The sequence below is a fragment of the Microvirga aerophila genome, from assembly GCF_003332305.1.
Classification (GTDB): Bacteria; Pseudomonadota; Alphaproteobacteria; order Rhizobiales; family Beijerinckiaceae; genus Microvirga; species Microvirga aerophila.
In genome coordinates this window covers 54,401-101,852 of sequence record NZ_QOIO01000023.1, presented here as the reverse complement: position 1 = coordinate 101,852, position 47,452 = coordinate 54,401, and the positions used below count along the sequence as shown (strand labels likewise).

53 protein-coding genes, 1 tRNA gene and 1 pseudogene (1 of these 55 only partly in view) are annotated in these 47,452 nt (G+C 62.8%); 31 read left to right on the top strand and 24 right to left on the bottom strand.

Features of this window, described 5'->3' with window-relative positions; translation table 11 throughout:
* On the bottom strand, nucleotides 1–241 hold a 241-nt coding region (locus tag DRB19_RS14400; RefSeq protein ID WP_245439450.1), incomplete at its 3' end, for an IS630 transposase-related protein.
* A gap of 421 nt (nucleotides 242–662) precedes the next feature.
* Between DRB19_RS14400 and DRB19_RS31135 the strand changes: the two genes are divergently transcribed.
* Nucleotides 663–1,340, top strand: a complete 678-nt coding sequence (locus tag DRB19_RS31135) for an HAD-IA family hydrolase (RefSeq protein WP_114186719.1) — start codon at nucleotides 663–665, stop codon at nucleotides 1,338–1,340.
* 18 nt (nucleotides 1,341–1,358) lie between these two features.
* Nucleotides 1,359–2,141 carry an ATP12 family chaperone protein gene (locus DRB19_RS14390; protein WP_114186718.1) on the top strand — a complete coding sequence of 261 codons (783 nt, stop codon included), beginning with the start codon at nucleotides 1,359–1,361 and terminating at the stop codon, nucleotides 2,139–2,141.
* A gap of 46 nt (nucleotides 2,142–2,187) precedes the next feature.
* On the opposite strand, the gene DRB19_RS14385 is transcribed toward DRB19_RS14390, so the two are convergent.
* Nucleotides 2,188–2,565 (bottom strand): hypothetical protein, encoded by a 378-nt coding sequence (locus DRB19_RS14385; RefSeq protein ID WP_114186717.1) that lies wholly within the window; start codon nucleotides 2,563–2,565, stop codon nucleotides 2,188–2,190.
* Nucleotides 2,566–2,719: 154 nt separating this feature from the next.
* Here DRB19_RS14385 and DRB19_RS14380 point away from each other — a divergent pair, with 154 nt between their 5' ends.
* From DRB19_RS14380 to DRB19_RS14365, 4 genes are all read left to right on the top strand, one after another.
* The gene (locus DRB19_RS14380) at nucleotides 2,720–4,252 is read left to right on the top strand and encodes an acyl-CoA carboxylase subunit beta (RefSeq protein WP_114186716.1); all 1,533 of its coding nucleotides are present in this window, start codon (nucleotides 2,720–2,722) and stop codon (nucleotides 4,250–4,252) included.
* A gap of 225 nt (nucleotides 4,253–4,477) precedes the next feature.
* Complete coding sequence (locus DRB19_RS14375; RefSeq protein ID WP_162815693.1) at nucleotides 4,478–5,641, top strand: OpgC family protein; 1,164 nt, start codon at nucleotides 4,478–4,480, stop codon at nucleotides 5,639–5,641.
* A gap of 20 nt (nucleotides 5,642–5,661) precedes the next feature.
* Entirely contained in the window at nucleotides 5,662–6,396 is a 735-nt protein-coding gene (locus DRB19_RS14370; protein ID WP_162815692.1) for an SGNH/GDSL hydrolase family protein, read from the top strand.
* Between the two features lie 70 nt (nucleotides 6,397–6,466).
* Nucleotides 6,467–7,543 carry a PLP-dependent cysteine synthase family protein gene (locus tag DRB19_RS14365; protein WP_114186713.1) on the top strand — a complete coding sequence of 359 codons (1,077 nt, stop codon included), beginning with the start codon at nucleotides 6,467–6,469 and terminating at the stop codon, nucleotides 7,541–7,543.
* Here the strand turns inward: DRB19_RS14365 and DRB19_RS14360 are convergent.
* Both DRB19_RS14360 and DRB19_RS14355 read right to left on the bottom strand, forming a co-directional pair.
* Complete coding sequence (locus DRB19_RS14360) at nucleotides 7,540–8,604, bottom strand: NAD(P)-dependent alcohol dehydrogenase (RefSeq protein WP_114186712.1); 1,065 nt, start codon at nucleotides 8,602–8,604, stop codon at nucleotides 7,540–7,542. The genes DRB19_RS14365 and DRB19_RS14360 overlap by 4 nt on opposite strands.
* Before the next feature lie 128 nt (nucleotides 8,605–8,732).
* Nucleotides 8,733–9,344 (bottom strand): alpha/beta hydrolase, encoded by a 612-nt coding sequence (locus DRB19_RS14355; protein WP_114186711.1) that lies wholly within the window; start codon nucleotides 9,342–9,344, stop codon nucleotides 8,733–8,735.
* A gap of 328 nt (nucleotides 9,345–9,672) precedes the next feature.
* Between DRB19_RS14355 and DRB19_RS14350 the strand changes: the two genes are divergently transcribed.
* The 5 genes and pseudogenes from DRB19_RS14350 to DRB19_RS14330 all read left to right on the top strand — a co-directional run bounded on the left by DRB19_RS14350 (nucleotide 9,673) and on the right by DRB19_RS14330 (nucleotide 13,518).
* Complete coding sequence (locus DRB19_RS14350) at nucleotides 9,673–10,086, top strand: hypothetical protein (protein WP_114186710.1); 414 nt, start codon at nucleotides 9,673–9,675, stop codon at nucleotides 10,084–10,086.
* A gap of 114 nt (nucleotides 10,087–10,200) precedes the next feature.
* On the top strand, nucleotides 10,201–12,201 hold the full coding sequence (locus tag DRB19_RS14345) for an acetyl-CoA carboxylase biotin carboxylase subunit (RefSeq protein ID WP_114186709.1): 2,001 nt from the start codon (nucleotides 10,201–10,203) through the stop codon (nucleotides 12,199–12,201).
* A 29-nt stretch (nucleotides 12,202–12,230) separates the two neighbouring features.
* Nucleotides 12,231–12,641, top strand: a pseudogene (locus DRB19_RS14340) (gamma-glutamylcyclotransferase family protein); the annotation flags it as partial.
* Between the two features lie 169 nt (nucleotides 12,642–12,810).
* Nucleotides 12,811–13,218 carry a DUF6766 family protein gene (locus DRB19_RS14335; protein ID WP_114186707.1) on the top strand — a complete coding sequence of 136 codons (408 nt, stop codon included), beginning with the start codon at nucleotides 12,811–12,813 and terminating at the stop codon, nucleotides 13,216–13,218.
* A 6-nt stretch (nucleotides 13,219–13,224) separates the two neighbouring features.
* Nucleotides 13,225–13,518 carry an acylphosphatase gene (locus DRB19_RS14330; protein WP_174799940.1) on the top strand — a complete coding sequence of 98 codons (294 nt, stop codon included), beginning with the start codon at nucleotides 13,225–13,227 and terminating at the stop codon, nucleotides 13,516–13,518.
* Here DRB19_RS14330 and DRB19_RS14325 read toward each other — a convergent pair.
* Nucleotides 13,515–13,925 carry a rhodanese-like domain-containing protein gene (locus DRB19_RS14325; RefSeq protein ID WP_114186705.1) on the bottom strand — a complete coding sequence of 137 codons (411 nt, stop codon included), beginning with the start codon at nucleotides 13,923–13,925 and terminating at the stop codon, nucleotides 13,515–13,517. The two genes, DRB19_RS14330 and DRB19_RS14325, sit on opposite strands and share 4 nt — an antisense overlap.
* A gap of 67 nt (nucleotides 13,926–13,992) precedes the next feature.
* On the opposite strand from DRB19_RS14325, the gene DRB19_RS14320 reads away from it, so the two are divergent.
* Nucleotides 13,993–14,700: a DUF599 domain-containing protein gene (locus tag DRB19_RS14320; protein WP_114186704.1), complete on the top strand. Its 708-nt coding sequence runs from the start codon at nucleotides 13,993–13,995 to the stop codon at nucleotides 14,698–14,700.
* Nucleotides 14,678–14,950, top strand: coding sequence for a DUF3253 domain-containing protein (locus DRB19_RS14315; RefSeq protein ID WP_114186703.1), 273 nt, complete (start codon nucleotides 14,678–14,680; stop codon nucleotides 14,948–14,950). Before DRB19_RS14320 ends, DRB19_RS14315 begins: the two co-directional genes overlap by 23 nt.
* Here DRB19_RS14315 and DRB19_RS14310 read toward each other — a convergent pair.
* Complete coding sequence (locus DRB19_RS14310; RefSeq protein WP_114186702.1) at nucleotides 14,920–15,744, bottom strand: YdcF family protein; 825 nt, start codon at nucleotides 15,742–15,744, stop codon at nucleotides 14,920–14,922. The two genes, DRB19_RS14315 and DRB19_RS14310, sit on opposite strands and share 31 nt — an antisense overlap.
* A 24-nt stretch (nucleotides 15,745–15,768) precedes the next feature.
* Nucleotides 15,769–16,470, bottom strand: a complete 702-nt coding sequence (locus DRB19_RS14305; RefSeq protein WP_174799939.1) for a ribonuclease activity regulator RraA — start codon at nucleotides 16,468–16,470, stop codon at nucleotides 15,769–15,771.
* A 150-nt stretch (nucleotides 16,471–16,620) separates the two neighbouring features.
* On the opposite strand from DRB19_RS14305, the gene DRB19_RS14300 reads away from it, so the two are divergent.
* Nucleotides 16,621–17,232 carry a hypothetical protein gene (locus tag DRB19_RS14300; protein ID WP_114186700.1) on the top strand — a complete coding sequence of 204 codons (612 nt, stop codon included), beginning with the start codon at nucleotides 16,621–16,623 and terminating at the stop codon, nucleotides 17,230–17,232.
* A gap of 6 nt (nucleotides 17,233–17,238) precedes the next feature.
* Here DRB19_RS14300 and DRB19_RS14295 read toward each other — a convergent pair whose 3' ends face one another.
* From DRB19_RS14295 to DRB19_RS14280, 4 genes are all read right to left on the bottom strand, one after another.
* Nucleotides 17,239–18,411, bottom strand: a complete 1,173-nt coding sequence (locus DRB19_RS14295; RefSeq protein WP_114186699.1) for an isovaleryl-CoA dehydrogenase — start codon at nucleotides 18,409–18,411, stop codon at nucleotides 17,239–17,241.
* Between the two features lie 136 nt (nucleotides 18,412–18,547).
* Nucleotides 18,548–19,402 carry a glycoside hydrolase family 25 protein gene (locus tag DRB19_RS14290; RefSeq protein ID WP_114186732.1) on the bottom strand — a complete coding sequence of 285 codons (855 nt, stop codon included), beginning with the start codon at nucleotides 19,400–19,402 and terminating at the stop codon, nucleotides 18,548–18,550.
* Between the two features lie 139 nt (nucleotides 19,403–19,541).
* A complete protein-coding gene (mgtE, locus tag DRB19_RS14285; protein ID WP_114186698.1) occupies nucleotides 19,542–20,966 on the bottom strand; it encodes a magnesium transporter in 1,425 nt (474 codons plus the stop codon).
* Nucleotides 20,967–21,194: 228 nt separating this feature from the next.
* A tRNA-Leu gene (locus DRB19_RS14280) sits at nucleotides 21,195–21,279 on the bottom strand.
* Between the two features lie 221 nt (nucleotides 21,280–21,500).
* Here DRB19_RS14280 and lipB point away from each other — a divergent pair.
* The 6 genes from lipB to DRB19_RS14250 all read left to right on the top strand — a co-directional run bounded on the left by lipB (nucleotide 21,501) and on the right by DRB19_RS14250 (nucleotide 28,157).
* On the top strand, nucleotides 21,501–22,226 hold the full coding sequence (gene lipB / locus DRB19_RS14275) for a lipoyl(octanoyl) transferase LipB (RefSeq protein WP_114186731.1): 726 nt from the start codon (nucleotides 21,501–21,503) through the stop codon (nucleotides 22,224–22,226).
* Nucleotides 22,227–22,335: 109 nt separating this feature from the next.
* Nucleotides 22,336–22,662 (top strand): hypothetical protein, encoded by a 327-nt coding sequence (locus DRB19_RS14270; RefSeq protein WP_114186697.1) that lies wholly within the window; start codon nucleotides 22,336–22,338, stop codon nucleotides 22,660–22,662.
* 108 nt (nucleotides 22,663–22,770) lie between these two features.
* Nucleotides 22,771–24,378 carry a carboxyl transferase domain-containing protein gene (locus DRB19_RS14265; RefSeq protein WP_114186696.1) on the top strand — a complete coding sequence of 536 codons (1,608 nt, stop codon included), beginning with the start codon at nucleotides 22,771–22,773 and terminating at the stop codon, nucleotides 24,376–24,378.
* 75 nt (nucleotides 24,379–24,453) lie between these two features.
* Nucleotides 24,454–25,272, top strand: a complete 819-nt coding sequence (locus DRB19_RS14260) for a protein-L-isoaspartate O-methyltransferase family protein (RefSeq protein ID WP_114186695.1) — start codon at nucleotides 24,454–24,456, stop codon at nucleotides 25,270–25,272.
* Nucleotides 25,273–25,576: 304 nt separating this feature from the next.
* Nucleotides 25,577–27,307, top strand: a complete 1,731-nt coding sequence (gene ilvD, locus DRB19_RS14255; RefSeq protein WP_114186694.1) for a dihydroxy-acid dehydratase — start codon at nucleotides 25,577–25,579, stop codon at nucleotides 27,305–27,307.
* Nucleotides 27,294–28,157, top strand: a complete 864-nt coding sequence (locus DRB19_RS14250) for a tetratricopeptide repeat protein (protein WP_114186693.1) — start codon at nucleotides 27,294–27,296, stop codon at nucleotides 28,155–28,157. The genes ilvD and DRB19_RS14250 overlap by 14 nt, the downstream gene beginning before the upstream one ends.
* A gap of 90 nt (nucleotides 28,158–28,247) precedes the next feature.
* Here the strand turns inward: DRB19_RS14250 and xth are convergent, their stop codons facing one another.
* Nucleotides 28,248–29,033, bottom strand: a complete 786-nt coding sequence (xth, locus tag DRB19_RS14245) for an exodeoxyribonuclease III (protein WP_114186730.1) — start codon at nucleotides 29,031–29,033, stop codon at nucleotides 28,248–28,250.
* 117 nt (nucleotides 29,034–29,150) lie between these two features.
* Entirely contained in the window at nucleotides 29,151–30,125 is a 975-nt protein-coding gene (locus DRB19_RS14240) for an aldo/keto reductase (RefSeq protein WP_114186692.1), read from the bottom strand.
* 185 nt (nucleotides 30,126–30,310) lie between these two features.
* Here DRB19_RS14240 and DRB19_RS14235 point away from each other — a divergent pair, with 185 nt between their 5' ends.
* On the top strand, nucleotides 30,311–31,000 hold the full coding sequence (locus DRB19_RS14235; protein ID WP_114186691.1) for a ceramidase domain-containing protein: 690 nt from the start codon (nucleotides 30,311–30,313) through the stop codon (nucleotides 30,998–31,000).
* A gap of 55 nt (nucleotides 31,001–31,055) precedes the next feature.
* A complete protein-coding gene (locus tag DRB19_RS14230; RefSeq protein ID WP_114186690.1) occupies nucleotides 31,056–31,634 on the top strand; it encodes a hypothetical protein in 579 nt (192 codons plus the stop codon).
* Between the two features lie 33 nt (nucleotides 31,635–31,667).
* On the opposite strand, the gene DRB19_RS14225 is transcribed toward DRB19_RS14230, so the two are convergent.
* The 9 genes from DRB19_RS14225 to DRB19_RS14185 all read right to left on the bottom strand — a co-directional run bounded on the left by DRB19_RS14225 (nucleotide 31,668) and on the right by DRB19_RS14185 (nucleotide 39,099).
* On the bottom strand, nucleotides 31,668–31,922 hold the full coding sequence (locus DRB19_RS14225) for a hypothetical protein (protein ID WP_114186689.1): 255 nt from the start codon (nucleotides 31,920–31,922) through the stop codon (nucleotides 31,668–31,670).
* 153 nt (nucleotides 31,923–32,075) lie between these two features.
* Complete coding sequence (locus DRB19_RS14220; RefSeq protein ID WP_114186688.1) at nucleotides 32,076–33,038, bottom strand: aldo/keto reductase; 963 nt, start codon at nucleotides 33,036–33,038, stop codon at nucleotides 32,076–32,078.
* Between the two features lie 212 nt (nucleotides 33,039–33,250).
* Nucleotides 33,251–33,547 (bottom strand): HU family DNA-binding protein, encoded by a 297-nt coding sequence (locus DRB19_RS14215; RefSeq protein ID WP_114186729.1) that lies wholly within the window; start codon nucleotides 33,545–33,547, stop codon nucleotides 33,251–33,253.
* 89 nt (nucleotides 33,548–33,636) lie between these two features.
* Nucleotides 33,637–33,885, bottom strand: coding sequence for a ParB N-terminal domain-containing protein (locus DRB19_RS14210; RefSeq protein WP_114186687.1), 249 nt, complete (start codon nucleotides 33,883–33,885; stop codon nucleotides 33,637–33,639).
* A 55-nt stretch (nucleotides 33,886–33,940) separates the two neighbouring features.
* Nucleotides 33,941–34,621 (bottom strand): hypothetical protein, encoded by a 681-nt coding sequence (locus DRB19_RS14205; RefSeq protein WP_114186686.1) that lies wholly within the window; start codon nucleotides 34,619–34,621, stop codon nucleotides 33,941–33,943.
* A gap of 124 nt (nucleotides 34,622–34,745) precedes the next feature.
* On the bottom strand, nucleotides 34,746–35,645 hold the full coding sequence (locus tag DRB19_RS14200; RefSeq protein ID WP_114186685.1) for a carbohydrate ABC transporter permease: 900 nt from the start codon (nucleotides 35,643–35,645) through the stop codon (nucleotides 34,746–34,748).
* On the bottom strand, nucleotides 35,642–36,502 hold the full coding sequence (locus DRB19_RS14195) for a carbohydrate ABC transporter permease (protein WP_373867359.1): 861 nt from the start codon (nucleotides 36,500–36,502) through the stop codon (nucleotides 35,642–35,644). The genes DRB19_RS14200 and DRB19_RS14195 overlap by 4 nt, the downstream gene beginning before the upstream one ends.
* Before the next feature lie 148 nt (nucleotides 36,503–36,650).
* Nucleotides 36,651–37,970, bottom strand: a complete 1,320-nt coding sequence (locus tag DRB19_RS14190; protein ID WP_114186683.1) for an ABC transporter substrate-binding protein — start codon at nucleotides 37,968–37,970, stop codon at nucleotides 36,651–36,653.
* A gap of 76 nt (nucleotides 37,971–38,046) precedes the next feature.
* Nucleotides 38,047–39,099, bottom strand: coding sequence for an ABC transporter ATP-binding protein (locus tag DRB19_RS14185; RefSeq protein WP_114186682.1), 1,053 nt, complete (start codon nucleotides 39,097–39,099; stop codon nucleotides 38,047–38,049).
* A gap of 263 nt (nucleotides 39,100–39,362) precedes the next feature.
* On the opposite strand from DRB19_RS14185, the gene denD reads away from it, so the two are divergent.
* The 3 genes from denD to DRB19_RS14170 are packed head-to-tail and all read left to right on the top strand — an operon-like array spanning nucleotide 39,363 to nucleotide 41,910.
* A complete protein-coding gene (gene denD / locus DRB19_RS14180; protein WP_114186681.1) occupies nucleotides 39,363–40,346 on the top strand; it encodes a D-erythronate dehydrogenase in 984 nt (327 codons plus the stop codon).
* A gap of 28 nt (nucleotides 40,347–40,374) precedes the next feature.
* The gene (locus DRB19_RS14175) at nucleotides 40,375–41,121 is read left to right on the top strand and encodes an SDR family NAD(P)-dependent oxidoreductase (RefSeq protein ID WP_114186680.1); all 747 of its coding nucleotides are present in this window, start codon (nucleotides 40,375–40,377) and stop codon (nucleotides 41,119–41,121) included.
* Between the two features lie 30 nt (nucleotides 41,122–41,151).
* Nucleotides 41,152–41,910: an SDR family oxidoreductase gene (locus DRB19_RS14170; protein WP_114186728.1), complete on the top strand. Its 759-nt coding sequence runs from the start codon at nucleotides 41,152–41,154 to the stop codon at nucleotides 41,908–41,910.
* A gap of 10 nt (nucleotides 41,911–41,920) precedes the next feature.
* Here the strand turns inward: DRB19_RS14170 and DRB19_RS14165 are convergent, their stop codons facing one another.
* Nucleotides 41,921–42,337 (bottom strand): hypothetical protein, encoded by a 417-nt coding sequence (locus DRB19_RS14165; RefSeq protein ID WP_114186679.1) that lies wholly within the window; start codon nucleotides 42,335–42,337, stop codon nucleotides 41,921–41,923.
* A gap of 175 nt (nucleotides 42,338–42,512) precedes the next feature.
* Between DRB19_RS14165 and DRB19_RS14160 the strand changes: the two genes are divergently transcribed.
* Genes DRB19_RS14160 through DRB19_RS14150 form a run of 3 tightly spaced genes read left to right on the top strand, consistent with a single transcriptional unit; the run spans nucleotide 42,513 to nucleotide 44,991 of the window.
* Nucleotides 42,513–43,394 carry a YihY/virulence factor BrkB family protein gene (locus DRB19_RS14160; RefSeq protein ID WP_114186678.1) on the top strand — a complete coding sequence of 294 codons (882 nt, stop codon included), beginning with the start codon at nucleotides 42,513–42,515 and terminating at the stop codon, nucleotides 43,392–43,394.
* 29 nt (nucleotides 43,395–43,423) lie between these two features.
* Complete coding sequence (locus DRB19_RS14155) at nucleotides 43,424–44,476, top strand: type III polyketide synthase (RefSeq protein ID WP_114186677.1); 1,053 nt, start codon at nucleotides 43,424–43,426, stop codon at nucleotides 44,474–44,476.
* Nucleotides 44,476–44,991, top strand: a complete 516-nt coding sequence (locus tag DRB19_RS14150; protein WP_210207478.1) for an isoprenylcysteine carboxyl methyltransferase family protein — start codon at nucleotides 44,476–44,478, stop codon at nucleotides 44,989–44,991. Before DRB19_RS14155 ends, DRB19_RS14150 begins: the two co-directional genes overlap by 1 nt.
* A gap of 67 nt (nucleotides 44,992–45,058) precedes the next feature.
* On the opposite strand, the gene DRB19_RS14145 is transcribed toward DRB19_RS14150, so the two are convergent.
* Complete coding sequence (locus DRB19_RS14145) at nucleotides 45,059–45,466, bottom strand: DUF1236 domain-containing protein (RefSeq protein ID WP_114186727.1); 408 nt, start codon at nucleotides 45,464–45,466, stop codon at nucleotides 45,059–45,061.
* A 206-nt stretch (nucleotides 45,467–45,672) separates the two neighbouring features.
* On the opposite strand from DRB19_RS14145, the gene DRB19_RS14140 reads away from it, so the two are divergent.
* The 3 genes from DRB19_RS14140 to DRB19_RS14130 form a co-directional block, all read left to right on the top strand.
* Entirely contained in the window at nucleotides 45,673–45,867 is a 195-nt protein-coding gene (locus DRB19_RS14140; protein WP_114186675.1) for a DUF1059 domain-containing protein, read from the top strand.
* Between the two features lie 200 nt (nucleotides 45,868–46,067).
* Nucleotides 46,068–47,156 carry a TRAP transporter substrate-binding protein gene (locus DRB19_RS14135; RefSeq protein ID WP_114186674.1) on the top strand — a complete coding sequence of 363 codons (1,089 nt, stop codon included), beginning with the start codon at nucleotides 46,068–46,070 and terminating at the stop codon, nucleotides 47,154–47,156.
* 75 nt (nucleotides 47,157–47,231) lie between these two features.
* A protein-coding gene (locus DRB19_RS14130) for an aldo/keto reductase (RefSeq protein ID WP_174799937.1) crosses the window boundary here: on the top strand, nucleotides 47,232–47,452 show its 5' end (the start). 625 nt of this gene lie beyond the right edge of the window; the window shows 221 of its 846 coding nt (coding positions 1–221); its start codon is at nucleotides 47,232–47,234; the stop codon falls past the right edge of the window.

Below are 47,452 nucleotides of genomic sequence, written 5' to 3'. Positions count from 1 at the left end.
TGGCGGGGTGTGCCTCGACGGCTTGGATCAGGAAGGTCTCATAAGGCACCAGTTTGCCACCTCCCGGCGGACGGCCTTGGCGGGCGGGCGCCGGCGAGCCGAACCGCCGCTGGCGCTGCATCAGCTTGATGGCACAGCTGTCACTGACGCCAAAGTGGCGGGCCGCCGTCCGGCAGGAATGGCCCGCCTCGACGAAGGCTGCAACCCGCATACGAAGATCGAGAGAATAGCAGTGACCCATGATCCACCTCCCGTCCGACGAAGTGAATCACAGATCACATCAACCCAGAACCCTAAGAGTCGAATTTCCAGTCCGATGCTTTAGTGATGTGCGACCGAAGTCCGAAACGGCACGCTACCGATTCCTGACCAGGAATGCAGTGCACGTCTCTGAGCGGGACGTTCTATGGCCCGGGAGACGAGATCATCAGCCGCCCCGAGATAGCACCTGCACGCTTACCAGGGCACTTCAGGCCCTCACCGGCTCGGGGCCGCCAAGCACGAGCAGCGGCTCATGCTCCTCTCGGATAACAGCTTTGACCGACTATTGTGTCAGACGCCATACCAACCTAAAGGCTGCTGTCTATGTCCCGTTAAGTCGAGATGCACTTGGCTGGTCTCACATAAATCGTCCGGTTGGTCCCCGCAGTGGTAATTTCTCCTTGAAGCTCATTCTCTTCGACGTCGACGGCACCTTGGTCGACAGCCAGAACATCATCGTGGCCGCGCAGCACGCGGCGTTTTCGGCTTATGGGCTGGAGCCGCCGAGCCGAGAGATGTCACTTTCGATCGTCGGGCTTTCCCTTGTCGAGGCGTTCACGGTCCTGGTCGGACCGAAAGGGCCGGCCGAGGGCCTCGCAGAGGCCTATAAGGCTGCTTTTTCGACCCTTCGCCTCGATCCGGCCCTTGCGGAGCCGCTCTTTCCTGGAGCGGACGAGTGCCTCGATTGGCTGAGAGGGCGCGACGACGTGCTGCTCGGGATCGCGACCGGCAAGTCCCGCCGCGGCGTGTCCCATCTTCTCGATCGGCACGGCTGGGATCGGGTCTTCGCCACGATCCAGACGGCGGACGATGCTCCGTCCAAGCCTCATCCGGCGATGATTCGGCAGGCCATGGAAGAGCTCGACGTCGCGCCCCATGACACTGTTATGATCGGGGACTCGAGCTACGACATGGCCATGGTCCGGGCGGCTGGCGCAGTGCCGGTGGGTGTCACCTGGGGTTTCCAGCCCGAGGCGGCGCTTGTGGAGGCCGGCGCAGGCTCGATCGTTCATTCCTATGGGGAGCTTAGAACGTTCTTGAGCGAGTTTCTCGGCAATCCCTCGCATACGGCCGCATGAGACCCTATCTGGCATGCCATGACTGATCCCAAAGACTGGTTCCCATCGGCCGAAGAGCCGAATCCGATGCGCGCCGCGCAAGGAAACATGAAGCCGACTCTGCCGAAACGCTTCTACAAGGAAGCCGGCTTCGAAGAGCGGAGCGGCCGATATTTCCTGACGCTCGACGGACGCACAGCCAAGACGCCGAGCAGGCACGACTTGGTCGTGCCGTCCTCTGGTCTCGCCAAAGCCCTGGCTCAGGAGTGGGGCGCTCAGGGAGAAGAGATCGATCCTTCCACCATGCCGCTCACTAGGATCGTGAATTCCGCCATCGACGGCGTTGCGCCTCGGCAGGCCGAGGTGGTGGACGATCTGGTGCGCTACTCAGGGTCGGATTTGACCTGCTACCGGGCCGGGGAGCCGGAGCGCCTGGCCAAGGCGCAGGATGCCGCCTGGGGTCCTGTGCTCGATTGGGCGAAGGCGACGCATGGGGCTCGCTTCAACCTCGCCGAGGGCGTGATTCATGTAGCGCAGCCGGAGGAGGCCGTCACCGCCGTTCGTCGCGCCGTTGAGCGAATCGATTCACCCTTCGCCCTTGCGGCCCTGCACGTGATGACCACCCTGACGGGGTCGGTGCTGATCGCACTCGCGCATTCATCCGGGGCGATCGACGTGGATCAGGCCTGGGCGGCCGCCCATGTGGACGAGGTCTTCCAGGAAAGCCTCTGGGGCGAGGATTATGAGGCCATGGAACGCCGCAAAAGGCGGGAGGGCGAATTCAGGGCCGCTTCACAGGTTTTCCAGCTGGCGTCCCGGTAAAAAGCCGCCGGTTTCTCTCCGGCGGCTTCAGGATGGTTCGACCCGGTCAGGCGCGGTGGAAGTTGATGCCACACTTCTTCTGGATCGAGGCTTCCTCGATGGCCTGCATGTGGCCTTTCAGGCGGGCGAGTTCCGCCGTCTGGGCATTGTCGCCGCCGACGAAGAAAGCCGCCGGCCAGAAGATCACGATGGCGGCCGTGGTCGCGACCGTGTCCTTCGTGCGCTGAGAGTCCTGCACGCCCGCGGCCGCTGCGGCGGCGCTTGAGACGCGCTGAGCCTCCTGGCCGAGTTCGCGGCAGTTGTAGCTGCTGTAGGTGGCGGAAGACACGTAAGCGGCCGAAACCTCGCCGGAGCGGCTGGCGCACCCGGCAGCCGTCAGGGAGCCGAGAGCGGCAACGGCGGAAATGTTGAAGACGGTGTTCATGGCTGTTCCGATATATTGTTATATAAATGCTTCTCTAGCGCCGGAACATGCGCCTGTGAAGTGAGCCGGCACACATCCATAGCGGGATGTTTGAGCCCTCAAGGCTGTGCTAAGGCGATGGAATGTCCTTTCCCGGTGTCCAGAGTTCCTCCCCATGAAAGATATGCTCGAACAGCTTGAAGACAGGCGGGCCCAGGCGCGGCTCGGCGGCGGCGAAAAGCGCATTGAGGCGCAGCATGCCCGGGGTAAGCTCACGGCCCGCGAGCGCATCGAACTCCTGCTCGACAAGGGCTCGTTCGAGGAGTTCGACATGTTCGTGGAGCACCGCTCCACCGATTTCGGCATGGAGAAGGTGAAGATCCCCGGGGACGGCGTCATCACCGGCTGGGGCACCGTCAACGGCCGCACGGTCTTCGTCTTCGCCAAGGATTTCACAGTCTTTGGCGGCTCTCTGTCCGAGGCGCATGCCCAGAAGATCACCAAGATCCAGGACATGGCGCTCAAGATGCGGGCTCCCATCATCGGCCTGTTCGATGCGGGCGGCGCACGCATCCAGGAGGGCGTGGCGGCGCTCGGCGGCTATGGCGAGGTGTTCAAGAGGAACGTGATCGCCTCCGGGGTCATCCCGCAAATCTCCGTCATCATGGGCCCCTGCGCCGGCGGCGACGTCTATTCGCCCGCCATGACCGACTTCATCTTCATGGTGCGCGATCGCTCCTACATGTTTGTCACCGGACCGGACGTGGTGAAGACCGTCACGAACGAGACGGTCACTGCCGAGGAACTCGGCGGCGCGAAGATCCACACGTCCAAGTCCTCCGTGGCGGACGGCGCCTTCGACAACGACGTGGAGGCGCTGCTCCAGATCCGCCGCCTCATCGACTTCCTGCCGTCCAACAACCTCGATGGCGTGCCGGAAATCCCGAGTTTCGACGACCCCAACCGGGTCGATGAGAGCTTGGATACCCTGATTCCCGACAATCCCAACAAGCCCTACGACATGAAGGAGCTGATCCTGAAGGTCGTGGACGAGGGAGATTTCTTCGAGATCCAGGAAGCCTATGCCCGGAACATGATCACCGGGTTCGGGCGCATCGAGGGCCGCACGGTCGGGTTCGTGGCCAACCAGCCGATGGTGCTGGCGGGCGTGCTGGATTCTGACGCCTCCCGCAAGGCCGCGCGCTTCGTACGCTTCTGCGACGCCTTCAACATCCCCATCGTTACCTTCGAGGACGTGCCCGGCTTCCTGCCCGGCACGGCGCAGGAATATGGCGGCCTCATCAAGCACGGCGCCAAGCTCCTTTTCGCCTATTCCCAGGCGACCGTGCCCCTGGTGACGATCATCACCCGCAAGGCCTTTGGCGGAGCCTACGACGTGATGGCATCCAAGCACATCGGCGGCGACGTGAACTACGCCTGGCCCACCGCCCAGATCGCCGTGATGGGCGCCAAAGGCGCGGTGGAAATCATCTTCCGGAGCGATATCGGCGATGCGGATAAGATCGCCGCGCGCACCAAGGAATATGAGGACCGCTTCATGTCACCGTTCGTGGCCGCCGAGCGCGGCTACATCGACGAAGTGATCATGCCCCACTCCACAAGGCGACGGATTGCCCGGGCCTTGGCGATGCTGCGCCACAAGGAGACGGAGCAGCCCTGGAAGAAGCACGACAACATTCCGTTGTAATTGGGCGGATGAGGCTCGCACCGCCGAAGCCGGTGCGAGCCTTTGACGCTCATGCGTCACGCCTCACTGACGCCCATTTGCCGCTGTTTCCTAGGCTTGTATCGCACCAGTTGATCTGGAATACCGGTCACTACGCCGATTCGATCACGGATAATTGGTGGCTCGGTCGGATCCCGCCGCCATTTTGTGACGTTCTGTCGTCATCTCAAAATGCGAGGACAGGGAATGGACGCCCCAGGAGGCCGCAACACCGTCATAGATTTCTGGCGCGGGCTCGTCCTGGTCGTGATCTTCGTCAATCACGTTCCGGGCAATATCCTCGAACACCTCACGCCGCGCAATTATGGCTTTTCCGACGCTGCCGAAGCTTTCGTCTTCATATCGGGCTTGTCCGTCGCCCTTGTCTATTACCCCAGGCTGCCGCAGGGCGATATTTTCGGGGTATTCAGGCAATGCCTGCGGCGCTCGCTCGAACTCTACCGCATGCACCTGATTATGACCGGCGTCGCTATTGCGCTGTTCTCCATCGGCTATGTTCTCAGCGATGAGGTTGCGCTGATCGAGGCCCACGGCCGCAACATGGTGTTCGGCGATACGGCGCGGGGCATCACAGGCGTCCTCCTGCTCGGGCACCAGCTCGGATACTTCAACATCCTGCCGCTCTACATCGCCCTTATGCTCTGGGCACCGGTCGCGATGTTGCTGATGCGGATTCACATGGCAGTTGCGATTGCGGTGTCCATCGGCATCTACATTCTCGCGCGAGCAGATATCCTGGCCTTCCCGAGCTGGCCGGAGCCCGGCCATTGGTTCTTCAATCCGTTCGCTTGGCAGCTTCTGTTCACCACCGGGATTGCAGTCGGCGCGCTCCTGACCCGCCAGGACGTGCCGTACCTGCGAGCGTCGTTCGCAAGCTCCATCATCATCCTCGGGGTATCCTTCGTGATCATGACGGAAGGGTTCGGCCTAGCTCATGGCCTCCTCTGGGGCGCGTTCAACGACCTCGACATCATCAAGAGCGATCTCGGCCTCGGGCGGCTGGTTCATTTCCTGGCGCTGGCCTATGTGCTGACGCAGCTTCGGCTGGGCCAGATGGTTCAAGGCACCATCTTCGGGAGGGAGATGATGCGCCTCGGGCGATACGGCCTGCCAGTCTTCGCCGTCGGCTCCATCCTGAGCGCCTTGGGCGAGGTGATCATGACCCTTGCGGCGGTCAAGTCGTCTGCTAGCCCACATATCGTCGGTATGATATTCACTCTCTTCGGCATCCTCGGACTTCTCATACTGGCGCGATATCTCGAATGGAAAAAGAAGGGCTCGATCGCTCCCCGGCCGGAGCGTGCCGTCGAACTTGGCCTCGCTTCGGCGTCCGGACGGTTTCCGCGCTAGTATCGCTTCTTATTTCAGGTATGAGCAGCGCCGCCCTTGCGGCGGATGCTGCCTGCCGCGCCTCCGAGCCGGCCGTCTCGGCCCCGGCGAGGCTGGAGCGCCTCGCCTCGCGGCTCAAGCGACGGGAGCCTGTCCGGATCCTGGCGATCGGGTCCTCGTCCACACAAGGGATCGGGGCCTCGTCTCCCGCCTTCTCCTATCCCGTCCAGCTTCAGGCGGACCTCACCCGGATGTGGAGGGAGGCGGTGATCATCGAGAACGCCGGGAAGGGGGGAGAGACGATTGCCGAGACCGTCGAACGACTCAAGACCTCCCTCGGGACCGACAGGCTGGATCTGGTCATATGGCAGGTCGGCACGAACGATGCCGTCAAGGGCATCGACGAAGGGCGGTTCGCGGCCCTTTTGAGGGAAGGGATCGACGCGGCGCAGGCCCTTGGGGTCGATGTGCTTCTCCTCGATCAGCAGTATTATCCAGCCATCAAGGATCCCGACCGGTATGAACGCTTCGTGGGCCTTGTCGGCGCAACAGGCGCCAGCGAGCAGGTGCCGGTCTTCTCGCGCTATAAGGTCATGAAGGCCTGGGGGCAGCTTTCGGCGGATGTGCTGAACGCCATGTTGTCGAGCGACCGCTTCCATATGGGCGACCGTGGTTACGACTGCATGGCTGAGCTTATTGCCGATAGCCTGCATTCCATGGTGGCTGCGGTCGACCCTACTCCGAGCCTCGCCGTCTCAGCGGCCCGCCGCCCTTAGGATCCAAACATCGCCATCGCCTCATTCAGCGAGTGAGCGCGAAGTTGGCGCTTTTGTCAGGCCATTCATCATGAAACCCTCTTCCGACCGCGCTTGGGTGGCCCACGCCATCCAGATCATCGAGGCCGACTTCAACCGGTCGTCGGACACGCATCTCCTGCGCGTGCCGCTGCCGCGCGCGCCCGGCGTGGAACTCTACCTGAAGGATGAATCGACTCATCCTTCTGGGAGCCTCAAGCACCGGCTGGCACGGTCGCTGTTTCTGTATGGGTTGTGCAACGGCTGGATCGGACCTCAGACGGCCATCATCGAGGCGTCGAGCGGGTCCACTGCAGTGTCGGAGGCTTATTTTGCCCGGATGCTGGGCTTGCGCTTCATCGCCGTCATGCCGCGGTGGACCTCGGCGGAGAAGATCGACCAGATCGCCTTCTATGGGGGCGAGAGCCATTTCGTGGACAGCGCCGCCGAAATGTACATGGAAAGCGCCCGGCTCGCGGAGAGCCTCGGCGGCCACTACATGGACCAGTTCACCTACGCGGAGCGAGCGACGGACTGGCGCGGCAACAACAACATTGCCGAGTCGATCTTCAGCCAGATGGCCCATGAGGAGCATCCTGTTCCGGCCTGGGTCGTGGTCAGCGCGGGCACCGGCGGCACGTCGGCGACGCTTGGGCGCTACATCCGCTACCGCCGCCTGCCGACGAGGCTCTGCCTGGCTGATCCGGAGGCGTCGGTCTTCCACCGGCATCTGGCCGACCGGAGCATCTGCACCGTGTCCGAGCCTCCATCGGTGATCGAGGGCATCGGCCGCCCGCGCTGCGAGCCGTCCTTCGTGCCCGAACTGATCGATCGCGCCCACGCGGTGCCGGATGCGGCAAGCCTTGGGGCGGCTCGCGTTCTGTCACGCCGCATCGGCCGCTCCTGCGGCGGCTCCACCGGCACGAATCTGTGGGCGGTTGCGCAGATCGTCAGCGAGATGGTGCGCAACGGCGAGCAGGGGTCGGTTGTGACCCTGCTGTGCGATTCCGGTGAGCGCTATCGTAGCACGCATCTGGACGATGCATGGCTCGAACAGCGCGGGATCGAGACCCGCGCTGCCGAATCCGCAATGGAGCGCTTTTTCGAGACCGGCGCGCTCGATCTTTAGAGCGACTTCACCTCGTCTTTGAGCGACGCCATGTCGATCACGAAGCGATATTTGACGTCGCTTTTGACCATGCGATCCCAGGCTTCGTTGATCTGGTGGATCGGAATCAGCTCGATGTCCGACACGATGCCGTGCTCGGCGCAGAAATCCAGCATCTCCTGGGTTTCCGCGATGCCGCCGATGAGCGAGCCTGCGAGGCGGCGGCGCTTGAAGATCAGGTTGAACACGGTGGGCGAGGGGTGAGGCTCGGCGGGCGCACCTACGAGGGTCATGGTGCCGTCCCGCCGCAAGAGGGACAGGAACGGGTCCAGGTTGTGGGGAGCCGCCACCGTGTTGAGGATGAAGTGGAAGGTGCCCGCGTGGGCCGCCATGGCGTCCTCATCCCGCGAGACCACCACCTCGTCCGCGCCAAGGCGCAAGGCGTCCTGAGTCTTGCCGGGTGACGTGGTGAACAGCACCACATGCGCCCCCATGGCGTGGGCGAGCTTTACGCCCATATGGCCGAGGCCGCCGAGACCGACCACGCCAACCTTGTGGCCCTTGCCGACACCCCATTCCCGAAGGGGCGAATAGGTGGTGATGCCCGCGCACAGGAGAGGCGCGGCGGCGGCGGGGTCGAGTTTTTCGGGCATACGCAGGACGAAGTGATCGTCCACCACGATGGAGGTCGAGTAGCCTCCATAGGTGACGCCGCCCGAACGCTTGTCGGGGCTGTTGTAGGTTCCTGTGAAACCGTGGTCGCAATATTGCTCCAGTCCGTCGTCGCAATTGATGCAATGACGGCAGGAATCGACCATGCAGCCGACGCCCGCCAAGTCTCCTTCCTTGAACCGGGTCACCTCAGCGCCGACGCGGGTCACGCGTCCAACGATCTCGTGGCCGGTCACCACCGGATAGACCGCCCCGCCCCACTCATCCCGGGCGGTATGCACATCCGAGTGGCAAACGCCGCAATAGAGAATGTCGATCTGCACATCCCTCGGACCGGGTTCGCGTCGTTCGAACTGGAAGAGATTAAGAGGGCTGGCGGCGGATTTGGCGGCATAGCCGAAGCTTTTCATGACAATTCCATGGGGCGGGTGGGGAGGGATGATCGGAGTTAGACGATCTCATGTCCGGTCGGTTCCGCACGAAAGACTGATAGCTCAATGGCTCTCGTGCTCCCGCGCGGCCCGACCGGATATAAAGCTTATCGGTTCAGGAACCAGTTCTGCGTCAAGGACAAATCCTGCTGCGAGAGACCGTGTCCCACCGGCAGCACCGTGTGTTTGACGCTGGCCCCGGATTCGGAAAGGAATTCGGCCAAGCGTTCGGAGTTCTCGGCCGGGATGATCGGGTCCATCGAGCCGGACAGCATAAGCACTCCCTTCCCGGCGAGATCTGCTTTCGGCGGTTCGCTCAGGGGCACCATCGCCCGTAGGAGCACCGCGCCTGCGAGCGCTTCGGGGCGCAGCATCAACAAGGCCGCTGCGATGTTCGCGCCGTTGGAGAAGCCAACCCCAACAGGCGCCTGCAAGCCGTAGGCCTCCCGAGCTTCGGCAATGAAATCCGCCAGTTCGTTGGCGCGGGCCTTCACGTCCGCCTCGTCGAAAACGCCCTCGGCCAGGCGGCGGAAGAAGCGCGGCATTCCGTTTTCCAGAACTTTTCCGCGCGGTGACAGTAAAGCTGCCCCGGGGCTGATCATCTTGCCGAGTGAGATCAGGTCGTTCTCGTCGCCGCCCGTCCCGTGAAGAAGCAGGAGCGGGGGCAGGTCGGGCGTTAACGCCGGCTCGAAGCGGTGGATGAAGGAGAGCTCTTTCATGCCCCAAAACCCCTGTTTTTTAACGAAATGAACACCTTACCGCTTCCTGAACGGGCATCTGCGACGCGCGCCAGCCTGCGATGAGTGGCACATGGGGCTGATTGGGAGAAACCGAAGAGCCGCAAGGCTTTGCATGCAGCAACGCAAAGCTCGGCCGGAGATCCCGAATACCCGGCAAGATTCCAGCAACCAAAGAGTCTCAACAACGCTTAACCTCAACGATGATTCAGAATTGCATATTAACGGTTTGACCCCTGTCCCCGTGCAAAAGTCATCCTCGGATAAAAGATCAACCGGTGCCAGACAAAAGCCGGCGGGAGTCAAGCAGATGATCAAGAATAACCTTCGTGATTTCATCGGAACCGTCATCGACAGCAAGTATATCTCAGCCGACGACGTGAAGAAGCTTCAGCGCGAGATCCTGGAAGACGGCATCATGAGCCGGATCGAGGCGGAGGCGCTTCTTGCCCTCGATCGGAGCCTGGATGCCGATGCCAGCTGGGGGCCGGCCCTCACCGCCCTCGTGGTGGATTTCATGGTGTGGGGCATGCGGCCGACTGGCGTGGTTCCCGGCGATGACGCCCTATGGCTCACCACGGCGCTCGATGTCGGTGGCCCGACCGAGACCGCCATGAACATCGTCTACGCCATCCTGGATGAAACCCAGCACGTGCATGCAGCCCTCCTCGACTTCATCATGCGGGGCCGCCAGCATGCCAGGCTCCAGAGCCTCGCCGCCTGATCGACGCGCCCTCTTAAGCGAATTGCTGAGCCGGCCCCGCTTCCCGAACGCACTGATGTGCAGTAACGGGAGTGGGGCCTCAAATCTTTTACGGCCTGTAGCGTTCGAGGGCTTATGTTCGACAAGATCCTGATTGCCAACCGGGGCGAGATTGCCTGCCGGGTTATCAAGACCGCCAGGCGCATGGGCATCAAGACGGTCGCCGTCTATTCCGACGCGGACCGGGATGCGCTCCATGTGGAGATGGCCGACGAAGCGGTGCATATCGGACCCGCTGCGGCGGCCCAATCCTACCTGGTGATCGAGAAGATCATCGAGGCCTGCAAGCAGACCGGCGCTCAGGCGGTCCATCCGGGCTACGGCTTCCTGTCCGAGCGCGAGGCATTCCCCAAGGCATTGGCTGAGGCTGGGATCGTGTTCATCGGCCCCAATCCCGCAGCCATCGCGGCCATGGGCGACAAGATCGAGTCGAAGAAGGCGGCTGCCGCGGCGAAAGTCTCCACCGTCCCGGGCTATCTCGGCGTGATCGAGGGGCCGGAGCAGGCCATGAACATCGCCGATGAGATCGGCTACCCGGTGATGATCAAGGCCTCGGCCGGCGGCGGCGGCAAGGGCATGCGCATCGCCTATTCGTCGGACGAAGTGGCCGAGGGGTTTGCCCGGGCGAAATCCGAGGCGGCGTCCTCCTTCGGCGACGATCGGGTTTTCATCGAGAAATTCATCACCGATCCCCGCCACATCGAAATCCAGGTGCTCGGCGACAAGCATGGCAACGTCATCTATCTGGGCGAGCGCGAATGCTCGATCCAGCGCCGCAACCAGAAAGTTATCGAGGAAGCCCCATCCCCGCTGCTGGATGAGGCCACCCGTAAGCTGATGGGCGAGCAGGCCGTGGCGCTGGCGAAAGCCGTAGGCTACGACTCGGCCGGCACGGTGGAGTTCGTGGCCGGCCAGGACAAGTCCTTCTACTTCCTCGAAATGAACACCCGCCTGCAGGTGGAGCACCCCGTCACCGAAATGATCACCGGCATCGACCTGGTGGAGGAGATGATCAGGGTCGCGGCGGGCGAGAAGCTTCGGCTCTCGCAGGCGGACGTGAAGCTCGATGGTTGGGCGGTGGAAAGCCGCATCTACGCGGAAGATCCCATCCGCAACTTCCTGCCCTCCACAGGCAGGCTCGTGACCTATCGACCGCCCCATGAGGGTGAGGAGAACGGCGTCACGGTGCGGAACGACACGGGCGTGTACGAAGGCGGCGAAATCTCGATCTATTACGATCCGATGATCGCCAAGCTGGTCACCCACGCGCCGACGAGAGAACAGGCTATCGACGCGCAGGCGAGGGCGCTTGACGCATTCGCCATCGATGGCATCCGCCACAACATCCCGTTCCTGTCGAGCCTGATGCAGCATCCGCGCTGGCAGTCGGGGAAGCTCTCCACCGGCTTCATTACCGAGGAATACCCGCAGGGCTTCAAGGTGCCTGCGCCCGCGAACGAGATCGCCCGTCGCCTGGTGGCCGTAGGCGCGGCCATCGACCATCTGCAGAACGAGCGCAAGCGGCAGATTTCCGGCCAGATGCGCCACGCCTCCGCCGTGTCCTTCGAGCGCAACCGCGTGGTCATGCTGGGCTCGGAACAGCGCGAGGTTTTGGTCGAGGACATCGAGGGCGGCATTGCCATCGTCATGGATGGCGAGGCGTGGCCCGTAGTGTCGTCCTGGAAGCCCGGCCAGCCGGTCTGGACGGGGCTCGCGGGTGGCCAGAAGATCGCCGTGCAAGTCCGGACGATCCTGAACGGCATGGTCCTGTCTCATGCGGGCGCCTCGGCCGAGGTGCGGGTCTATACCCGGCGCGAGGCTGATCTCGCGGCGCTCATGCCCGAGAAGGCGGAGGCCGATACGGGCAAGAAGCTTCTCTGCCCCATGCCGGGTCTCGTAAAGGCCATCAACGTGAAGGCCGGGCAGGAGATCAAGGCGGGCGAGCCGCTCTGCATTGTCGAGGCGATGAAGATGGAAAACGTGCTGCGCGCCGAGCGCGATGCTACTATTGCCAAAATTCACGCCAAAGAGGGCGACAGTCTCGCGGTCGACGCGGTCATCATGGAGTTCGCCTGAGGGTAGGCTTCGAAGTGCAGGTGTGAGCCATGCCGCTCTATTTCGCCTACGGATCCAACATGGATCAGGTCGCCATGGCCCAGCGCTGCCCCGGCTCGAAATCGGTTGGGCTTGGGCGGCTGATGCGCCATCGCTTCGTCATCTTCGAAGGCGGCTACGCATCCGTGGTCCGGGACCCGCAGCGGGCCGTCTGGGGCATGTTGTGGGACTTGGCTCTCGCCGACGTGCCGGCCCTCGACCGTTATGAGAGCCTGTCGACAGGGCTTTATACGAAGGTCATCCAGCCGATCCTGACCGAACGCGGACCCCGGCAGGCGGTGGTCTATATCGGCCGGAGCGCTAAGACCGGAGCGCCCAAGCCCGGCTATATGGAAGCGGTGGTCGAGGCGGCCGAACATGCCGGTCTGCCGCCGGACTACATCCGAAGCCTCAAGGGCTGGGTGCCGAACTCCCAAACCGCTCCCGAGCCCGTCCAACGCCCTGCCGTGCGGCCAATTTTCAGCGCCCCGGCTGGAACCCTTCGCAAATCCCGCAGCGTTTAAATCGCCCCTAGAACCTTTGCTGTTCATGCGCGTTGAGTCGCCGTTGGTAATGGCGTTGGAGGCGACTATGACAGCGAAGGGATCGATCTGGAAAAGATACGGCTATGCCTGGGTCACTTTAGGCTTCTTTGCGATCACCCTCGTTGGACATTGGCTGTTCGGCTGGTTTTCTTATGTCAGCGAACAGCAAGCTCATGCTCAGCCGATCCAATTCTCGGACTATCTCGTTCTGATGATGCGGGACACCTTTGAGAACTGGCAGTCCGAGTTCCTTCAGCTTCTCTGGCAGGTTGGCGGCCTGGCTTTCCTGCTTTATGTCGGCTCGCCTCAGTCCAAGGAGGGGGATGACCGCATGGAGGCCAAGATCGACGCGATTCTCAAACGTATTGATCCGGAGAATGCCGAGCGCCTCATCCAGGCCATTGATGATAATTATTCCGGCCGGCATACGGATGCCCGCCATGCGCACCGTTGAGAGATCATGACCGCGAGCAAAACCCTGCACGTACTGATCCATGGGCGGGTTCAAGGCGTGGGCTTTCGCGCCTGGACCCATCATCAGGCGGAGCTCCATGGCCTCAAAGGCTGGGTCCGGAATCGTCGGGACGGCGCCGTCGAAGCCGTATTCTCAGGACCCGGGGACCTTGTCGAGGTTGTGCTGAAGGCCTGCCGGCAGGGGCCCCGAGGCGCGGTCGTCGAGCGGGTCGAGCAGCTGGATTCCGACGAGAGCAGCGTTAATCCCTCGGGCCGCTTCAAGATTCGCGAAACCGTCTAGGAATTTGGCGGCTCCGACGTCTCGACCGGGCCGCCCGCTTCCTTCCAGGCCGTAAACCCGCCCTCGATATGGGCGACGGGCTTCAGGCCCATGTCCTGGGCTGTCGCAGTCGACAAAGCTGAGCGCCATCCGGCTGCGCAGAAGAACACGAATGTCTTGTCCTGCGCAAAAACCGGCTTGTGGTAAGGGCTTTCCGGGTCGATCCAGAACTCCAGCATGCCTCTGGGACAGTGGACCGCACCGGGCAAGCGGCCCTCACGGTTCAGTTCGCGCGGGTCGCGCAGATCGACGAACACCACGTCGTCGCGGTCTTGCAAGGCCATGGCTTCCGTTGCGGAAAGTGTTTTGATCCTGGCATTGGCCTCGGCAAGCATGGCCTTGAATCCGCGGGTGATGGTTTGACTCATGGCTGACGCTCCACTTTGAGGCTCTCAACAAACTGGGCATTATGGCGGCGGAGTCAACGGAGGCGATATGCTGGGTTTCACGTTCCTCGACTATGCGGCGGTCGCGTTCTTCCTGGCTGCATGGCTTGGCTATCACGCCGCCGTTGAGCTCACGCCCGCCGGGCAGAAAAGCCTCAACAAGGTCATGAACCAATACCGCTATCGCTGGATGGAGCAGATGGTGGTGCGCGAGAACCGGATCGTGGACACGACCATCATGGCGTCTTTGATGAACGGAACCGCGTTCTTCGCCTCGACCTCACTCATCGCCATCGGCGGCGTGCTGGCGCTCCTGCGCTCGGCCGGCGATATCCTGCCGGTTTTCGCCGACCTGCCCTTCGGGCCGCAGACGACGCCGTTGATGTGGGAATTGAAGGTGATCGGCCTTGCGGTAATCTTCGTCTATGCCTTTTTCAAGTTCGCGTGGTCGTACCGGCTGTTCAACTACATGGCGATCATCCTGGGTGCGGTGCCGGTTCTCGAGCCGCACAACCATGACGATGCGCTTCGTGTGGCCCGCCAGGCGGCGGAAATGAACGCGGTTGCGGGCAAGCATTTCAACCGCGGTCAGCGTGCCTTCTTTTTCTCCCTCGCGTACCTCGGGTGGTTTCTCAGCGCCTATCTTTTCATGGCCGCGACAGCCGGGGTGCTCTATGTGATGTGGCGACGCCAATTCATGTCGGACGCCCTCGCGGCGGCCTCGAGCGGGAACGATGCCCAAACACGCAAACCCTGAAGAGCTTGAAGCCACGATGCTGGCCCTGGTGACCGAACGCGGAGCGGGCCGAAACCTCGATCCCACCGATGTGGCGCGCGCTGTCGGCGGCGACCGGCCGGAAGGGTGGGGACCCCTGATGCAGCCTGTCCGTCAGTCAGCGGTGCGCCTGATGAAAGCGGGTCGCATCGTCATCCTCCGGAAGGGCCGACCAGTGGACCCTGACGACTTCAAGGGGATCTACCGCCTCACGCTTCCGCCGGAAGCCTGAGGCCCCGGAAACAACGCTGTCGTGCGCCCCGCCACGTAATAAGCGATCAGCCCCGCCCATTCCTTCGTGCCTACATCGAGCCGCCGCAGCCCGTCCGACACGAAGGCGAAGGGGCGCATATCCGTGAAGCTGCCTCCGGTGCGGAAATCCACCGGATAGGGCACGACTGGAAAGCCAGCCTTCTCGAAGACGCCCACGGCGCGCGGCATATGCCAGGCCGAGGTCACCAGAAGCCAGCGCTCGCCTTCCCGGGGCTTGGCGACTTCACGGGCATAGGTGGCGTTCTCGAAGGTCGAGCGCGATTGGTCCTCAACGAGGAGACGGGCCGGATCGATGCCGACGGTCCTGAGGTAGGATGCGATGATCGGCGCTTCGGCGGTGCCGTTGGTGAACACGGTCCCGCCTCCGCCGACGATCAGAAGCTTCGCGCCTGGATAGCGATAGGCGAGTTGAATTGTGTCGAGGACCCGCTCCGCCGATTCATTGGCCACGATCCGGCCGCGGGCGGCTGAATCCGCGGCTTCCACCGAACCTCCGAGCAGGATGATGCCGTCGATCGGAGCGCCATCATCCTGGAAGGGTGGAAAACGCTCCTCCAAGGGCACCATGATGTAGCTGGCGATGGGGGAAAGCCCCAACGCCAGGGTGGCTATGGCGGCCGTCAGCGCAAGACCGGTGCCGACTCTTCTCAGGCGGCCAAACAGGGACAGAAGAAGCCCCAGCAGAACGAGACTGATCAGCAGGTTCGAGGGCGTAGCGAAAAACCAGACGATCTTCGAAAGGGTGTAGAACATTGGTTCTCCGCCAGGCAGATGGGCTCAGACGTTTCCGGACTCGGCGTCGTAGCGCGCCTTGGTCTCGGCGTTCGGTGGGTAAAGGCCCGGCAGGGGAACGCCCTTGTCGACTTCGCGCATGATCCAGAGTTCGAGCCGTTCCTGCTCGACCGCCGCCTTGGCGACATCCTCGACCATGGCAGCCGGGATTACCACGACGCCGTCCTGATCGGCCACGATCACGTCGTCCGGGAATACTGCCACGCCGCCGCAGCCGATTGGCTCCTGCCAACCCACGAAGGTCAGGCCGGCAACCGACGGAGGAGCCGCGACGCCCGAACACCAGACCGGCAGCGCAGCGCCTTCGACGCCAACCGCGTCACGCACCACGCCGTCCGTGACAAGGGCGGTCACGCCGCGCTTCTTCATGCGGGCCGTGAGAATGTCGCCGAAGATTCCCGCATCTGTAACGCCCATGGAATCGACCACCGCGATGCAGCCTTCAGGCATATCCTCGATGGCCGCCCGTGTGGAGCGCGGAGACGACCAGGATTCGGGAGTTGCCAAGTCCTCCCGTGCGGGCACGAAACGCAGGGTGAAGGCGCGGCCCACGAGCCGTTCGCTCGCGTTAAAATATGGCATCGGCCCCTGCATCCAGCAGCGTCGAATGCCTTTCTTCAGGAGCACCGTGGTGATCGTCGCAGTGGAAGCGGCGCGCAGCGCGTCGGCGATGGCTTTATCGAGCATGATGTTATAAAATCCGAAAAAGTGAGAGTCGCAACCGCTTTATAGCCCTTTTCCCGGGCAGCGCAGCCCTGGAAGCGCGCGGCGGTATGCTGAGACAGGCTAATATATGCACATAGGGGAGGCCGGTAGGCTCGTGTCGGTCTGGCAACCATGAGAGTGACGCTTCTGAAGCTCACCATCGCGCTCTGTGTCGCGCTGCATGGGGTGGGCAGCAGCGCTTTCGCCAAGCCTGAGCCAGCCCGGCGGCTTATGCCTGATGCGGCCCGCGACGTGGCGCAACGGGCGGTCGCGGACATTCTCGATGCCTTAGCCAGTTCCGACTTCAAGCGGCTGGCCTCTCATGTGGGCCGCGAGGGCTTGGTCTTGAGCCCTTACGTGATGATCGATGCTGATGACGTCCAACTCTCCCGTACCGAGGTAGAGCGCTGCCGTGAGGATGTGCGCGTGCGTGTCTGGGGCTACAGGGACGGTAGCGGGGATGCTATCGAAACCGCATGTCGCGGCTATTTCGCGGAGTTCGTCTGGGACGCCGATTACCGCCGTGCGGACGAGGTACTCTACAACACGCCGCGTCAGCGCGGCTTGGAGCCCAACAACAATCATGAGTTTGCCCACGATGTGATCGTGGCCGAGTTTCACATCCGCGAAACGCCGGAGGGCGCGAAACCCTACCGGCCCTGGAAGAGCCTTCGTCTCCTATTCCGGCATGACGACCAGGGGCTGTCCCTGATCGCCATCACGCGGGATGTGCGGACGATTTGAGCCTGCTTAAGCCGTCTTCTCGAACAGCTCGCGCCCGATCAGCATGCGGCGGATCTCGCTCGTGCCGGCGCCGATCTCGTAGAGCTTCGCATCGCGCAGGAGACGGCCCGTCGGGTAGTCGTTGATGTAGCCGTTGCCGCCTAAAAGCTGGATGGCGTCGAGGGCGCATTGCGTTGCCCGCTCGGCCGCGTAGAGGATCGCGCCGGCCGCGTCCTCGCGGGTGGTCTCGCTCCGGTCGCAGGCCTTGGCGACTGCATACACATAGGCCTTGGCGGCGTTCATGGTCACGTACATGTCAGCCACCTTGCCCTGCACGAGCTGGAAGGTGCCGATGGGCTGGCCGAACTGCTTGCGGTCATGGACGTAAGGAAGCACCACGTCCATGCAGGCCTGCATGATGCCCAGGGGGCCGGCCGCGAGGACGGCGCGCTCGTAATCCAGGCCCGACATGAGCACGCTCACGCCCTTGCCGACCTGGCCGAGAACGTTCTCCTCCGGCACCTCGCAATCCTCGAAGACCAGCTCGCAGGTGTCGGACCCCCGCATGCCGATCTTGTCGAGCTTCTGGTGGGTGGAAAAGCCCTTGAATCCCTTCTCGATCAGGAAGGCCGTGATGCCGCGCGAACCGGCCTGCGGATCGGTCTTGGCATAGACCACGAGGGTGTCCGCGGTCGGGCCGTTGGTGATCCACATCTTGGTGCCGTTGAGCACGTAACGATCGCCGCGCTTCTCGGCCTGGGTGCGCATGGACACCACGTCGGAGCCCGAGCCGGGCTCGGACATGGCGAGCGCCCCTAGATGCTCGCCGGAGATGAGCTTCGGCAGATAGCGGCGCTTCTGCTCCTCGTTGCCGTTGCGGCGGATCTGGTTGACGCACAGGTTGGAATGCGCCCCGTAGGAGAGACCAACCGAAGCCGAGGCGCGGGAGATCTCCTCCATGGCGATCACGTGCTCGAGATAGCCGAGGCCTGCGCCGCCGTATTCTTCCTCGACCGTGATGCCGTGAAGGCCGAGTTCGCCCATCTGGGGCCAGAGATCCCGCGGGAACTCGTTCTTGCGGTCGATCTCCTCGGCGCGAGGCGCGATCTTGTCCTGCGCGAAGTCGCGCACCGTCTCGCGGATGGCCTCGGCCGTCTCGCCGAGATCGAAGTTGAAGGCTTTGGACGTATTGGGAATCACGACGTTTCTCTCCTGGTCCCACGCAGGGCTTGAAACCGGCCCTGAGAAGACTGTTGTGTTCGCGCTCGGGCGGCGCCCAGCGCCGCCCTCGGGAATGATTGAGGAGAGATATAGCAGCCTTTGACGGGAAGTCAGGCTATTCGCCGACGCTTGCCGTTTGGACGGGATCCACGTCGCGGCAGACGCCGAGGGGTTCGAGCCGGGCGTGATCGCGCGGATCGCACTTGCTCTGCACGAACATGCGCCACTGGTTTTCCGTGCCGTAGAAGGCGTTGCGGTCGATGTCGCCCGACACGCCGGGGACACGCCCGGTCGTGGTGAACTGCCAGAAGGTCCAGCGGCGGTTGTTGTAGCGGTGATGCGGCTCTGCGGCGGTGCTGCGGATCCAGTAGGGATAATCGTTGAACTCGCCTTCCAGGATTTCCTGGTGGAAGGTGATGTCAGTGTAGATGATCGGCCGTTTGCCCGTATGGGCTTCCATTTCCTTCAGCATCTGGTCGATCATGGCGAGCGCCTGGGCGCGCGGCACCTTCCGGGGGCAGTTGACCGATTCGCCGTTCCATTCCACGTCGAGGACCGGCGGCAGGGCGTCGGGATCCTGCGGAACGTTCTTCTTGAACCAAGCCGCCTGCTCGTGGGCCGGGCGGCACCAATAGACGAAGTGATAGGCCCCACGCGGAACCCCGGCGCTACGGGCCGCGTACCAGTTCTCCAGGAACCGGTTGTCCACGTGATCGCCGCCTTCGGTGGCCTTGATGAACGCGAACTGCGTGCCGGCCTGGCGAAGAGCCGCCCAATCGACCTTGCCCTGCCACTTGGAGATGTCCACGCCGTGGATCGGCAGCCGGTGGGCCGTCGCCACGCCGGCATGGGGCCTGGCGTCGCTCTTCGACGGATAACGGCCGGACGAGGAGGGGGCGATGGCGCAGGACGCGAGGCCAAAGGCCAGGGCGGTGACAGCACCAAACCGGGCGACGCGCAGAAACGTCATCAGGCCGGAGGCTTTTGAACGGCTGGGGGCGCGGCGGCGTGTCTTCATCGGCTCATCTGTTTACGCATGACCTGCTTGGATCAAGGGATGGCTCAAGGGCCGTTAACAGGTCATTACGATAACGGAGCCGAAATGAATTTTACAGGTGAAACCAAGCGGTTGCTATACCTAGGAAGGCGAAAAATCCCACGATATCCGTGATGCTGGTGACGAAAGGACCTGACGACACGGCTGGGTCGACGCCGAGCTTGTTGAGGCTGAGCGGCACGAAGATGCCGCCAAGGGCCGCGAAGATCAGGACCGTCACGAGGGCCATCCCGATGACGATGCCGAGTTCGATCGATTGAAACCAGAGGCCGGCGATGGTGCCCATGATGAGTGCAAAGGCCATGCCGTTGAGCAGCCCGACCATGGCCTCGCGGCGGATGATGCGCCAGGCGTTGGAGCGGCCGAGCTCGCGGGTCGCAAGCGCCCGGACGGCAACCGTCATGGTCTGGGTTCCGGCGTTCCCGCCCATGGACGCCACGATCGGCATCAGGACCGCGAGGGCCACCATCCGCTCGAGCGAGCCCTCGAACAATTGAATGACGTTCGCTGCAATAAGAGCGGTGCACATGTTGATGAACAGCCACGGGAAGCGGCTGCGCTGAATGTAGAAGACGGTGTCCGACAGCTCTTCGTCCGATTTCACGCCGCCGAGCTGCTTGATGTCGGCGTCCGCTTCCTCTTCCAGCACGTCGACGATGTCGTCGACCATCATGACGCCGACGAGCCGGTTGGCCTCGTCCACCACCGCCGCCGAGACGAGGTTGTAGCGCTCGAAGAGGCGCGCCACCTCCTCCTGGTCCTGCGTGGCCGCCACCCGATCCGGATCATCGTTCATGATGTCCTGGATGGTAATGGGGCGCTTGCTGCGCAGAAGCCGGTCGAGGGGCACGGCGCCCAGGAGATGGCCTGCGGGATCGATCACGAAGATCTCGTAGAACGTCTCCGGCAGGTCCGCTGTGTCGCGCATGTAGTCGATGGTCTGGCCGACGGTCCAAAACGGCGGAACGGCGATGAGTTCGCTCTGCATGCGCCGGCCGGCGCTGCCTTCGGGGTAATCGAGCGAGCGCTGGAGCGCCACGCGCTCGACAGCCGGAAGGTGGTCAAGGACCTCGGCCTTGTCTTCCTCGTCGAGGCTTTCGAGAATGGTGACCGCGTCGTCGGAATCGAGCTCGCGCACGCCCTCCGCGAGGGTCGCCGTCTCGAGGCCCTCCAGGATTTCTTCGCGGACCGCCTCGTCGACCTCGGTGAGCGCCGTGAAGTCGAATGCAGAGCCGAGCAGTTCAATCAGGCGGGGGCGATGCTCCGGGTCGAGAGCCTCGAGCAGATCGCCGAGGTCCGATTCGTGAAAGTCATCCACGAGAAGGCGCAGCCGCTCGGTGTCGAGCGCATCGATGGCATCGCTGACCGCTGAAACGAATTCCGGGTTGACGTAGCCTTCCTCGTCCCGGAAGGGCAGGGAGTCAGCCACCACGCCGTCGGGCGTGTGGAGCGCCGCTTTGTCTTCAGCGTCCAGCATTGGCCTGTCCTCACAAGATTCATGGGCCTTTTAGGCGCGGGGCGAAGCCTCGACAATGCGCCCAAAAGGCCAGATCGAAGAATTGGTTAGCGGCAGGTCCTCAGAGCCTGAATCGGGCCCCTGAGAAAAGGGTTCAACTTAACTAGGCGCTGAGGCCTGACCGGAAAAGAAAAAAGGCCCCGAAAAGGGACCTTTTTTAAGTGCGCCCGGTGGGCCATCTCGAAGGTTTGGTGCGGCCAAGAGGACTCGAACCTCCACGGGTCTCCCCGCTACCACCTCAAGGTAGTGCGTCTACCAATTCCGCCATGGCCGCGGAACCTTCAAGGCCAGGGTTGTTTCCCCTGGCGAGGCGGTGGCTCTAACAGATCGGTTCGGCCGCCGCAAGCCCATTCGTCGCCGACATCGCCGGTTGGCGAAAAACCAGATCGCCCTCCATATATCGTAACGCATCCTCGCGGATGTGGAGAGTTGACCCTAAGGGCGCCGCGGCTCAAAACGCCCGCCGGTTTCGTTCGACAGCATGGGTGGCAATTGGTGACGAGTTTGCGTGACAACTTGGCCGATGGGTTCATTGCCGGTGTCGGGTCCGAGCCCGTCGATTGGATCATCGCCGAGGGGCTGACCGGTTATGAGCAGGCTGTCGCCTTCATGGAGGACCGCGCCGCCGCTATCGCTGACGGGAGAGCCCCCGAACTCGTCTGGCTCGTGGAGCATCCTCCGCTCTACACCGCCGGCACGTCGGCCGATGCGGGGGATCTCGTCGATCCGGACCGCTTTCCCGTCCACCAGACGGGCAGGGGCGGGCAATACACCTATCACGGTCCGGGTCAGCGGGTGGCCTATGTGATGCTGGATCTCAAGCGCCGGACGCCGGATCTTCGCCGCTACGTGGCAGCCCTGGAAGCCTGGCTGATCGCGACCCTAGGGGAGTTCAACATCCGCGGCGAGCGGCGGGAGGACCGGGTCGGCGTCTGGGTCAGGCGGCCCGACAAGGGCGAGGCCGTGGAGGACAAGATCGCCGCCATCGGAATCCGGGTTCGGCGCTGGGTCAGTTTTCACGGCATCAGCCTGAACGTGGAGCCTGATCTGTCCCACTTTTCCGGCATTGTTCCCTGCGGCGTCACCGAGCACGGGGTCACGAGCCTGGTGGATCTAGGGATTCCGGTGACCATGCCGGAGGTCGATGCGGTCATGCGCAAGAGCTTTGAGGGGATCTTCGGGCCCACCGCGCGGGCGGAGCCGTTGCTTTCCGGCAACTAGGGGCGGGATTTGCGCATCGGGAGCCGCAGGACTTCTCCTCAAGGGCGCTTCATGCTCTAAGCTTGTCCGAATAAGCTTGTCTAAACGGCTGATCATCGGCGGACCACACATGCAACGCGCACTCCTTGTTTCTTTCGTCGCCCTGGCTGCTTCGGCATGCTCCTATACGCCCGAGCCCAGGGAACTGGTCCGCATCGTCGATTCCCCGGCGGATGTCCGGGCCTGCACCCGACTTGGCGAGGTGAGCCCCGTGGTGCCGACTGTTCCTGGCTTCGGGTCCGCGACGGACGCCATGCTGGACCAGACCATGGCGCTGGGCGGCTCCCACCTGTTCCTGCAGAGGACGTCCCAGGATTGGTCACTCGTGCGCGGCATAGCCTACCGGTGCGGATCCGGCACGGTGCGCCGCGATGTAGTCATTCGCGCGAAGGGCTGATTCGCTCTCGCCTGAGGGGCAGCTCCCCTACCATCTCCATTCGAGCCTCGTTGACCCGACTTTGCCTTTGCGTCAGGCATTTCGGTAGAAGCAGGGAGTGCTGAGCACGTGCCGGTCATCGCCACATCCGCCGATCTCGCATCGGATACAGCGCGGTCCAATCGCGAAGCCTGGGCCGATCTCGCCCGGGACCTTCAGGCCAAGCGCGCCGAGGTGGCGCGGGGTGGTCCTGAAAAGGCGCGGGAGCGGCACCTAGCTCGCGGAAAGCTCCTGCCGCGCGAACGGGTGACGAGGCTGCTCGACCCTGGGGCTCCCTTTCTCGAGCTGGGTGGGCTTGCGGCTCACGGCATGTACGACGATGCTATTCACGGCGCCGGCATCATCACGGGCACCGGGCGGGTTGAAGGCCGCGAGGTGATGATCGTCTGCAACGATTCGACCATCAAGGGCGGCACCTACTACCCCATGACGGTCAAGAAGCACCTCCGTGCCCAGGAGGTTGCCCGCGAAAACCGTCTGCCCTGCATCTACCTGGTCGATTCGGGCGGCGCGAACCTGCCCCACCAAACCGAGGTCTTTCCGGATCGGGATCATTTCGGCCGGATCTTCTACAATCAGGCGACCCTGTCCTCCATGGGCATCCCGCAGATCGCCTGCGTCATGGGCTCCTGCACGGCGGGTGGCGCTTATGTGCCGGCCATGTCGGACGAGACGATCATCGTGCGGCGCCAGGGCACGATCTTCCTCGGTGGCCCGCCCCTGGTGAAGGCCGCCACGGGGGAGGTGGTCTCGGCGGAGGATTTGGGAGGCGCGGATGTGCACGCCCGGCAGTCGGGCGTCGCCGATCATTACGCCACGGACGACGTTCATGCGCTGGCTATCGTGCGCCGCATCGTCGGCACGCTGAACACCCGCAAGACTATCGACATCGATCTCGCCGAGCCGGTGGAGCCGAAATACGCGATTCAGGATCTCGACGCGATCGTGCCGACGGATCTCAAGAAGCAGTACGATATCCGCGAGGTCATCGCCCGCCTCGTCGACGGCTCCGAATTCGATGAGTTCAAGCGGCTCTACGGCACTACCCTCGTGACGGGCTTTGCTCGGATCTGGGGCATGCCGGTCGGGATCATCGCCAATAACGGCATCCTGTTCTCCGAGAGCGCCCTGAAGGGCGCGCATTTCATAGAGCTGTGCTGCCAGCGGCGCATTCCGCTCCTGTTTTTGCAGAACATCTCTGGCTTCATGGTCGGCCGACAATACGAGGCCGGCGGCATTGCCAAGGATGGCGCGAAGCTCGTCACGGCGGTCGCTTGCGCCCAGGTGCCCAAGATCACCCTGCTGGTCGGCGGCTCGTTCGGCGCGGGCAATTACGGCATGTGCGGACGGGCCTATTCTCCGCGCTTCCTGTTCACTTGGCCGAACTCCCGCATCTCCGTGATGGGCGGCGAGCAGGCGGCGAGCGTGCTGGCCACCGTGCGGCGCGACAACATCGAGGCTGACGGCAAGATGTGGAGTGCGGAGGAGGAGGAGGCCTTCAAAGCCCCCATCCGCGACCGATACGAGGAAGAGGGCAGCCCCTATCACGCGACCGCCCGCCTGTGGGACGACGGCATCATCCTGCCGTCCGAGACGAGGCGCGTCCTGGCGCTCGCCTTCTCGGCCGCCCTGAACGCTCCCGTGCCGGAGACGAAGTTTGGCGTGTTCCGGATGTAATCCGCCTGGGCCCGGCCCTTGCCGTGGCACCGCTTGGAACCAGCTTAGGCCGGGGGTGGATTTTCGGAGACGGCGATGGCTTCGTCCGAGGAATACCGTCGGCGCTATGCCGAGCAGATCGCACGATTGGCGGCTGTCGAGGATCCTCGTATCCAGAGCGCTTTCGCCTCCATCCCCCGCGAATACTTCCTTCCGCCTCCACCCTGGACCACCATCAGCCAGGGGATCGCGACCCAGACGCGCGACATCGCCGACATCTACGAGAATGTCCTCGTGGCCATCGATCAGGCGCGGGGAATCAACAACGGCGAGCCGGCGCTCCACGCCGCCTGGATGGAAACGGTCAAGCCTCAGCCGGGCGACAGGGTCGTCCATGTGGGGGCAGGGACCGGCTACTACACGGCTATCCTGGCTTCCCTCGTGGAGCCGGGCGGGCGCGTCGAGGCCTTCGAGTACGAAACGGATCTCGCGGCCCAGGCGGCTGAAAATCTGAAGCGCCTGCCTCATGTGAGCGTCCATGCCCGCTCGGCCTTCGGCGTGACGCTGCCGAGTGCGGATGTTGTCTATGTGAATGCGGGGGTGCTCGCGCCCGATCCCGGATGGCTGAGAGCTCTTGAGCGCGGCGGTCGCCTGATCTTCCCGTGGCAACCGCATAAGGGCTGGGGACCGGCCATGCTTGTGACACGAATGCAGCGCAGATATGCGGCCGAGCCTTTGATGACCGTGGGCTTCATTTCCTGCAGCCAGGAGACGACCCGCAAGACCAGCGCATACGGTCCTTCGGAAGCCGATATCGCCGGCACACGATCCATTTGGCTCACAACGGATCGGTCGCCGGACCGAACGGCGACGGCGGTCTACGATGCGGTATGGTTTTCGTCCGACCCTGCTTAAGGGTTAGAGTAAACGGGAAAATGTTGCTCAGGAGCAACATCTTCAAACCTTCCACATCCTGCCGTTCTTGGCCCAGGCTCTGCCGCGATGCCGCCATAAAGGGCGCGCACCTGAGTAAACTCAGTTAAAGTGCTTCAACCCCAACGCCTTAAGGCGCGGGATCCCAGGGAAAAGTTCAGCCCAAAATCCGCTGACTTGCACTTCCGGGGATCGTTGCATCGGCGGCGCGGCACATGGCACATCACATTTATTCCGTAACCACTCGGAAGTAGGGTGAAGGTCAGTTGGGGGAAGAGTGAAATCCATGGATGCGCGCCTGATCGACAAGTCGAAACTGCCGAGCCGTCATGTGACGGAGGGGCCGGCCCGCGCGCCGCATCGCTCTTACCTTTACGCCATGGGCCTGACCAAGGAGCAGATCGGCCAACCGCTCGTGGGCGTCGCCACCTGCTGGAACGAGGCTGCTCCCTGCAACATCTCCCTCATGCGCCAGGCGCAGGCAGTCAAGAAGGGCGTGGCCGCCGCCCGTGGCACCCCGCGCGAATTCTGCACCATCACGGTGACGGACGGCATCGCCATGGGCCACCAGGGCATGAAGTCGTCGCTCCCCTCCCGCGAGGTCATCGCGGACTCGGTCGAGCTGACCATGCGCGGCCATTCCTATGATGCTCTCGTGGGCATGGCCGGCTGCGACAAGTCCTTGCCCGGCATGATGATGGCCATGGTGCGCCTCAACGTGCCGTCGATCTTCATCTATGGCGGATCGATCCTGCCCGGCTCGTTTCGCGGCCGACCCGTTACCGTCCAGGATCTCTTCGAGGCCGTTGGCAAGCACTCCGTCGGCGAGATGTCCGACGAGGATCTGACGGAACTCGAGCAGGTGGCATGCCCGTCTGCCGGAGCCTGCGGTGCGCAGTTCACCGCCAACACCATGGCGACCGTGTCCGAGGCGATCGGCCTCGCGCTGCCCTATTCGGCCGGCGCGCCTGCGCCTTACGAGATCCGCGACCGGTTCTGCGCCAGCGCCGGCGAGATGGTCATGGAGCTCATCGCCAAAAACATCCGCCCGCGCGATATCGTAACCCGCAAGGCGCTCGAGAACGCCGCGACTGTGGTGGCGGCCTCCGGCGGGTCCACCAATGCGGCCCTGCATTTGCCGGCTATCGCTCACGAGGCCGGGATCAAGTTCGACCTGTTCGACGTCGCCGAAATCTTCAAGCGCACGCCGTACGTGGCGGATCTCAAGCCCGGCGGGCGCTATGTGGCCAAGGACATGTTCGAGGTTGGCGGCATACCGCTCCTCATGAAGACGCTCCTCGACCATGGCTATATGCACGGCGACTGCATGACGGCGACCGGCCGCACCATTGCCGAGAATCTCGCCTCCGTGCAGTGGAACGACGATCAGGACGTGATTTATCCGGCCAACAGGCCGATCACGCCAACTGGCGGCGTGGTGGGCCTCAAGGGCAATCTTGCTCCCGAGGGCGCAATCGTGAAGGTCGCCGGCATGCCGCTCGAAAAGCAGACCTTCCGCGGCCCGGCCCGGGTCTTCGACGGCGAGGAGGCCTGCTTCGATGCAGTGACCCATCGCCAGTACAACGAAGGCGAAGTGCTGGTGATCCGCTACGAGGGTCCACGCGGCGGCCCCGGCATGCGTGAGATGCTGTCCACCACCGCCGCCCTCTATGGCCAGGGCATGGGCGACAAGGTCGCCCTGATCACGGATGGCCGCTTCTCCGGCGCGACCCGTGGCTTCTGCATCGGCCATGTGGGCCCCGAGGCTGCTGTCGGCGGCCCGATCGGCCTGATCCAGGATGGCGACATCATCGTTCTCGACGCCATCAAGGGCACCATCGACGTGGAGCTCTCGGACGAGGAGCTGACGCGTCGGCGCGCCGAGTGGTCGCCTCGCGAGACCACGTCGACCTCCGGCTATCTATGGAAATACGCGCAAACAGTAGGTCCGGCGCGGGATGGGGCGGTAACCCATCCGGGCGGAGCTGCGGAAAAAGAAACCTATGCGGACGTCTAGTCTCATCGCGGTCACGCTCGGCGCGACCATCCTTGGCGGAAGCGCGGCCTTCGCGCTTGACGCCGCCCCACGTCCGCAGCCGCTGACGCAGAGCCTGACGCCGGCATTGTCCACGACGGTCGCGCCAACCCTGGCCCCGGCCGTCAAGTACGGGTCGGTGCGCGAGGCGCTGCGCAACGGCATGCGCGATTACAATGCAGGCGACAAGCGCGGGGCCGCGCAGGCGCTTGAATATGCGGCAGGGCAGGGTCATTCGTTGGCCCTGTGGAAGCTCGGACGCATGTATGCGGATGGCGACGGCGTCCAGCACGACGATCTCAAAGCGTTCGAGTACTTCTCGAAGCTGGCGGACCAGCACGCGGACGAGAGCCCGGATTCACCGAACGCCAAGGTTGTGTCGAGCGCTTTCGTAGCGCTCGGCGGCTACTTCCTGGACGGGATCAAGGGCACCTACGTGTCGGCCAATCCGAGCCGCGCCGTGGAGATGTACTACTACGCCGCGACCTATTTCAGCGACTCCAACGCTCAGTACAACCTCGCGCGTCTCTACCTCGAGGGAACGGGCATCGAGAAGGATTCGCGCCTTGCAGCCCGTTGGTTCAACCTCGCGGCCGAGAAGGGGCATTCCGCGTCCCAGGCCCTGCTCGGTCATCTTCTGATGACGGGCCAGGGTGTTCCGCGTCAGAGAGCCAAGGGTCTCATGTGGCTGACCCTTGCCCGGGAAGCCAGCGATACTCCCAAGGAACGGTGGATCACGAAGCTCTACGAGGAGGCTTTCGCGGAAGCCGGCGACAGCGACCGCAAACTGGCCCTCTCGCTTCTCGAGCAATACATCCAAGCCCGCCGATAGAACGACACGCGCGTAGCGTTCGCACGATTGCGCTATTGGAGCCGGTTCCACCACCATGGAACCGGCTTCTTTTTGTAACCGCAAAGCGCTTTAGTCGATATCAAGATCAACCATCACAGGCACGTGGTCGGACGGCTTGTCCCAGCCGCGAACTTCCTTACGGATCGACGAGGTCCTCAGCTTGTCCTGGGCTTGAGGCGAGAGGAGGAGATGGTCGATGCGGATGCCGTTGTTCCGCTGATAGGAGCCGGCCTGGTAATCCCAGAAAGAGTACAGTCCCGGCTGATCATTGCAGGCACGAAGCGCATCGCTGAAGCCCAGGTTCAGGAGTTCGCGAAACTTCGCCCGGCTTTTGGGCTGAAAGAGCGCATCGTTCCTCCAAGCCGAAGGATCGGCCGCGTCCTTCGGCTCCGGGATGACGTTGTAATCGCCGCAAAGGACGAGCGGCTCTTCCAGTGCGAGGAGCTTGCGCGCATGGGAATGTAAGCGGTCCATCCAGGCAAGCTTGTAGTCGAACTTCGGTGTTCCCAGAGGGTTGCCGTTCGGCAGATAGATGGACGCCACTCGAACGGCTCCGTCGGATGTGGAGATGACGCCTTCGAGATAGCGTGCCTGTTCGTCAGTCTCGTCTCCGGGCAGGCCTTGCCGCACATCCTCGAGGGGGCTCTTGGACAAGATCGCAACGCCATTATAGGCCTTCTGCCCATGAGTGGCGACATTGTACCCAAGCGCCTCGATGTCGCTGCGCGGAAACGCTTCGTCGATGCACTTCAGCTCCTGCAGGCAGACGACGTCCGGCTCCGCGCTTTTCACGAAGGTGACGAGGTGATCCAAGCGCTGCTTGATCGAGTTCACGTTCCAGGTGGCTATCCGCATCGTTCGAGCTTGCTCCCGCATTCATCGCCTTCATCCGATGTCAGGAAGTATCTGGCAAGGTGGAAGCCCTGAAGATCGTGAACAGGTCAGTCGTAAGACACACGGATGGACGTGCCTCTAGGCCGGTTCCAGTTCCCTTGCCCGTGTGGCGGAAGCTCTGTCGAGGGCCTCGATGTCGGACGCCTCCAGGGCAAGCGTCGTTGCCGCGACAAGCTCCTTGAGCTGATCGAGCGTCGTCGCGCTCGCGATCGGAGCGGTCAGGCCCGGCCGGGCCATAGACCACGCCAATGCAACCTGCGCCGGACTGGCGTTGTGCCGCCGGGCTACCTTGTCGAGCGCCGTCAGGATTCGTCGTCCCCTGTCGTTCAGGTATTCGCCCATTCCATACCCCCGAGGACTTTTGCCGAAATCCTGTCGGGAGCGATACTTGCCTGTCAGGAAGCCGCTGGCCAGGGAGGAATAGGACAGGACACCAAGGCCGTTCTGGCGGCAGATCTGTTCCAGATCTGCCTCGTAGGCCCCCCGGTCATAAAGGTTGTATTTGGGCTGAAGGCTCTCATAGCGGGGGAGCCCTGTGCGGGCGCTGATCTCCAGGGCTTCCTTCAGTCTTTCAGGGCCGTGGTTCGAAGCGCCGATGGCTCGCACCTTTCCCGCCCGGATCAGCTCCGCGTAGGCGTCGAGCGTTTCTTCGAGCGGGGTGTCGGCATCGTCGACATGGGATTGGTAGAGATCGACGTAATCGGTCTGCAGCCGTCTGAGCGACGCATCGGCAGCCGACCGGATATAGGTCCTGGAGAGGCCCTTCTGGTCAGGAGACAGTTCAACGCCAACCTTGGTTGCGATGATGACCTTGGAGCGGTTGCCCCGGGCCTTCATCCAGCGCCCGATGATGGTTTCCGACTCACCGCCTTGGTTTCCGCGCGCCCAGATTGAGTACATGTCGGCTGTGTCGATGAAGTTGAGGCCCGCCTCCAGGGCAGCATCAAACAGCTTGAACGATGTGGGTTCGTCCACCGTCCAGCCAAAAACATTGCCCCCGATGCATAAAGGTGGAACTTGCAGGCCTGAACGGCCGAGTGGACGCGCTTTCATTGGTAGCCCTCCAACGCCCGATACCGTCTTGCTAAACGATATCACATTCGATTATTCTACCTGTCGTTGCGAGGTGCAAGTTAGCCGTTGGAATCATGAGGGCGGATTCGATGCTCGCAGCTCATTGATGTTTCGTGGACTGGGCAACAAGATAGGCCCGACATCCCTCTCCAGGGCAGTGTTCGATGCCCACATCCTGGTTCACGCCTGTCGACAATTACTGCGAGCGGATCGACGCCAGCTTCTGGTCCGAGCCCCTCAACGCAGCGACCAATGGGGCCTTCGTTCTGGCTGCGGCCTATGGGTTCTTCCTCTGGCGGCGAGCCGGGGGGAGGGACTGGCCGGGCCTTGCGCTCATAGGGGTGATTCTGATCGTCGGGACCGGGAGCTTCCTGTTTCACACCTTCGCCAACCGCTGGTCCCGCTTGGCCGACGTGCTGCCGATCGCACTTTTCATCTACGGATATTTTCTGCTCGCCCTGCGCCGCTTTCTGCGACTCAGGCTTGTCGCCGCGCTCGCCGCCACGGGGATCTTTGCCTTCTTCAACATCGTCTTCCCGCGCCTCTGGTTCGGCGTCCTCCCCGGCGTTTCCCTCGATGGCTCGAATGGATACATTCCGGCTCTCGCTGCCCTCCTGACTGTCGGCTGCCTTTGTCTCGTGGCGAAGGTCCAGAGACCTGGATTTGCCCTTTTGGCAGCCGCTGGAATTTTCGCCCTGTCGCTGTTTTTCCGTTCCATCGATAGCGCCGCCTGTTCCGCGTTTCCGAGCGGGACGCATTTCCTGTGGCATGTGCTGAACGGGGTCGTTCTTCTGGTTCTTGCACGGGAGGCCATTGCCTATCAGGCTGGTGATCGGGCAAAAGCCTCATCGTGACGCCACCGGCTTCAAGGCCGGGGCGGGCGGCGATTCAAGAGGGCAGACCTAGTCCGTGGCAGCAGTTGAAATTCATGGCTATGCCATCGTGTCGGACGATGATCGTATTGCGGACGCAGAGGGGCGCATGCCAGACGTCCTGCGCAACGATGCGGACTGGGCTTATTTCCAGTCGGAGCTCGATAGGTGCGCCCTCGTGGTGCTCGGCCGGCTAGGGCACGAGGCCAATCCCAATCCCAAGCAGCGCCTCCGCCTCGTCGTCTCGTCGTCGTCGTCGGGTCTGGAGCAGCGAAACGACGGGTGGTGGTGGAACCCGGCCGTGCTGCCGTGGAGCGAGGCCAGCCGTCTCGCGCTGCCGCAAGGGGGGCGGGTTGCCGTTCCCGGAGGACGCCTGGTGTTCGATCTCTTCCTCGAGATCGGCTACACGGCCTTTCACCTTGCGCGCGCTCATGGAACGCGGCTCCCTGGCGGCGTGCCCGTCTTCTCTGGTTGCCTTCAGGGTCAAACGGCAGAGTCGGTTTTGGCCGGGAGCCGATTGCGTGCGGGGCCACGCCGAGTTCTGGATCCGGCCGGTCCTGTAAGCCTGACGGTTTGGCAGGCCGAACGCGAAACCCGCCGCTCCTCTTGGAGTTGACCTCCGACGAGAAAAATCGGGAGGGGTTATGCGCTATCTCACACTTTCGGTCGTGATTCTCGCCGGCGGCCTTGCGGCGGGTGGGGCATTCGCCCAATCCGGCTCCTCCTCGGGCGGGGGGTCGACAGGCGGAAGCCCGTCGTCGACGGGCGCGCCGTCCGCCACGCCTGCGCCCAGTTCGCCGGGATCCACGCCCGAGACGACGACGGCCCCGAGGCCTTCACCGGGCACGGAGGGTGGATCAGCCGGATCGACAAGAGCCGGCAGGGCCGGTGCGGCCTCCGGCACTGGGGCTGGTGCGAACAGGCAAACCGGTGAGCCCTCAGTCGTGACTCGGTCGCCTCGTGAAGAGAACTTGGATCGTCGAAGCCGGGAGCTTGATCGAAGGATCAAGCGCGGCATCTGCGTCGAGTGCAAGTAGGGTTCGGGCAAGGCATCAGGTCAGGCGGCAGCGGTCACTTTGCCCGCCCGATCGAGTTTCTCGATATCGGATGGCTCCAGTCGTAGCCTTGCTGCGGCAATCAGATCCTGAAGCTGATCGAGGCTCGTCGCGCTGGCGATGGGAGCCGCGATGCCCGGGCGCGCCATGAGCCATGCCAGGGCGACCTGGGCCGGCGTCGACCCATGATGAATTGCCACCTGATCGAGGGCCGCCAGAATGCGCAATCCGCGTTCGTTCAAGTAATTGCCCATGCGGCCGCCCCGCACGCTCTTTCCGAAATCCCGCTCCGACCGGTATTTGCCCGTCAGGAAGCCGCTTGCCAGCGAGGAGTACGAGATGACGCTGATGGCGTTGTCGAGGCAGACCTTCTCGAGATCCCCTTCGAGTTCCGACCGGTCGAAGAGGTTGTAGAGGGGCTGGAGGGTTTCGTAGCGCGGGAGGCCCATCTTGGCGCTGGTGTCGAGTGCTTCCCGCAAGCGCGTGGCGCTGAAATTGGAAGCGCCGATGGCACGGACCTTTCCCTCATCGATCAGCTCGGCATAAGTGCTCAAGGTCTCGGATTGAGGTGTCTCGGGATCGTCCCGGTGGGATTGGTAGAGGTCGATATGGTCGGTCTGGAGACGCCTCAGGGATGCTTCCACCGATTCGCGGACGTGTTTCTTCGAAAGACCCTTGCGGCCCGGTCCCATCTCGGATCCGACCTTGGTGGCGATGACAACGGCGTCGCGGTTGCCGCGTGCCTTCATCCATTTGCCGATGATCGATTCGGATTCGCCGCCGGTATTGCCAGGTGCCCAACGGGAATAGACATCCGCCGTGTCGATGAAGTTGAAGCCGGCTTCAAGGAAGGCGTCCAGCAGCCTGAACGAAGCGGCTTCATCGACGGTCCAGCCAAAGACGTTGCCGCCGAAGCAGATCGGCGACACCATGAGGTTCGAGCGGCCGAGACGACGCTTTTCCATGTGTATCTCCTTTCGTGCCAACCTGTATCAGAGGCAAGCTTTCTCAAGCGGACGCCTCATAGGTACGATCACAAAAGGGAGTTCGAAAGGCCGTTTCCGGCGGGACAAGTGCCAAACGGCGATGGCCGGGACAAGCCCGGCCACGGGAGCCGCCGAATTGGCCGGCAGCGGTGGCTGGAAACAAGCTCCCAGCCTGATGCCGCAGGAGCTGGTTACTTCTTGCGGGAGCGGCGCTTGACGTTGAGGGTCTCTTTCAGAGACTTGGCCGATTCGAACTTCAGGTTCTTGGAAGCAGCGATCTTGATGGCTTCGCCTGTCTGGGGATTGCGTCCCTTGCGGGCGCCGCGCTCGACAACCTTGAACTTGCCGAAGCCGAAGATCGCGACCTCTTCGCCTTCCTGCACCGAATCGGTGATCTTCTGGAAAATGCTGTCCACCAGATCCCTGGCGAAAGTCTTCGTCAGCTCGTGCTCCTCGGCCAGGAGATCAATCAGTTCATTCTTGTTCATCATCACCCTCATGGTTAAGTGGGAAACTTAGCTCATGAAGGATTTTATAGCGCGGTCAAGCCTCCAAAAGCGAGGTAATTACCTGACGTTCAGTAAAGGCGCGCCTGGACCAGATAGGCAAACACGGTTTTCTCGCCCAAAGCCCGGCACGCCTCCAGCCGATGCAATCCTTCCACCAGAACGAAGCGGTTTCCGTCCTCCCGCACGAGAATCGGCGTTTCCTGCCCCTTGGCGAGCATGCTCTCCGCAATGGTGTCGACCTTCTTCGGGTCGAGGGTCTGGCGCCGCTTCACGGGGACATAGATGTCGGCAACGGCCAGGGTCTTCTTCTTCATCATCGCCTTGGCCGTTCCTTGTGCTGCTGCCGAGTGTAGCGCGCAGCCGCGCGCCCGGCTAGTTCGCCGCGAAGCAGTAGAACAATCCTGCTCCTCCGGTGCTCTTCAGTGCGTCCTGGCTGCATCCGCCCCTCGAGGGATGGGACGAGTTCCATGACTTGGCCGGCGGGCTCTCGTCCAACCCGGTCCTGTCGTGATGGCCCACCATCGCGACGCCATCCGGTCCGCTCTTGGTCCAATTTCCGCAAGTGCGGTCCTCGGTGCCGGCGAAGGCTGTGCCGTCCGGCTGGGATCCCGTCAGGACGTCGTGCTCGTTGGGCGTGTCGCCACGACCCTTAACGACCCCGCCCTTTTCGGTCAGTGCGGTCTGCTTGGTGACATTGTTGGAGCCGTGCAGCTCCGCCACATCCTTTGCGACGACCGTGCCTTTGGCGTTCTGCCATGGCCCGCGTCCAATGCGGTCCTTCGCATTGACCGCAGGCGAGCCGCCTGCCGCCTGGGTGGACAGATACGCCCGCCAGGTTTTTCCGGTTGCGCCTGCCGCCTGAGCCAGTGTCTGGCAATGCCGGTCAGCCCCTTCCAGTCCTCCAAGATCCGCGCCTTTGCCGGATCCGACGCTCGTGACGAAGAACGTCATGTTGGCCGCGCCGGCGTTGTCCTGCGCCTGAGCGCCGGCCGCGAACGCCATGGTGAGCGCACCGGTCACTGCGAGTAGTCGAATGCTGCAGGCTTTGCCCATTTTGATCCTCCCGTTTCGCGCCCGCGCTCCGGGTCGGGAGCCGGGCTCGTTGAGAGCAGGACTCTAGCATAGGCCAGAACCCTGCCGGACTGACCACTCTGTGCGGGAGCCCTCCCGTTAAGTGTTACTCCTTCACGGCTCCAGTCATCGACGACACGTAGTAATCGACGAAGAACGAATAGAGCAGCACGACCGGCAAGGAGCCTAAGAGCGCGCCTGCCATGAGCGCGCCCCACTCGTACACGTCGCCGCGAACCAACTCGGTCAGAACGCCCACCGGCACGGTCTTGTTTTCCGACGATTGGATGAAGGTCAGGGCGTAGATGAACTCGTTCCACGACAGGGTGAAGGCGAAGATACCGGCCGAGATGAGGCCTGGCACCGAGAGCGGGAGCATGATCTTCGTCAGAATCTGCCAGCGCGAGGCCCCGTCGACGAGCGCGCATTCCTCCAGCTCGTAGGGAATCGACCTGAAGTAGCCCATGAGCAGCCATGTGCAGAACGGGATGAGGAAGGTCGGGTAGGTGAAGATGAGAGCAAGCTTCGAATCGTAGATGCCGAACTTGAAGATCATCACCGCGAGCGGGATGAAGAGGATCGACGGCGGCACGAGATAGGCCAGAAAGATCCCAAGCCCAATCCAGCGCGAGCCAGAGAAGCGGATGCGCTCGATCGCATAAGCGCCGAGCACCGACGCTATAAGGGACAGGATCGTCGATCCCAACGACACTAGCATCGTGTTGAGAAGCCAACCTGGATAGGATGTTTCGAACAGCAGGTAGCGGATGTGCTGCAGCGTTGGGTTTTCAGGCCAGAGCGGGTTGAAGTCGCGGAAGTTGGTCAGCTCGTCATTGGGCTTCAGAGCCGTGATCGTCATCCAGTAGAACGGAAACAGGAGGACGAACACGAACACCGCGAGAGGCAGGTAGACGGTGACGAGCCGGCGGGGAGCCCGGTTGAGATAGCTCATGCCGACGCTTTCGTCGTCCATGGCGTGGTCCGCTGGTCTGGCGCTATAGGTCATGCGTCGGATCCTCCCTGCTGCCAGCGACGGCGTTGCAGTCCGAAGTAGCTGAAGAGAATGGCGCTGAGCAGGAACGGCACCATCGCGACGGCAATCGCCGCGCCTTCGCCGAGCTGCCCGCCCGGAATGGCGCGCTGGAAGCTCAAGGTGGCCATGAGGTGCGTGGCGTTCAGTGGCCCACCCCTGGTCAGCACGTAGATGAGCTGGAAGTCCGTGAAGGTGAACAGCACCGAGAAGGTCATCACGACCGCGATGAGCGGCGAGAGCATGGGCAGGGTGATGAAGCGGAACCGCTGCCAGGACGTGGCCCCGTCGAGGGTCGCGGCCTCATGGAGCGAAGGTGAAATGGTCTGGAGACCCGCCAGCAGGGTGATGGCCACGAACGGGATGCCGCGCCAGACATTGGTGAAGATCACGGTCGCGCGGGCATTGTTGGGGCTGCCCAGGAAGTTGATGGGCGAATCGATCACGCCCATGTTCATGAGCGCCCAGGAGATGATCGAGAACTGGGTGTCGTAGATCCACCAGAACGCGATGGCCGATAGTACCGTCGGGACCACCCACGGAAGAAGCACGATGGCGCGTATGAAGGCCTTGAACGGCAGGTGCTCGTTGAGGAGAAGGGCCAGCCAAAGACCGAGGGCGAATTTGAGCAGCGAGGCCACTACCGTGTAGAGCAGGGTGTTGAACACGGAGAGCCAGAAGATGCTGTCGTCCCACAAGCTCTGGTAGTTTTCCAGGCCCACGAAGACGCCATCGCGCCCGATCCGCGTATCGGTGAATCCGAGCCAGACGCCGAGACCGAGCGGGTAGGTCAGGAAGACCAGCAGAAAGATGGCCGCCGGTAGCATGAACATCAGGCCGAGGAAGCCTTTGCTCTGTGTAATGGATGCCCGCGTTCGTGCGGCCGGCACGTCCGAGGGGGAGAGGGCGGCTTCGGTCATGATGCAGTCTCCGGCTGTTCCGGGAAAGAAAGGGTGGCGCCGCGGCGCCACCCTTGAACCGTCAGACGCGGTAGTACCGGTTCGCCCGCTGCTCTGCGCGCTTGGCCGCCTCTTCGGGCGTGCGCTGGCCGGTGGCGGCTTCGGCCACCATGTCCACCATCACGTAATCCGCCATGGTGGCGGCGGACGCGTAGCTGAGCGGACCCGCATAGCCGTTCGGGCGCAACGTCGAGGAGGCGCGCTTGTAGGGCTCATGCACCGGATCGGCGGTCCAGACCGGATTGTCGATCATGCCTTTCAGGGGAGGGCAGCAATAGGCGCTCGATCCTGTGATCCAGGCATCCATCTGCGGCTTGTCCAGCATGTATTGCAGGTAGGCCCGGGCCGCGTTGGGGAACTTGGAGTACTTGAAGATCACCGCCGACGTGGTCTGGTGCAGCTCCACCGACTGGCCGATGGGCCCGATCGGCAGGGTGGTCGAGCGGATGTCCTGCGCCATCTCGGCCATTTTCGGGTCGTTCTTGGCCGAGTAATAGAGCGAGACGCCGTTCGCCGTCACGGACACGTCGCCCGACAGGAACACCCGGTTGTTGTTGATGTCGAGCCAGCTTTCCGTTCCTGGGATGAAGGTCTGGTAAAGCTCGCGGACGTATTGCAGCGCCTTGATGGTCTCCGGCGAGTTGATCACGACCTTGCCGGATTCATCGACCATCCTGCCGCCATGGCTCCAGACGATCCAGTGGGCGAAGTTGTTGCCGTCACCCACAGCCTTGCCGAGCGCGAAGCCTGCTGGCTTGCTCTTGGCCTTGAGGGCCTTGCACATTTCAAGGAATTCGTCGGTTTTCTCGGGAAACTTCGAGAAGCCCGCCTGCTTGATCATGCTGTCGCGATAGAGGATGCCGTTGCCGATCGTGGCCAGCGGGAGGGCGATGAACTTGTCTCCCTGCTTCGCGTATCCTTCGAGGCCTGGGTAGTACCCGCCGTACTTGCTGGCGAAGCCCGTTGCGATGTCGGTCACGTCCATGAGCTTGTCAGGATACTGGAAGGGATCGTCGAACCAGACGAGCATGATATCCGGCCCCGAGCCCACATTGGCCGCCACGGCGGCTTTGGGGCGGATGTCCTCCCAACTCTCCTTGTCGACGCGCACCTGAACGCCGGTTTCATCCGAGAATTTCTTGGTGTTGGCGAGCCAAGTATCCTCGTCGCCCTTCACGAAGGGCGTCCAGCGCAGCACGCGCAGCGAGGCTCCTTGCTCCGGCTTGAATGTGGGGGACGCGCCTTGCGCAAAGGCGGGCACAGATCCCAGCAACTGGGCTCCTGCTGCGCCTGCCGCAAGGCTGGCACTCCCGAGAAGCAGATCACGTCTAGACAGGGTCATCGTCGTTTTCCTCCGCAGCCCGGGATATGTTTTGAACGAGCGGTGCGACCCTCCCGGTGGGACCGCCCGCTTCAACTCAGTTCATGCGCCGTCCCGTTTCCTTGTCGAAGAGATGCACGAGGGCGGGATCGGGCAGAATGTGAATGAGCTCGCCGGGCCTCGCGCTGACGCGCTCGCGGAATACGCAGGTGATTTCCTGTCCGCCCGCCTTCGCGACAACCTGGGTTTCGGACCCCGTAGGCTCGACCACGATCACTTCGGCGGGCATTCCGTCTCCGGTGAGCCTGAAATGCTCGGGGCGGATGCCATAATGGACAGGACGCCCATCGGAGGCCGCCGGCGCGTTCTGGACCGGCAGGGTCAGGCCGCCGACGGTGACACCGGAGGATCCCAGGCGTCCTTCAAGCACGTTCATGGCCGGCGAGCCGATGAAGCCCGCCACGAAGAGGTTGACCGGGCGGTCGTAGAGGTCGAGCGGCGCACCGATCTGCTCCACGACCCCGTCGTGCATGACCACGATCTTATCCGCCATGGTCATGGCCTCGATCTGGTCGTGAGTGACATAGACCGTGGTGGTCTTCAGCCGCTGGTGCAGGGCCTTGATCTCGCCCCGCATGGACACGCGTAGCTTGGCGTCGAGGTTGGAGAGCGGTTCGTCGAACAGGAACACCTGAGGATCGCGCACGATGGCACGGCCCATGGCCACGCGCTGGCGCTGTCCGCCCGAGAGCTGGCGCGGATAGCGGTCGAGAAGGGGCGTAAGACCCAGGATTTCCGCTGCCCGGTTGACCTTGGCGGCGATCTCGGACTTCGGCGCGCTCTTCAGCTTGAGCGAAAACGCCATGTTGTCCGCCACCGTCATATGGGGGTAGAGCGCGTAATTCTGGAACACCATCGCAATGTCCCGCTCTTTCGGCGGAACGTTGTTGACAACCCGGGAGCCGATACGGATCTCGCCCCCGGTGATGTTCTCCAGTCCGGCGATCATGCGCAGGAGCGTCGACTTCCCGCAGCCGGATGGCCCCACCAGGATGACGAACTCACCGTCCTGAATGTCCACCGACACGCCGTGGATCACCCGCGTGGCCCCATAGGCCTTTCTCACATCCCGGATATCAACGGAGGCCATGGGGCGCCCGATCCGTCCGATGGACCTGAGAGGAAGATTGTATGTGAGACGGCAGACGAGCCGATGCCCGGCGCGTCAAAGCCGCTGGACGGCGTTGAAGCATGCTCTTCCTCCCAAGCCCCCCGCTTTGTCATCGCCCGTCTGTGCGAGCTTATAGCGATGGCTGGGGACAATAGTTCAGCAGGATCGACAGAAGATCAAGCGTTGTTGCCAAGGAGGGGACTGCCAGTCACATTAAGATGAAACAAAAAGGAAGTTTTGGGATGGAAGTTCTGATATTCGGCGCGGCCGGCATGGTCGGGCGAAAACTCGTCGAGCGCCTTGTCCAGGAAGGGCATCTCGGCGGACGCGAGATCACCAAGGCGATTCTACACGACGTGGTCGAGCCTCAGGCTCCCCAAGGTGCTCCCTTCACCATTACGACACATGCATCCGACTTTTCCGCCCCGGGCGACGCGGAAAAGCTGGTGGCGAGCCGGCCAGACGTCATATTTCATCTGGCCGCCATCGTGTCCGGAGAGGCCGAGGCGGATTTCGATAAGGGCGACCGGATCAATCTCGACGGCACGCGCCGCCTGTTCGACGCGATTCGCCTCATCGGCGACGGCTACCAGCCCCGGGTCGTCTTCACATCCTCCATAGCCGTCTTCGGCGCGCCATTCCCGGAGGCGATCGGCGACGAGTTCTTCCTCACGCCCCTGACTAGCTACGGAACCCAGAAGGCGATCGGCGAGCTGCTGCTGGCCGATTATACCCGGCGCGGATTCTTTGACGGAATCGGCATCCGGCTCCCGACGATCTGCGTGCGGCCGGGCAAGCCGAACAAGGCCGCATCCGGGTTCTTCTCCGGCATCATCCGCGAGCCGTTGAACGGTCAGGAGGCAGTGCTGCCTGTGCCCGAGGACGTACGCCACACCCATGCGTCTCCCCGCTCGGCCGTCAATTTCCTCATGCATGCGGCGACGCTGGACGGTGGAAAACTCGGCGCCCGGCGCAATCTCACGATGCCCGGAGTGTCGGTCACCGTTGCCGAGCAGATCGATTCCCTGCGCCGGATTGCAGGTGAGGGCGTGGCCGCGCGGATCCGCCTTGAGCCGGACCCGACCATCATGAGCATCGTCGAGGGGTGGCCGCGCCGCTTCGATGCGCAGCGCGCCAGGAGCCTGGGCTTCCAGGCCGAGAACAGCTTCGACGAGATCATCCGCATCCATATCGACGAAGAGCTCGGCGGCAAGTTCGTGGAGTAGCGGCGGCTGTCAGGAAGGGATCAAAACCATGAATGCCAAACGGTTTGAGGGCCGGCGGGCCATCGTTACCGGCGGCGCGTCCGGCATTGGCCTGGCGGTCAGCAAACGGCTCGCGTCCGAGGGGGCTCAGGTGGTGGTCTGGGACGTGAACCAGGACACCATTGCGGCAGCCAAGAAGGAAATCGGCGCGAACGTGATGGGCGTACAGGTGAATGTCGCCGACCCCAACATCGTGAGCCAAGCCTGCAAGGAAACGCTCTCACTCGTCGGCGGAATCGACATTCTCGTCGCGAGCGCCGGGATTACGGGGCCGAACACGACCCTCTGGGACTATCCCGTCGATGCCTGGCGTCAGGTCATCGACGTCAACCTCAACGGGGTCTTCTACTGCAACCGGGAGGTTGTTCCGGCGATGCTGGAGGGCGGCTACGGGCGCATCGTCAACGTGGCATCCATCGCGGGCAAGGAGGGGAATCCGAACGCGTCCGCCTACAGCGCATCGAAAGCGGCCGTGATCGGCCTCACCAAGTCCCTGGGGAAGGAACTGGCCAAGAACAACATCACGGTCAACTGCGTGACGCCGGCCGCGGTGCGCACGCCGATCTTCGACCAGATGAGCCAGACCCATATCGACTTCATGCTCTCGAAGATCCCCATCGGACGATTCGGAACCGTCGACGAGGTGACGTCGCTGATCTGCTGGCTCGCAAGCGACGAATGCTCCTTCACCACCGGAGGGGTCTTCGACATCTCCGGCGGACGGGCCACTTACTGATTCACCTGCCAGTTCAAAAAGGGAATGGAAATGCCGCAGACGTCCAAGATCGCCATCGTTACGGGTGCGGGAAGCGGGGTGGGAAAGGCAATCGCCAAAGCCCTCCTGCATGCCGGGTTCACGGTGGTCATGGCGGGCCGGCGGCAGGAGGCCCTGGAATCGGCCCTGCTGGATATCGTGACGCCGGGCGTCACCGCCCTGGCGGTTCCGACGGACATCACCGACGCCGCTTCGGTGGCGGCCCTTTTTGCCAGAACAAAGGCTGAATTCGGAAGGCTTGACCTCCTGGTCAACAATGCGGGCATCGGCGCACCGGCGATTCCCCTCGAGGATCTTTCATTCGACCAGTGGAAGAATGTGGTGGACACCAATCTGACGGGCGCGTTCCTGTGTACGCAGGAAGCGTTCCGGATCATGAAGGCGCAGGATCCCCGCGGCGGTCGCATCATCAACAACGGGTCTGTCTCAGCCTATGCGCCGCGTCCCTTGTCGGCACCGTACACCGCCACCAAGCATGCGATTCTGGGCCTGACCAAGTCCACGTCCCTCGACGGGCGACCATACGACATTGCGTGCGGCCAGATCGATATCGGCAACGCTGCGACGGAAATGACCGCCAGGATCTCCACAGGGGCGCTCCAGGCCAACGGATCGGTGGAGGCTGAGCCGACGATCGACCCGAAGAACGTAGCCGACGCCGTCGTCTATATGGCGAGCCTGCCTCTGACGGCCAACGTGCTCAACATGACCGTCATGGCGACCAAGATGCCCTTCGTCGGGCGAGGCTGAGGCTCTCGCGTCAGCCCTTCCGGCGTCCCGAAGGCGATGCCGGGTCTATGGCCATGGGAATGACCTCTGCGCCTTTCACGGCGGGCGGCTCCCCAGCATCGGTCTGTGCCGAGCTTGCCGGAGCGAGACGTCGCTCAAGCGCTGCGATCTGGCGCGTGAGGGCGTCGATGCTGGCCTTGAGGGCGAGCACATCGGCCGCGTCCGGGATGGTGGAGACTTTGGGCGCGACCGTCCCAAGCATCGGTTCCCGCCTTTCCTGAGCGGGATAAGGCTGCGGCGTAACGGGAGCGCTCTCGGATCGCCCACCGGCGAACAGGCGCTTGAAAAAGCGCGAGACAGCCATGATCACCCAGGCGGCCAGCAGGACGATGAGAATCGCCGGGCCCCATTCAAGTGCCAGGGAAATCAACGTGCTCGAATCCGACATTCGCGAAACTCCGTCCTTCGTTTCATTGAGAACGTATCTAGGGCGACGAGTGTGACTGCTTTAAGTTCATCGGGATGAGGCAAGCAGGCGCATAGGGGAGGAACCGACAGAGCACCATCCGGTTGATCCCACGGGAAAACACAGTTGCACTCGCCAGGCGAGGACCGGTCCACGCATGCTTTCAGAGACTTGGCGATTGCTCAAGGTCGCGTTCAATGGCTGGTGGAACGATCGCGCCATGAGCCTGGGCGCGTCCATTGCGTTCTTCACTGTCTTCTCCCTTGCACCGATGCTGCTTGCCGCCATCGCGGTCGCGGGTCTCGCATTCAGCCGGGAGGCCGCTCAAGGCGCCATCGTGGGTGAACTCGGAGGTCTGCTCGGCAAGGAAGCGTCGGCTGCCCTGGAGGCCATGATCCTGAGCGCGAGCAATGTGGGCTCCGGCATCGTGGGCATGACGATTGGGCTCGTGACGTTTCTGCTGCTCGTGACGGGCGCCATCGTCGAGCTGCAGGACGATCTTAACATTATCTGGAAGGCGACTCCGTCCCAGAGCTTCGGCGTGTGGTCTTTCATCAAGACGCGCCTTTTGAGCATGGCGCTGGTGATCGGCATCGGATTCCTGCTTCTCGTCTCGCTCATCATCGATGCGGGCCTGACAGCGCTCGGATCGTACCTTGAGGCTAGTTTCTCCGGGGCGACCGTCCTTCTGACGCTCCTGAACAGCGCGGTCGCCTTCACCATAGCGTTCCTCCTGTTCGCCATGATCTTCAAGATTTTGCCGACTGTAAATCTCGATTGGCACGATGTCTGGGCCGGCGCTTTGGTGACGAGCCTGTTGTTCACGTTCGGCAAAATTCTGATTGGACTCTACCTCGGCAGTAGCGGCATCACGTCGAGCTATGGAGCGGCCGGGTCCATCATCACGATCCTGCTCTGGATCTATTATTCCTCGCTGATCCTTCTGTTCGGTGCGGAATTCACCAAGGCCTACGCGGAAAGCCGCGGAAGCCGGAGGGGCAGGGTACGTCAGGTCGCCATGGCCGAAACGAAAACCTGACGAAGCGCCAGCTTCGAGGAGGTCAGCCTTTGCGTTACACCCCCAGGCTTGTGTCCGTTGCCACGGCTGTTCCCGAGCACGTGCTCCTTCAAAGCGACGTTGCAAAAGCCGCTTCCACGATCTTCTCCAAACGCTACAGCGCTTTCGATCGCGTTTCCCCTGTCTTCACCACTGCGGGCATTCATAAGCGTCACGCCGTTCGCCCTCTGGAGTGGTTTTTCGAGTCGCATGGGTGGCCGGAGCGGACGGCGGCCTATCTGGAAGGCGCTCTGAAGCTTTTCGTGCAGGCTGCAACAAAGGCCCTGGACGGTGCAGGGCTACAGGCCCGCGATGTGGACACCATCGTGACGGTTTCATCCACCGGGATAGCGACGCCGAGCCTCGAGGCGCGCGCATGTGGCATCATGGGCTTTCGCGGCGACGTGCACCGGGTGCCCGTTTTCGGCCTTGGATGCGCAGGCGGCGTCACCGGCTTGTCGATCGCCGCGAAGCTGGCGAAGGCGCAACCTGGGTCGGTGGTACTCTTCGTGGCCGTGGAACTCTGCACGTTGGCGTTCCGGTTGGACGAGCTTACCAAGGCCAACATCGTTGCGACGGCGTTGTTCGGGGATGGGGCGGGCGCCTGCATCCTGAGGGCAGGGGAAGGCGGGATTGCTGAAATCGATGCGTCCGGCGAGCATATCTGGCCCGATACACTCGATATCATGGGCTGGAATGTCGATCCCGAAGGATTCGGCGTGATCTTCGCCCGTTCCATCCCGCCCTTCGCCGAAGCCCATATGGGTTCGGCCGTCATGGGAATTCTCGACCGGGCCGGGTTGCATCGGCAGGATATCGACCGATTTATCTGTCACCCGGGCGGCAAGAAGGTCGTGACGGCGCTTGAGCGGGCGCTCGCGCTGGATCAGGGCTCCCTTGATCACGAAAGGTCGGTCCTGTCCGAGTACGGGAACATGTCCGCCCCCACGGCGCTGTTCGTCCTCGAGCAAGTGATTGGCGCGGGCCTCCCCAACCGCTCCGTCCTTGCGGCTCTGGGGCCGGGATTTACCGCAAGCTGCGTGGCTCTCAGACGGGTGACGTGATGGCGGCGATCCTCGTTCTCGCCATTGTGACGGTCGAGCGCTTGGCGGAGCTGTTGATCGCCAAGCGCAATACCCGGAGGTTGCTGGAGGGCGGAGCTTTCGAGGCGGCCCCACACCATTATCCGTTGATCGTCGCCCTTCACGCCGCATGGCTTGGAGGCCTCTGGTTCATCGCCTGGGACTGCCCGGTCAATCCTGGCTGGCTTGCGATCTTTGCACTCCTTCAGATCCTGCGCATTTGGGTTCTTCTGACCTTGGGAAGCCGTTGGACAACGCGCATCATCGTCGTTCCCGGCAAGGCGCTTGTGCGCAGGGGGCCGTATCGGCTGATGTCTCACCCGAACTATGCGGTTGTGGTTGGCGAAATCGCGGTGCTTCCTCTCGCGCTTGGCCTCCCTTGGTATGCGCTCGTCTTCACTATTATGAATGGCGCCGTGCTTGCGGTGCGCATCCGAGCGGAAAACGCCGCCTTGGCGGAAGTGGCGCGTATGGCTCGATCGCCGGGAGACTCATGACAAACTCAACCGGCCAAAGAAAAGGCGGTCCGCACGGACCGCCTTTGGTTCAACACCTCAGCGTCGATTAGTCGATGATCTCGACGACTTGCCGTGTCTGAGGATCGACCAGGACCGTCTGGTCGTTCACGACCGTGTAATGATAGGAATTCTGCAGGCCGACATTGGACGGGATCGGGTACGCCCTCACGCGGCCCGGGAGGGGACGTCCGACGACGACCTCTTCCGTAACCTGCATGGAAGGACGGCGCTGTGACACCACATAGGTGCGAACGCGCGTCGATTCTTCGGCGGTAAGAATTCCCCCGGCGGCCGCGCCCGCAACGCCGCCCACCGCGGCGCCGATCGGACCACCCACGACGGCGCCTGCGACCGCGCCGCCGGCCGCGCCTGTCGCGGCTCCCGTTTGGCAGCCGGCTAGAGGAATTGCGGCGAGGGTCAGGAGAAGGGCAGAGCTGAGGACATGGCTGCGCATGGCGGCTTCCTTTCCAAGTTGCTCGGGGCGAACGCGGTAAAGCTTGAGCGGTTCCAATCAAGCTTTGCAGGAAGCATGCTTCTTTTGCGCCGATGGTGCGGGCAGGGCCCGGACGTGGCTTCGATTGCAACAGGTTCACTTCGATTTTACTATGCGGGGGTCTTGGCACTGTCGTCTGGTCGAAACATCCGCATGCGGAGGAAACCATGGGACGAAAGTTTGTCGATTGCCGCCAGATCCCCAGCGATGTCAAATGCACGCTAGCCCTCGTGGCCGATACGGAAGACGAGGTCCTCGAAGCAGCTGTCCTGCATGCCGTTACCGTGCATCATCATCAGGATACGCCCGAACTGCGGGAGCAGCTGAGAGGTGTGATCAAGGACGGCTCGCCATCCGTGTAGGCACGCCGAGGCAGCCTAACCCTGCGCCGACTTTCCGCGAGCATCTGCAACAAGGTGGCGGAACTCGCCCTCGCGCGTCTGGCGAAAATGGTGTAACGGCCGACTAAGCGGGAATATCCTTTCTCGGCTTGCCGAGCGAGGTGTTCCGTCCTCGGACACCCGCCCTAGTTCAACGCTCTATCTCAGGAGAAGATAGTTCAATGAAACGTCGCAATTTCCTCGCTGCCGCCGGCGCCGGTTTGGCCGCGGGCGCCGTCGCCAAGCCCGCCATCGCCCAGTCGAATCCCGAGATCCGCTGGCGGCTCACCTCCGGCTTCCCGAAGTCTCTGGACACCATTTACGGAGCCGCAGACTTCTTCGCGAAATACGTCTCCGAGGCAACCGACGGCAAGTTCGTCGTTCAGCCATTCGCGGCGGGTGAAATCGTCGGGACGTTCCAGGCGGCCGATGCGGTGCAAAGCGGCACGGTCGAGATGGCGCATACGGCGTCGTACTACTACGTTGGCAAAGACCCAACCTTCGCGGCAGGAGCGGCGCTTCCGTTCACGCTGAACGCGCGCCAGCAGAATGCGTGGATGTATCACGGCGGCGGCGTGGATCTCGTGAACGAGTTCATGGCCAAGCATGGCATCCATGCGCTTCCGGGCGGAAACACCGGCACCCAGATGGGTGGTTGGTTCCGCAAGGAGATCAAGAGCGTTCAAGACCTGCAAGGCCTCAAGATGCGCATCGCCGGCGTGGCGGGCCAGGTCATGGCGAAGATGGGCGTCATCCCGCAGCAGGTGGCGGGCGGCGATATCTATCCCTCGCTGGAGCGCGGAACGATCGACGCTGCCGAGTGGATCGGTCCCTACGACGATGAGAAGCTCGGCTTCCAGAAGGTCGCCCCGTACTACTATTATCCTGGTTGGTGGGAAGGCGGCCTGACGCTGCACTTCTATTTCAACAAGGCCAAGTGGGAAGAACTGCCGAAGAACTACAAGGCAATCGCCGAGGCGGCATGCATGGCCGCCAACCTGGACATGCTGGCCAAATACGATGCCCGCAACCCGAGCGCGCTTCGTCGCCTCGTCGGCGCAGGCGCTCAGCTGCGGCCCTTCCCACAGGATGTGATGGAAGCCTCCTACAAGGCGACGAACGAGGTCTATGACGAGATCTCGTCCAAGAACGCCGACTTCAAGAAGGCCCTCGATTCCATCCGGGCTTTCCGGAACGAAGAGTACCTGTGGTTCCAAGTGGGCGAGTATTCCTTCGACACCTTCATGATCCGCGCCCGGTCGCGCGGATAAGTCTCCCAGAATGAACCGATGCGGGGAGCAGGCCTGGGGTCTGCTCCCCATTTTTGTCTAAGGAAGCACAATTCCATGGCTCGCGATATTCGACAGATCCGCCTTCCTGACGGAACGATGGTCCCGGCCCTCGGGCAGGGGACGTGGTTCATGGGGGAGAAGCGCAGCGCCCGGGCGGCGGAGGTGGCGGCCCTGCGACGTGGCCTGGATCTCGGCATGACGTTGATCGACACCGCCGAGATGTACGCGGATGGCGGCGCCGAAGAGGTGGTTGGCGAGGCCATGAGCGGGCGGCG

Coding starts and splice junctions, on each gene's coding strand:
- DRB19_RS14390 (WP_114186718.1), top strand. CDS start 1,359: ATGACTGATCCCAAAGACTGGTTCCCATCGGCCGAAGAGCCGAATCCG.
- DRB19_RS14385 (WP_114186717.1), bottom strand. CDS start 2,565: ATGAACACCGTCTTCAACATTTCCGCCGTTGCCGCTCTCGGCTCCCTG.
- DRB19_RS14380 (WP_114186716.1), top strand. CDS start 2,720: ATGAAAGATATGCTCGAACAGCTTGAAGACAGGCGGGCCCAGGCGCGG.
- DRB19_RS14375 (WP_162815693.1), top strand. CDS start 4,478: ATGGACGCCCCAGGAGGCCGCAACACCGTCATAGATTTCTGGCGCGGG.
- DRB19_RS14370 (WP_162815692.1), top strand. CDS start 5,662: ATGAGCAGCGCCGCCCTTGCGGCGGATGCTGCCTGCCGCGCCTCCGAG.
- DRB19_RS14365 (WP_114186713.1), top strand. CDS start 6,467: ATGAAACCCTCTTCCGACCGCGCTTGGGTGGCCCACGCCATCCAGATC.
- DRB19_RS14360 (WP_114186712.1), bottom strand. CDS start 8,604: ATGAAAAGCTTCGGCTATGCCGCCAAATCCGCCGCCAGCCCTCTTAAT.
- DRB19_RS14355 (WP_114186711.1), bottom strand. CDS start 9,344: ATGAAAGAGCTCTCCTTCATCCACCGCTTCGAGCCGGCGTTAACGCCC.
- DRB19_RS14350 (WP_114186710.1), top strand. CDS start 9,673: ATGATCAAGAATAACCTTCGTGATTTCATCGGAACCGTCATCGACAGC.
- DRB19_RS14345 (WP_114186709.1), top strand. CDS start 10,201: ATGTTCGACAAGATCCTGATTGCCAACCGGGGCGAGATTGCCTGCCGG.
- DRB19_RS14335 (WP_114186707.1), top strand. CDS start 12,811: ATGACAGCGAAGGGATCGATCTGGAAAAGATACGGCTATGCCTGGGTC.
- DRB19_RS14330 (WP_174799940.1), top strand. CDS start 13,225: ATGACCGCGAGCAAAACCCTGCACGTACTGATCCATGGGCGGGTTCAA.
- DRB19_RS14325 (WP_114186705.1), bottom strand. CDS start 13,925: ATGAGTCAAACCATCACCCGCGGATTCAAGGCCATGCTTGCCGAGGCC.
- DRB19_RS14320 (WP_114186704.1), top strand. CDS start 13,993: ATGCTGGGTTTCACGTTCCTCGACTATGCGGCGGTCGCGTTCTTCCTG.
- DRB19_RS14315 (WP_114186703.1), top strand. CDS start 14,678: ATGCCCAAACACGCAAACCCTGAAGAGCTTGAAGCCACGATGCTGGCC.
- DRB19_RS14310 (WP_114186702.1), bottom strand. CDS start 15,744: ATGTTCTACACCCTTTCGAAGATCGTCTGGTTTTTCGCTACGCCCTCG.
- DRB19_RS14305 (WP_174799939.1), bottom strand. CDS start 16,470: ATGCTCGATAAAGCCATCGCCGACGCGCTGCGCGCCGCTTCCACTGCG.
- DRB19_RS14300 (WP_114186700.1), top strand. CDS start 16,621: ATGAGAGTGACGCTTCTGAAGCTCACCATCGCGCTCTGTGTCGCGCTG.
- DRB19_RS14290 (WP_114186732.1), bottom strand. CDS start 19,402: ATGACGTTTCTGCGCGTCGCCCGGTTTGGTGCTGTCACCGCCCTGGCC.
- mgtE (WP_114186698.1), bottom strand. CDS start 20,966: ATGCTGGACGCTGAAGACAAAGCGGCGCTCCACACGCCCGACGGCGTG.
- DRB19_RS14270 (WP_114186697.1), top strand. CDS start 22,336: ATGCAACGCGCACTCCTTGTTTCTTTCGTCGCCCTGGCTGCTTCGGCA.
- DRB19_RS14260 (WP_114186695.1), top strand. CDS start 24,454: ATGGCTTCGTCCGAGGAATACCGTCGGCGCTATGCCGAGCAGATCGCA.
- ilvD (WP_114186694.1), top strand. CDS start 25,577: ATGGATGCGCGCCTGATCGACAAGTCGAAACTGCCGAGCCGTCATGTG.
- DRB19_RS14250 (WP_114186693.1), top strand. CDS start 27,294: ATGCGGACGTCTAGTCTCATCGCGGTCACGCTCGGCGCGACCATCCTT.
- xth (WP_114186730.1), bottom strand. CDS start 29,033: ATGCGGATAGCCACCTGGAACGTGAACTCGATCAAGCAGCGCTTGGAT.
- DRB19_RS14240 (WP_114186692.1), bottom strand. CDS start 30,125: ATGAAAGCGCGTCCACTCGGCCGTTCAGGCCTGCAAGTTCCACCTTTA.
- DRB19_RS14235 (WP_114186691.1), top strand. CDS start 30,311: ATGCCCACATCCTGGTTCACGCCTGTCGACAATTACTGCGAGCGGATC.
- DRB19_RS14220 (WP_114186688.1), bottom strand. CDS start 33,038: ATGGAAAAGCGTCGTCTCGGCCGCTCGAACCTCATGGTGTCGCCGATC.
- DRB19_RS14215 (WP_114186729.1), bottom strand. CDS start 33,547: ATGAACAAGAATGAACTGATTGATCTCCTGGCCGAGGAGCACGAGCTG.
- DRB19_RS14210 (WP_114186687.1), bottom strand. CDS start 33,885: ATGATGAAGAAGAAGACCCTGGCCGTTGCCGACATCTATGTCCCCGTG.
- DRB19_RS14205 (WP_114186686.1), bottom strand. CDS start 34,621: ATGGGCAAAGCCTGCAGCATTCGACTACTCGCAGTGACCGGTGCGCTC.
- DRB19_RS14200 (WP_114186685.1), bottom strand. CDS start 35,645: ATGACCTATAGCGCCAGACCAGCGGACCACGCCATGGACGACGAAAGC.
- DRB19_RS14195 (WP_373867359.1), bottom strand. CDS start 36,502: ATGTTCATGCTACCGGCGGCCATCTTTCTGCTGGTCTTCCTGACCTAC.
- DRB19_RS14190 (WP_114186683.1), bottom strand. CDS start 37,970: ATGACCCTGTCTAGACGTGATCTGCTTCTCGGGAGTGCCAGCCTTGCG.
- DRB19_RS14185 (WP_114186682.1), bottom strand. CDS start 39,099: ATGGCCTCCGTTGATATCCGGGATGTGAGAAAGGCCTATGGGGCCACG.
- denD (WP_114186681.1), top strand. CDS start 39,363: ATGGAAGTTCTGATATTCGGCGCGGCCGGCATGGTCGGGCGAAAACTC.
- DRB19_RS14175 (WP_114186680.1), top strand. CDS start 40,375: ATGAATGCCAAACGGTTTGAGGGCCGGCGGGCCATCGTTACCGGCGGC.
- DRB19_RS14170 (WP_114186728.1), top strand. CDS start 41,152: ATGCCGCAGACGTCCAAGATCGCCATCGTTACGGGTGCGGGAAGCGGG.
- DRB19_RS14165 (WP_114186679.1), bottom strand. CDS start 42,337: ATGTCGGATTCGAGCACGTTGATTTCCCTGGCACTTGAATGGGGCCCG.
- DRB19_RS14160 (WP_114186678.1), top strand. CDS start 42,513: ATGCTTTCAGAGACTTGGCGATTGCTCAAGGTCGCGTTCAATGGCTGG.
- DRB19_RS14150 (WP_210207478.1), top strand. CDS start 44,476: ATGGCGGCGATCCTCGTTCTCGCCATTGTGACGGTCGAGCGCTTGGCG.
- DRB19_RS14145 (WP_114186727.1), bottom strand. CDS start 45,466: ATGCGCAGCCATGTCCTCAGCTCTGCCCTTCTCCTGACCCTCGCCGCA.
- DRB19_RS14140 (WP_114186675.1), top strand. CDS start 45,673: ATGGGACGAAAGTTTGTCGATTGCCGCCAGATCCCCAGCGATGTCAAA.
- DRB19_RS14135 (WP_114186674.1), top strand. CDS start 46,068: ATGAAACGTCGCAATTTCCTCGCTGCCGCCGGCGCCGGTTTGGCCGCG.